Raw genomic sequence first — 56632 nt, forward strand, 5'->3', positions numbered from 1 at the left:
CCTCGCCTTCGATACGGCTGGAATTCTTCGGCAGAAGCCGCATGATCGACAGCGAGGTGACGCTCTTGCCGGAGCCGCTCTCCCCGACGATCGCCACCGTCTCGCGCGGCGCCACGTCAAAGGAAATGTTGCGCACCACCGTGCGCCATTCATCGTTCACACGAAACGACGTGGAAAGGTTCTTCACCGACAGCACCGGCGTCACCGAACCGCCGCTCGCTTCCATCGAATTACCCGAAAGCAGCATGGAAATCTCCTTTGACCGGGATCAGGCGGCAAGCGCGGTTTCGGCGAGTGTCACCCAGTAGCTGACGCCATAGGGGATCGCCTCGTCGTTGAAGTCATAAGCTGCGTTGTGAAGGCTGGCGGTCTCGCCATTGCCGATGAAGATGAAGGCTCCGGGCCGCTTCTCCAGCATGTAGGAAAAGTCTTCCGCGCCCATATGGGGCGGCACGCCGACATGCACGGACTTCGAACCGGCAACCTTTCCGGCGACCTGGACCGCGAAATCGGTCTCGTCGTCATGGTTGAAGGTGACGGGGTAACCGCGGTTATAGACGATCTCGGCGGTCGCGCCATGGGCGATTGCGGTGGACTGTGCCACTTCGACGAGACGCTTTTCCGCAAAATCGCGGGTTTCCGGCAGCAGCGTCCGCACCGTTCCGGTCATCTTGACGAAAGCCGGAATGACGTTGCTCGCCTCCCCGCCATGGATCGATGCAACGGTGACGACGAGCGATTTCAGCGGGTCTGTCTCGCGTGAGACGAGCGATTGCAGCGCCAGTACGATATGCGAGGAGACAAGCACCGGATCGATGGACAGATGCGGCTGCGCGGCGTGGCTGCCGCGGCCGTGGACGGTAATCTCGAATGTGTCGGCGGCCGCCATGACGCCGCCCTTGCCGATCGCGAAATGCCCGACCGGCAGGCGCGGTTCGTTGTGCATGCCGTAGACTTCCTCGATGCCGAACTTTTCCATCAGGCCGTCATTGATCATCGCCAGCGCGCCTGCGCCCCCCTCTTCCGCCGGCTGGAAGATCACCGCGATCGAGCCTTTGAAATTCCGGGTTTCGGCAAGATATTGCGCGGCACCCAGCAGCATCGCGGTATGGCCATCATGGCCGCAGGAATGCGCCTTGCCCGGCGTCTTCGAAGCCCAGGGTTTGCCGCTCGTCTCGAAGATCGGCAATGCATCCATGTCGGCGCGGAAGCCGATCACCGGACCTTCGCCCTGGCTGCCTTTGATGATGCCGACGACCCCGGTCTTGCCGATGCCGGCTTCGACCATGTCGCAGCCGAAGGATCTGAGCTTTTCGGTGACGAATTTGGACGTCTCGTGAACGTCGTAGAGCAGCTCCGGATTCTGGTGCAGATGACGCCGCCATTCGGCAACCTGATCCTGCATTTCGGCGACGCGATTGATAACCGGCATATAATTCCCCATCGTGTTTTTAACTGTTTATGGTCTGGCCGGGGCGGATATTGCGACGTGAAGATGGGTTTTTGCAAGCTTCAATTTTCCCGCTTGAACGGAAAATAGGCCTATGCTTAGATGGCCCAAAATTTGGTCACGTTCGCCTGAGGCGACACGATGCAACTTGTTCCTAAGCCAGCATTTGAGGAGGATGAAGAGAGAAACATCGTGCGAAGTCAATGCGTTATGAAATGACTTCGCAATCCCGTGGCATTACAAGCCGGCGTGACCGGCGAGCCGCAAAACACAACTCATAAAAGAATGATCAAGGGGAATAGCAGCATGAAAAACCTCAAACTCCTTCTGGCCGGCACAGTTGCCGCGCTTGCTTTCGCCGGCTCTGCCGCTCATGCGGAGCGCGGTACCGACGGGGATCTCAAGATTCTGTTCTGGCAGGCGGTCTCGACCCTCAACCCGTATCTTTCCGGCGGCACCAAAGAGGTCTATTCGTCCTCGATGGTCATCGAGCCGCTGGCCCGCTACGACGAGAAGGGCGAACTTGCTCCATGGCTCGTGACCGAGATTCCGACAGTCGAAAACGGCGGCGTCTCCAAGGACATGATGAGCATGACCTGGAAGCTGAAGCCGGACGTGAAATGGTCCGACGGAACTCCGTTCACAGCCGACGATGTCGTCTTCACCTGGAAATATTGCGTCGCTCCGGATGGCGGCTGCGCCCAGAAAGCCCAGTATGAAGGCGTGACAAGCGTGGAGGCAGTCGATCCGCATACGGTCAAGATCACCTTCAGCGAGCCCAAATACTACCCCTATAGCGCGTTCGTCGGCGCTCAGTCGCCGGTGATCCAAAAGAAGCAGTTCGAAAACTGCGTCGGCGCCAAGGCTCCGGGCTGCACCTCGGCCAACTTCGGCCCGATTGGCACCGGCCCGTTCGTCGTGAAGGATTTCAAGCCGAACGACGTCATCACCTATGCAGCGAACCCCAACTATCGCGACCCGGCCAAGCCGGCCTTCGCGACCGTCACCCTCAAAGGCGGCGGAGATGCCGCATCGGCCGCCCGCGCTGTGCTGGAGACCGGCGAGTTTGACTACGGCTGGAACATGCAGGTCGAACCGGAGGTTCTCGCCACCATGCTGAAGGCCGGCAAGGGCGAACTGGTAACGGCGTTCGGCACGCAGGTCGAGCGTATCAACCTGAACTGGTACAACCCCGATCCGAAGCTCGGCGACAAGCGCTCCACCAAGGAGGCCGGCCCGCATCCGGCCCTGAAGGATCCGGCCGTGCGCCGCGCTCTTTCCATGGCGATCGACCGTAACATCATCGATGAGGCGGGCTATGGGGAGGCCGGCCGCCCCACCTGCAATATCGTTCCCGGACCGGAAGCCTACGCCTCCACGGCCAATGACTGGTGCCTGACGCAGGACGTCGAAGGCGCCAACAAGCTGCTCGACGAGGCAGGCTGGAAGAAAGGCGGCGACGGCATCCGCGCCAAGGACGGTGTGCGCCTGTCGTTCCTCTACTCGACCTCCACCAACTCGGTCCGCCAGGCGACCCAGGAACTGGTGAAGGACATGTGGTCGCAGATCGGCGTGGACGCCGAACTGCGCAACGTCAGCGCCTCGGTCTTCTTCGGCGGCGATCCGGCAAGCCCGGACACGTTCCAGAAGTTCTATGCGGACGTCGAAATGTACACCAACAACTTCGACGGCACCGACCCGGAAAAATATCTGGCGGAATGGCTCTGCGACAAGGTTCCGAGCCCGGAGAATGGCTGGCAGGGGCAGAACATCCCCCGCTACTGCAACCCGGAATACGACAAGCTGGTTGCCGAGCTCTCCAAGACGGCCGACATCGAAAAGCGGATCGAGCTTTCCAAGAAGGCCAACGACATGCTGACCGAGGAAGGTGCCCACATTCCTCTCATCTACCGCGGTCAGGTCTCCTCGCATTCGGTCTCGCTTGACGGCGTGAAGATGAATGCCTGGGACTCCGAACTGTGGAACGCCGCCGACTGGTCGCGCAAGAAGTAATGACGATCGCCGGGCCTGCCTGGAGCAGGCCCGGCGGCCGCATTTTTCTCCCGCGCTAGTCCGGAGAGGTTTCCATGTTCACATACACTTTGCGGCGATTGCTTTTCGCAATCCCGACCCTGCTGATTATCAGCTTCGTCATCTTCGCACTGCTGGACCTCGCGCCCAGCGATCCGACCGGCGACCTGCCGCTGACGATCCCGCCGGAGGTCCGCGAGCAGATCCGCGCCTCGCTCGGACTGGATCAGCCTTTCGCCATCCGCTACCTGAAATGGCTGCAGCAATTCTTCATCAACGAACCGCTCAATATTTTTGAAAGCCTGACCGGCTGGCAGGTCGGCGACGGTGATCGCATGCGGGTTCTGTCCTGGGCGACCCGAAGCCCGGTGGTCGACCTGATCGTCCAGCGCCTGCCGCAGACGCTCTGGGTCGTCGGCCTCGCCTATCTGTTCGGCGTGCTGATCGCCATTCCGATCGGCGTCATCTCCGCCTACAAGCAATATTCGATCATCGACCAGATCGGCACCTTCCTGGCGATGGTGGGTTATTCCGTACCGACCTTCTTCACAGGCGTGCTGCTCATTGTCATCTTCTCCTCCTACCTGCAATGGTTTCCGTCCGTCTATGACACGAACCTGAGGGTCACGGACTTCTCGACCTTCATCGCGCAGGTGAAGCAGATGGCGCTGCCGGTGGCGGTCCTGGCGCTCTATAACGCAGCCCAGATCACGCGTTTCGTGCGAGCATCGATGCTGGACAACCTGCATCAGGACTATGTGCGCACGGCGCGAGCCAAGGGCGTCAAGGAAAAGACGGTGCTGCTCGTTCATGTGCTGCGCAACAGCCTGATCCCGGTCGTCACGGTCATTGCCCTTGGGGTACCGACGATCTTTTCGGGCGCCATCATCACCGAGCAGATCTTTCGCGTGAATGGGCTGGGCCAGCTTCTGATCACTGCCGTACAGGGTGCTGACATTCCGCTCGTACAAACGTTGACCTTCATCTTCGCCGTGCTGATCGTACTCTTCAATCTCATCGCCGACGTGCTTTACGGCATTCTTGACCCGAGGATCCGTTATGACTGATGCGACCATAACAGCCACACCGCCGGTCAAGGCGGCGACGCCCGTCCGATCCGCCTTCGGCGACATCTGGCACCAGTTCCGCGCCCATCGGGGCGGCGTCGCCGGGCTGGTGATTTTCGTCTTCATCCTGCTCGCAGTCGTCATCGGCCCGTATATCCATCGGGTGGCGCCGAATGCGATCAACATCCGCGACAAGAACCAGTGGCCGTCGCTCGCTCATCCTTTCGGCACCGACAATCTCGGCAAGGACATGCTTGCCCAGGTGCTTGCCGGCGGTCGCATCTCGCTCGCCGTCGGCGTGACGGCCATGCTGCTTGCCCTCTTCCTCGGAACGCTGGTCGGCGTGCTCTCCGGTTATTTCCGGAGGCTCGACGGGCCGCTGATGCGCATCACCGACCTCTTCCTGGCGCTGCCGCTGTTACCGTTGCTGCTCGTCATACTGATGCTCTTCCGCGATACGCTCCGCGCGACCTTCGGCCCGGAGACCGGCATCTTCATCCTGATCGTCTTCGTGATCGGGATCACGAGCTGGATGCACACCGCCCGTATCGTCCGCGGCGATGTGCTCGCCGTCAAAAGCCAGGAGTTCATCCTGGCGGCGAAATCGAGCGGCATGCGGGAATTCCGGATCATCATCAAGCATATCCTGCCGAACGTCCTGAGCTCCATTATGGTCTCGGCGACGCTTGGCATCGCTTCCGCGATCATCACGGAATCGGCGCTGAGCTTCCTGGGCCTCGGCTTTCCCTCGGATTTCCCGACCTGGGGCCGCCTGCTCTTCGACGGCGCCAATTTCCTGCAACTGACGCCGTCGCGCGTTCTCTGGCCGGGTCTGGCGATTTCTCTCACCGTACTCAGCGTCAACTATATGGGCGATGCGATCCGCGACGCGCTCGATCCGAGGGCCCTGAAGCACTGAGCTTTGAAGCGCCTGATCCTATCCAGGTTTTGAAAATGGCGGCTCCGGCCGCCATTTTGCTTTCCGCTGTCCCTGGAACCCATAAGCCTCTGCGTCGTTTGATTCCGAGAGCGGATGTCGCTCGAAGAACGAAGAAGGAGATGAGGCAGATGAACTGGAATCAGGTTGAAGGCAATTGGGAGCAGTTCAAGGGCAAGGTCCAGAGCCAGTGGGGCAAGCTGACCGGCGACGACCTCGACGTGATCGCAGGCAACAGGAAGCAGCTTGCCGGAAAGATCCAGGAACGCTACGGCAAGGCACAGGAAGAGGCCGATCGCGAGGTGGAAGACTGGCTCCACAGGCACTAAAAAATTTTTTCCCGAACCTTCGGAACCTATTTCAAGAAGGCTCGTTATAGCATTGTTCGAAGGCGACCCCCCCGTCCCCCGCCCTACAAAAGCCTTCGGACAGACTCTTCAATCCCCCTCGAAGAGACGAACTGGCTCGGCTCCGTCAATCGGAACCGGGCCAGCTCAGTTTTGGCGAATAGCGAATAGCGAATAGCGAATAGCGAATAGCGAATAGCGAATAGCGAATAGCGAATAGCGAATAGCGAATAGCGAATAGCGAATAGCGAATAGCGAATAGCGAATAGCGAATGAATATTCTCCGATTCGCAGACCAACGGGTCGTGAAAAGGAAGCGTTTTGTCGCGAATACGGACCAGTTGCCGCAAAGACTATCCGCTATTCGCTACTCCCTATTCGCTTCACTCTCCACCGCTTTCCAGCGGGAAGACCAGCTGATAGCTGATCCTGTCACGTGAAATGACGTATTGAGCCTTGCCGTTGACGGAGGCAGGCACGACGCGCTCCAGCACCGTGCTGCCGAAATGCGATTTGAGCGCCTCTTCTTCGTCCTCATCGGATTTCCGGCTGATTTCCAGCGCCTCGTCCCAGGTGATTTCCAGCGCGTCATGACCGTTGAGCTGGGTGCGGGCGCAGGTGACATTGATGACGCGGCCGTTGCGGAGCAACGAACCGTGGCTCACCGCATTGACGATCAGCTCGTGCAGGGCAAGGCCGAGATGAAGCGAGGCATTCGGCGTAAGCAGCACGTTGTCACCATTCACGCGCACGAGGTGCGTGTTTTCGGGCAGGTATTTTTCCGTCTGCTGCTGTACCAGTTCGAAGAAATAGGCACCCCGCCAGCTGGAATCGGTGATCAGGTCCTGGGATTGCGAGAGCGAATAAAGCCTGCCGCGGAACTTGTGCAGGAAAAGCTCGAGCGAGCCGGAATAGCGGGCCGTCTGCAGCGCGATGCTTTGGATGATCGCAAGCAGGTTCTTGGAGCGGTGGCTGACTTCCCTGAGCAATGCCCTGAGCAGTCGCTCCCGATGCCGTTCCTCGGACCGGTCGATGATGGTCGTGACCAGATGCACGCCGCCCTTGGCCAATTCCACCGCCTGCACGCGGAACTCGTAGATCTGCTCGGTGCCGACGGCGATCTCGATATGCCCCTTGTTGCCTGGCTTGATGATCCCTTCCTTGAGGGTGCCCAGCTTGGCTGCAACCTCCTCGCCGAACAGGCTGAGATCGCTCGGCGTCGAGAAGTGCTCGTTGGCCCAGATGTCCGGAAGATTGGTAACGAAGAGATAGTTGCGGTGAGAATCCTGGATGATCACGCTCGCCCCCAGATCGACGAGCGCGGGCATGAAAAATTCACGCAACTTGTCATCACTCTGACCAGCTTGCTGCCATGTCAGGGGATGCACCAATTTCTCACTCCCTCTGCGGGCTCTCGGGAAAAAACGGGCGTCCGCCGAAGGGACGCCCGGTTTATGATCTCTTGTCATTTATAGATTGTCACAGATGCCGGAACAACCCGACAGGGCATCAGCATAGGTGGGAACAGAAAGAACGGAACCTGGGCGATATTGCCCACGCACCTGCAGCTCGATCGAAGCTGGCCGCGGCAGCCAGGAGCAGGAACACGACAGAGCATGATATCGCATATTTTCCTCCTTCTCGGATGCATGCCAAACGCCATCCTGCTGCGTTCGTTCCCGACCGCTTCTGCAGAGATGAATCAGGCAGCCGCCTTGACTGCCTCGTTGAAGAACAGGGCCTGGCTGATCAGCGCCTTCACCATGTCTGGATTGAACGGCTTGGTGACGAGGAAGGCGGGCTCCGGACGTTCGCCGGTCAAAAGACGTTCCGGGAAGGCGGTGATGAAGATCACCGGCACGCTGGAGGATTTCAGGATCTCATTGACGGCGTCGATGCCGGAACTGCCGTCGGCAAGCTGGATATCGGCCAGCACCATCTTCGGATGCGACGACTGGAAGAGCGAGACGGCCTCCCTGTGCGTGCGTGCGATGCCGACGACACGATGGCCGAGATCCTGCACCATCTGCTCGATATCGAGCGCGATCAGCGGTTCGTCCTCTATGATCATGATATCGGTCGCGACCTGACGCGAGATTTCGCGGGTCGCTTCCTCGAGCAGGCGGTTTACCTCCGCGACACTAACGTCCAGGACTTCCGAGGCCTCTTCTACCGTAAAGCCCTCCACCGAGATCAGCAGGAAGGCATGCCGCGCCTGCGAAGGCAAGGTAGCCAGATTGGCGGCTGCGCGCTGCTCCCATGCGAAGGGCGATTCCATCGGTCGGATATCTATATTCGTGGAACCAAAAATCGTGACGAAGAGTTTATAAAGCGAAACACGGTCCTTGGACGTTTCCGGGAATATCGAAACGTCTGCGATCAACGCTTCCAGGACCGCAGCAACATAGGCGTCTCCCGAGGTCTGCGACCCGGTGACGGCGCGTGCATATCGGCGCAAATATGGAAGGTGGGTCGCAACGCGTGTAGTTAGTGACATACAAAATCTCCCCTGATGCCCAGCGGCAATTGACCTGTTATGAACGTGATCATGCAAAAAAAGTTCCGCAAGATGGGAACTTTTTTTACTATCGTGAATTTTCCGCCCAGCAATATCGTAACAGGCCTGCGTGATGAGTGACGAAGACGACAACAGAAAAAAAGACGAGATGACAACAATTCAATCCCAAGAAGTCAGACCTGGAGCGGTACCTCCGAACGCATCCATTTCTCGAAAGCTGCGCGAATTCTACGACGCAGTACAGGAAGAAGGGATTCCGGATCGTTTTCTCGAACTGTTGGAACGTCTTGAACAGGCCGAGAAGAGCGCAAAGCCGGTGAATGTAAAATGAGCAGGGAGAAAGAGAGCGACGATCGCGGCTTTAAGCGCGACCTTCTTGCATCGCTGCCCAATCTGCGCGCTTTTGCAGTATCTCTGACAGGCCGGCACGACAAGGCGGACGATCTCGTGCAGGATACGATCATGAAGGCCTGGGCCAACCAGTCGAGCTTCACGGCCGGCACGAACATGCGGGCCTGGCTGTTCACCATTCTACGCAACGAATTCTACAGTCAGATGCGCAAGCGCGGTCGCGAAGTGCAGGATAGCGACGGCCTGTTCAGTGAACGCTTCTCGGTGCATCCCGAACAATACGGCCGGCTCGATCTGCAGGACTTCCGCAAGGCGCTCGACAAGCTGCCGGACGACCAGCGCGAGGCGATCATCCTCGTAGGCGCCGCAGGCTTCGCCTATGAGGAAGCCGCCGCAATCTGCGGCTGCGCCGTCGGCACGATCAAGAGCCGCGTTTCCCGCGCTCGCGGCCGTCTCCAGGAACTCTTGGGGGTTTCCGGCGAAGGCGATTATGGCCCCGATCCAGGCGATGCTGCGATTACGGCCCGCGCTTTCGGCAGCTAGGCCCTGTCATCCGGAATGCCGTTCACCCGAGCGGCATTCCTCACAGCCTCGACCAATTGCTGTTCGTCGAAGGGCTTTGCCACGACGGCAGTGCCGGGCCAGGTTGGAAGCCCGGCCAGTTCCTCGTCCACCAAAGTGGAAAACACGATGCCAGCGCCGCTTGCGCGCAGCCGGTGCGCCTCGTCGGGATTTTGCCCAAGGCTGGAATCGGCCAGAACGACATCGAAATTGCGGCCTTCCAGAACCGGCGGGTAATCGCGTGGCATGGCAATTTGAATTTCACAGGTCATCGCGCTGCCGAGAATGCGTTCAGCGCCCATAGCAACGAGATATTCCAAATCAATGATAAGAATTCGCAAAAGCGTCGCTCTCATTCGAGTGCAAAAACGCCCTAGATCATTGAACGAAGAGCGCGTCATTTAAAAAAGACACAGACGGGAAGAAAACGCCAAGCTATGGTTCATCCGCCCTGTCTTCATGGAGTCCCATGGCCACGTCCACACCCGCCATTCTTCCGCGCGTTAGCTGCGATCAGTGCCCTCTGCGCCAATGTCGGAGCTTTCGTGATTTCTCCTCGGAGGAACTTGGCTTCGTGCATGACTTCAAGACGGGTGAAGTGTCCGCCGCGCAGGGTATGTCGATCATGGTGGAAGGAGAACGCAACCCGCAACTCTATACCGTGCTGTCCGGCTGGGGTTTCCGATATAAGATCCTGGAGGATGGGCGCCGTCAGATCCTCAATTACGTGCTGCCAGGCGATCTGATCGGACTGCAGGGCCACCTCATGGAGGAGATGCAGCACTCGATCGAGGCGCTGACGCGGATGACGCTCTGCATCTTCGAACGGGACAAGCTTCCGAAGCTCTTCCGCCATCACCCCTCGCTTGCCTACGACATTACCTGGCTGGCTGCCCGGGAAGAATCCATGCTTGATGAACATCTTCTCAGCATAGGCCGCCGCAGCGCCCGCGAGCGTGCGGCCTATCTCTTCGCATTTCTGGATGCGCGGGTAAAATCGGTCGCCGCTCCGCCGGCTGATAGACCCTTCATCTTGCCGTTGACGCAGCAGCACGTAGCCGACACGCTGGGCTTCTCGCTTGTCCACACGAACAAGACGCTGCGCAGACTGGTCCAACAAGGGCTCATCCGCTGGCTCGACCGCGGCTGCGAGGTGCTTGACACGGAAAGGCTCTACCACGTCGCCGAATGGCGGCCGCCCAAGGAGGGCAAGCGACCGTTCATCTAATGCGTGTCGCGCCAAAGTATGCAGCGGTTTTGCGAAAACGACATGCGTGAAAACAAGAACTTAGAGCGTGCCGGATGAATCTGAGAGATCGCGACACGCTTTAAGATCATTCGGCAGGTTCGTCCGTATCGCGGCTCGCCATCCCCATGTTGCGGGTAAGCAGGAATCCGAGGCCGGCCGCAACCCCGACAAGCAGGAGCGGCCGCGATTTCATGACGAGCGGCAGGGCCGAGATCGCCGCGGTCACCATCAGCGCCTTGTTGCTGCTTGCCGCCGCGGCCTCGCGCTTGCGCCTCTCTTCCGCCCGGTTTTCCATCATCACCCAGAGGAGAATGATGAGCGCCAGGACAAGCGCCCCACCCGCCACGGCAAGCAATGCCATCGGCAATCCCCACATCTGGCCGAGATAGACCGCGAGTGCGGCGACTGCCAGCACATAGGCCGTCAGCAGAAAAACCAGCATGAAAGCGTAGAGGATCGCGTTTCGCTTGAGCCGACGCGCGAACGCCGCGACATCCATCGCGACGAGCGAGGCCAAAAGGGGGCCTAATCCTGCCATCATGAGCGCCGCATCATCAGCGCGAACAGGAAACCCACGCCTGCGGCGATGGCGACGGACTGGATAGGGTTCGTGCGGATCTGGCGTTCCAGGTCGCGCTCCAGCGAGACGGCCTGCTCGCGCGCAGCTTCCACCATGTGCATCGACGCATCAGCCGCCTCATGCGCGGCGCGGCGGGCCTTGCCTTTGTATTCACTGGCCTTTTCATTTCCCACAGCAGCCACGGTCTTGGCAAGAGAGGCAATATCCTCGCGCAACTGCTGGAGCTGAGCTTCGATCTCCTTCGATGAGGCCGAGTTCTGGCCGTTACCGCCGCGGGCGAATTCACTGGTCGGATTGGCAGTGGGCATATCGATCTCCTGGGTTTATCTGTTCTTTTGAAGCATGCAGGCAGACGGCCGGCTTTGCGGAAAATCAAATGACGTGGACGGCGAGACGTCGATCAAGGGCTCGGGATACCCAAGGCCACAGGGATATGCCTCTCATCTTCAACCTCCTCGACAAGCGCATGGCGAGCGCGCAGACCTGCAAACCCGTTTCAGGTTGCGCGAATTGAACGCGGCAAAGGCGTGATTGTTCCGCGATACCGTTCGGAGACGGAAGGCCGAAAGAGGACAAAGAGGCTATACGACTGCCTCCGGCGGCTCCGGCCACTGGCTGATCCCGCCGGTCCATTGCTCGAAGGCACGCGACAGCTTGAGCACGAGGAGGTCGTCATAGCGTGGGCCGACGATCTGCAGCCCGATCGGCATGCCGGATTTCGAGAAGCCGCAATTGATGGACGAGGCCGGCTGTTCCGACATGTTCCACGGCACCGTGAAGCCGATATGCTCGAAAGGCAAAGCCGGGTCGTTAGTGGGGGAGGCCCATTCCGCCGGATAGGAGACGATCGGATTGGTGGGAGAGATCACCGCATCGACCGTAGTAAAGAGCTTGCCACAGGTCTTGCGCATCTCGATCGTCTGGTTGAAACCGCGCACCGCCTCGACGCCGGAGACATGCGCGCCGCCTTTCGCCCATTCGTAGATATAGGGCAGGATCAGCGCCCGCCGCTCTTCCGGCATCTTCTCGATATCGCCCCAGAAACGGGCGCGCCAGAAATTGTCGAGCCCGTCCAGCATCTGGCGGGTGATGACCGGCCCGACCGGAATGACGATCGCACCCGCCTCCTCGAAGCGCTTCGCCGCGGCAGTGACAGCCTCTCGGACGTCCTCGTCGACGGCTAAGCCAACCCCGGCGTCGAGCATCAGGCCGATCTTCATGCCCTTCACGTCGATGGCGGAATCGAGCCAGTCGAAATCGTTGGGCGGCAGCGACGTGCCATCGCGCCAGTCCGGACGCGACAGTGTCGCCATGGAGATTGCCGCGTCCTCCACCGTGCGGGTCATGGGGCCTGCGCAGCGGCCGACATAATAGGGATCGACCGGAATGCGGCCCTGGCTGGGTTTGAAGCCGAAAAGCCCGGTCCAGCCGGCCGGCAGGCGCACCGAGCCGCCGATATCCGTGCCGATATGAAGCGGCCCGAAACCCGCCGCGCCGGCTGCGGCCGCGCCGGCACTCGATCCGCCCGGGTTCTGCGTCAGGTTCCAGGGATTGCGGCTCAGGTGATGGAAGCTCGAAAGGCCGGAGGAAAGCATGCCGTAATCGGGGCATGTCGTCTTGGCGAAGATCACCGCGCCGTCTTCCCTCATACGGCCGGCGATCGGAGCATCCTCCGTCGCCGGCAGGAGTTCCACCGCCGCGGTTCCGAGCGGCACCGGCTGGCCCTTGGTGGCGATCAGTTCCTTCAGCGTCACCGGAATGCCGTCGAGAGGCCCGAGCGTCTTGCTCTTCATCCAGCGCGCGGTGGAGGCCGCAGCCTGCTCGCGCGCGTTTTCCGGATCGTAGAGATAAAGCGCCTGCACATGCGGCTCGAAGACCGCAACGCGCGCCTCGACCGCCAGCCAGTATTCGGACGGTGAGAGTTTCCTGGCGGCGTAGAGGCCTGCAAGTTGGCGGATGGTCAGTTTCAGAAGGTCGTTCATCGGAATATCTTTGCGTTCGAAATCAGGAATTGTCGCGGGGATCGAGCAGGTCACGCAGGCCGTCGCCCAGCATGTTGAGACCGAGAACGGCAAGCGCGATCGCAAGCCCCGGCATCAGCGCCAGCCAGGGCGCCTGACCGAGAAAGGTCTGGCTGTCGGCGAGCATCCGTCCCCAGGTCGGCGCCGGCGGCGGCATGCCGAGACCGAGGAAGGAAAGGCCCGCCTCGGTGAGGATCGCAAGACCGAGCTGGATCGTCACCTGAACGATGATCTGGTTCGATATGTTCGGAAGCACATGCGCGAGCGTGATCCTGGCTTTTGGCCGACCCATGCCGATCGCCGCAGTCACATAGTCGCGGGTCCATATCTGCAGCGCGGCGCTGAGGGTGAGCCGTGCGAAGACCGGCACCATGAAGACGGCGATCGCAATGATCGCCGTGAACCGGCCGGAGCCGATGAAGGCGCCGAGCATCATTGCCGACAGGATCGGCGGCACGGCGAAGACGATATCGCAGCCGCGCATGACGACGAGTTCCAGGAGGCCGCGCCGCATGGCGACGATCACGCCGACCGCCGTGCCGACGCTCGCGCCGATGAGCACCGCAAGGACGGAGGTCGACAGCGAATTCCAGGCGCCGACCATCAGCATGGAGGCGACGTCGCGGCCGAACTGGTCGGTGCCGAAGAGGCCGGATTCGAGCGGCGCTTTGAGCCTCTGGACGATCTGCATGCGGGTCGGCGGAAACGGCGTCCAGACGAGCGACAGCAATGCGACCGTAAACAGCGCCAGCGTGATGACGAGCCCGATGAGGAAAACGGGGCGGCGAAGAGCACGTGTCATTGCGCACCCGCCCTCAGGCGCGGGTCGATCAGGAGATAGGCGAGGTCGACGAGGAAATTCATGAGGATGACGAGACCGGAGAAGAACAGCACCACATCCTGCATGACGACGATGTCGCGCTGCGAAAGCGCCTGATAGGCGAGCCGTCCGAGGCCCGGCAGGTTGAAGACGTTTTCGACCAGCACGGCGCCGGCGATCAGGAAGGTGAATTGCAGGCCGAGCATGGTGACCACCGGCACCATCGCGTTCGGCACCGCATGCCGCCAGACGGCAATGCCTTCGCTCAGGCCCTTGGCACGGGCGGTGCGGACGAAATCCTCGTTCATCACCTCCAGCACGGCGGCACGCGCGACACGAGTCAGCACGCCCGCCTGCGGCAGGGCGAGCGCCACCGCCGGCATCAGCAGCGCGTTCAATCCGGCGAAAAACCCGGCATCCCAGCCGGGGAAACCGCCGGCCGGCATCAGACCCAGCGTGGTGGAGAAGAGGATGATCAGCAGCAGCCCGACCCAGAAGGCGGGAACGGCAATGCTGATGTAGGAAAGCAGGCCGGCGACGAAATCGAAGACGCCGTTGTGCTTTCTGGCCGCCTGCACGCCGAGCGGGACGGCGACGAGAACGGAGAGGACGATCGCCATCAGCGCCAGCGGAACGGTGACCGCCAGCCGTTCGGCGATCAGGCCGGCAACCGGCACGCCATAGGTATAGGACTGACCGAGATCGCCCCGGAACACGCCGGCAAGCCAGGCGAGATAGCGCACCGGCAGCGGCTGGTCGAGCCCGAGCTGTGTCCTGAGCGCCGCAAGCGTATCCGGGCTTGCCGAAGTGCCGAGCATGATCGCCGCCGGATCACCGGGAAGCAGGTCCATCACCGTGAAGATGAGGAGCGAGACGACCAGCAGCGTGATGATCAGGCTGAGGATGCGGCGGATGAGGATGGAGATCATGGGGTGACCTCATGGCAAAACTTCGAAGGCCATGGCTTCAACGCAAGTCCTCGCAGCATTCGGAGGCGACGCGGCGGGCACTCACCTCCCCCTTGAGGGGGGAGGTCGCCGCGAAGCGGCGGGTGGGGGTGATCGGATTCAAAGGAATAGCTTGAAAGCCGACGCTTAATAGAAGGGATGCGAAGCTCACCCCACCCCGGAGCTTCGCTCCGACCCTCCCCCTCAAGGGGAGGGTGATTTGCCGCATTCACCCCATTCCAGTTCATGACCCAGGCTTCACTCCTCCCAATGAACATCCGTCAGGACGTTCGACGGGATCGGCTCGTTTTCCCAAAGCCCCTTCACCTTGGCGTCCCAGACGCCAAGCTTCGGCATGACGAAGAGGTAGAGCCCCGGCACGTCGTTGGCGAGAATGGTCTGCGCCTCGCCGTAAAGCTTCTCCTGTTCCGCAGGATCGGCAGTGGCTTCCACCTTCTTCAGCACGTCGTTGAAGGCCGGGTTCTTGTAGTTGAAATAGTAGGGATCGCGGGCATAGATATCGATGTCCATCGGCTCCGCATGGGCGACGATCGTCATGTCGTAATCACCCGCCTTGAAGACGTCGGCCACCCATTTCGCCGGAAACTCCGTGGTCTCGATATTCATCGTCACGCCGATCTCGGCAAACATCGCCTGCAGCACCTGCGACGTGCGCTGCGCATAGGCCATCTGCGGCGCCTTCATCGTGAAGGTGAAACCGCTCGGGTAACCCGCTTCGGCAAGCAATGCCTTGGCCTTTTCAGGATCATAGGGATAGACGCCGGTCAGATCCCTGTAACCGCGATCGTTCGGCGTGTAGTGGCTGCCGATCGGCGTGCCGAAGCCGGACCAGGCTCCCTCCACGACGGTTGCCCTGTCGATGGCCATCATCAACGCCTGGCGCACCCGCTTGTCATCGAAAGGCTTGCGCGTGTTGTTCATGCCGGCCACGACCTTCAGTTCGGTATTGCCGATGACGGTCGCGAGCCGCTTGTCGTCTTCGAAGGACTTGATCAGCTCCGGCGCGCCGAATTCGGGGAAGGCGTCGACGTCACCGGCCTTCAGTGCTGCGGCCTGGGCTTGCGCGTCGCTGATGAAGCGGAAGGCTGCGGTATCGAGCTTTACAGCAACAGTCTTGTTCCAATAGTCCGGGTTCTTGGCGAGATCGACCTTCGAGCCCTTGGCCCAGCCCGAGAACTTGAACGGACCGGTGCCGATCGGCGTCGTCTTGTTGTCAGCGGCCGATTTCGGCTCGACCATGACGGAGGACGGCCAGCCGAGCCAGTAGAGCAGGCTGCCGGCCGGCTGCTTGAGTTCCAGCACCAGCGTCGCGGCATCCGGCGTCTCGATCGTGTCGATCGAGGCAAAATAACGCTTCTGCGGATTGACGGAATCGGCGCCGCGGGCGCGGTCGATCGAGAATTTCGCAACCGAGGAATCGAAAATCTCGCCGTTGTGGAATTTCACGCCCTGGCGAAGCTTGAACGTATAGGTGAGACCGTCTTCGGAAATCTCCCAGCTCTCGGCAAGTTGCGGCTGGACCTTGCCGGCCTTGTCGATCGCCGTTAGGCCCTCGAAAATGTTCTGCCAGGTCACCTGGCCGATCGCCACGGGTGCCGCGATCGTCGGATCAAGCCCGGCGGGCTCGATCGCCATGCCAACGGTGATCGCGGTCTTCGGCGCGGCTTCCGCACCGTCCTGTGCGAGAAAAAGGCCCACCGCCGTCGCAAGACCGAAAGCGGCACTTCTCAAAATCGTGGCGGAGCCCCAAAACGTCATCCTGCCCATCCATCGTCCCCTTTTTGGTAGGCGATCCAGCCTGATCGGCACCTGCGGGATCGCGATTGCCAAAAGTGTGTCATTTCGCAGGTGCACACACAATGTAGAATTTTGTGTTCTCTGTGTAGCCGAAAACGCTACACGGAATGCATTTGAACAGTGGCTTTTACGGGTTCCGATTTGCGCATGTCGGCGCCGCGCATGAAGCGCTCTATGAAATCGACGAGCTTGCCGGCGGCGAAAGAAAGCTGCCGGTCCGGCGCGACGCAGAGGTCGATCGGCGTGCGCACCGCCTTGCCGGCGGCGATCGGAACGGCGACGAGCTGGCCCGCCTCGATCTCCCGGCGCACGGTAAGCGCCGGCAGAAGCGTGACGGCCGCTTTCCGCAACACCAGTTCCTTCAGCATCTCCAGAGAGCCGGTCACGAAAACCGGATCGAGCTCCAGCCCTTCCCTGGAAAAGATCTCTTCGAAAGCCTGCCGCGCGCCAAAGCTCTTGTCGGGCAGCGCCAGCGGCATCTGCACGAGATCGCGGAGCGTGAGTTCCTTCGCACTCGCCGACGGGTGATCGGCCGCCATGACCACGTCATAGGTGATCTCGGAGCGCAGCCGCACCTTCACGCCGGAAATCTTGGGCGCAAAGAGCGTCACGACCAGATCGGCTTCCGCCGCGGCAAGCGCTTCGACCGCCTCGCGGGCGCTGGTGATCGCCACCTCGAACCGAAGTTTCGGATAACGCAGGCTGAATTCCGCAAGCACCGGCGCGATGAGGTTCGCGACCGTCGCGCCATTGGCGTAAATCACCACCCTGCCCCGCTGCAGGCCCTGCAGGTCGTCGATCAGCTGGTGGACATGTTCAAGCTCGCGCAACGTCCGTCCCGCCCGCGCGGCGAGAAGCTCGCCGGCTGCCGTCAGCTTGATGCCGCGGTTGCTGCGCTCGACGAGCGGGGTCCCGAAATAATGTTCCAGGTTCTCGATCTGCCGGGACACGGCGGTCGCCGCGACATTGAGGTTTTCGGCCGCCGCCCGCATGGAGTTCGTGCGCACCAGTTCATCGAAATACATAAGCGCGCGAAGCTGCATGCGATCCTGCCGGCTGCAGCAATTCCGGAAAAGTGTGTCGCGGTTTTCCGTCCGGAATTGCTTGGAAACAAAAAGAGACGCCCCTCAACCGCGGCGAAAGCCTTCGCTGGCGACGAGCAACTGGCGCGTATATTCCGCCGAAAATTCGCGTTTTTCCAGAGCCGCTGCTGGCAAAGTCTCGACAACCTTGCCCATCTTCATCACCGCCAGCCGCTCGCACATGTGACTGATGACGCCCAGATCGTGACTGACCATGATGAAGGTGAGGTCGCGGTCGCGGCGCGCCTGTTCGAGAAGGTTTAAGATTTCCGCCTGGATCGAGGCATCGAGCGCCGAGGTCGGTTCGTCCAAAAGCAGGATCTTCGGTTCCAGGATGAGCGCCCGGGCGATCGCTATGCGCTGCCGTTGCCCGCCGGAGAGCTGGTGCGAATAACGGAAGCGGAAGCCGGAGCCCAAGCCCACCTCGTCCAGCGCCCGGGAGATGCGGGTCTCGATATCGTCGAAGCCGTGGATCAGGAGGGGTTCGAGCAGCAGGCGGTCGACCGTCTGGCGCGGATGCAGCGAGCCGTAGGGGTCCTGAAAGACCATCTGGACGGTGCGGTAGAACTCCTTGTCCCGGCTCCGGCCGGAATAGGGCCTTCCATTGACGGAAAGCGTACCCTGATCGAAGGAGGCGAGCCCGGAAATGGCACGCAGCAGCGTCGACTTGCCGGAACCGGACTCACCGACGATGCCGAAGGATTCGCCGGCGCCGATATCGAAGCTGACATGGTCAAGTGCCGCAAAATCTTCGTAGGTGACGACCATGTCGCGGATGGAAACGGCTGAGCTCATAGCGCCCACTCCGGCTTGCGGTCGAGAACCGGCAGCGGATGCCGGTGCGAACCGATGGTCGGCAGGCAGTTCAAAAGCCCGCGCGTGTAGGGATGCTGCGCTTGGGCAAGATCGGCCGATGGCAATTCCTCGACGATCTTCCCCGCATACATGACGATGACGCGATTGCAGAAGGAAGAGACGAGCCGGAGATCATGCGAGATCAGGATCAGTCCCATGCCGCGCTCCGCCACCAGCTTGTCGAGGATGGAGAGCACTTCGAGCTGCACGGTAACGTCGAGCGCCGAGGTCGGCTCGTCGGCAATCAGAAGCTCCGGACCGCAGACGAGCATCATGGCGATCATGGCGCGCTGGCCCATGCCGCCGGAAACCTCGTGCGGATAAAGGTCGAAGACGCGTTCCGGATCTCGGATCTGCACGGCTTCCAGCATGGAAAGCGCACGCGTCCTCGCCTCGGACGTCGAAACATCCTCGTGTGTCTTCAACGTCTCGACGATCTGCCGGCCTATGGTCATCACCGGATTCAGCGAATATTTCGGATCCTGCAGGATCATCGCGATCCGCTTTCCGCGCAGCGCCCGCAGCTCGGCCTTGCGCATGGAAAGAAGATCGCGGCCGGAGAAAGCGAGCTTTCTGGCCGTGATCGACGCATGGGCCGGCGTGAGCCCCATGATGGCGCGGCCGGTCTGCGACTTGCCGGACCCGGATTCGCCGACGATGCCGAGCCGCTCTTTCCCGAGCGTGAAGGAGACGCCGCGCACGGCGCGTACTTCACCGGTGCGGGTCGGGAACGTCACGCGCAGGTCTTCGACTGTCAGAAGCGGGGTCTGTCCATTCGTCATTGGCCCGCCTCCTTCGGATCGAGCGCGTCGCGCAACCCGTCGCCGAGCAGGTTGAAGCCGAGGCTGACGACGAGGATCGCGACACCCGGCATGGCGGCGACCCACCACTGGTCGAGGATGAAGCGGCGGCCGGAGGCGATCATCGCGCCCCATTCGGGCAGCGGCGGCTGTGCGCCGAGGCCGAGAAAGCCAAGGCCGGCGGCAGTCAGGATGATGCCGGCCATATCGAGCGTGACGCGTACGATCAGCGACGAGAGGCAGAGCGGCATCACATGCCGGATGATGATGCGAAGCGGCGAAGCCCCCATCAGCTTCACCGCGGCAATGAATTCCGAGTTGCGGAAGGTCAGCGTCTCGGCGCGGGCGATGCGTGCATAGGGCGGCCAGGAGGTGACGGCGATCGCCAGGATCGCGTTCTCGATCCCCGGCCCGAGCGCCGCGACCAGCGCCAGAGCGAGCACGAGCTTCGGAAAGGCGAGGAAGATGTCGGTAATGCGCATCAGCACCGCGTCCAGCCATCCGCCGGCATAACCGGAAGCCGTGCCGACGATGAGGCCGATGGGTGCGGCGATGACCGCTACCAGCACGACGACGAGCAGCGTCAGCCGCGATCCGTAGATCAGCCGCGAGAGGATGTCGCGGCCCTGGTCGTCCGTTCCGAGCAGATAGCCGGCCGTGCCCGGAGGCAGGAGGCGCGCGTTGCGCAGGTCGCCGACGACCGGATCATAGGGCGCAAGCACGTCGGCAAGGGCTGCGACCACCAGCAGCAGGATCAGAATGCCCAGGCCCACCAGCGCCAGGCGATTTTCGGCAAAGCGGCGCCAGATGATATAGGCGCGACCGAGACGCGCCTGCTGGCGCGAGGCCGGCCGGTCGGATAGCAACCACGCGCGGCTATAGGGTTTGAGTGCGATTTCCGGAATACTCATCGGCTGCGGGTCCTCGGGTCCAGTGTCCGATAGAGAAGATCGGAGAAGATGTTGATGCCGACGAAAACGGACCCGATCACCAGCGTGCCGCCGAGCACGGCATTCATATCGGCGTTCTGGAGAGAATTGGTGATGTAGAGGCCGAGCCCCGGCCAGGAGAAAATGGTTTCGGTGAGAACCGACCCCTCCAGGAGATTGGCATAGGAAAGCGCGATCACCGTCACCAGCGGCACGGCGGCGTTGCGCAACGCATGGAACCAGATGATGCGGGCCTCGGAAAGGCCCTTTGCCCGCGCCGCCACGATATATTCCTGGGAAAGCTCGTTCAGCATGAAGGAGCGGGTCATGCGGCTGATATAGGCGAGCGAGAAATAGCCAAGCAGCGCTCCGGGCAGCGCGATGTGGCGGAAGAGATCACCCACCACGTCCCACTGGCCCTGCATGGCCGCATCCAGCAGGTAAAAGCCGGTCTGCGGCGAAAAACTGTATTCGTAGACGATATCCACGCGGCCGGGAAAAGCCACCCACCGCAGTTGCGCGTAAAAAAGCACCAGCGCCAGGAGGCCGAGCCAGAAGATCGGCACGGAATAGCCGATCAGGCCGATGACGCGGACGATCTGGTCGGCGACGCTGCCGCGCTTGACGGCAGCAAGAACGCCGAGCGGTATGCCGAGAATTGCACCCATCAGCGTTCCGATCGTTGCAAGCTCCATGGTGGCGGGAAAGACGCGCTTGATATCCTCCAGCACCGGATTGCTGGTCAGCACTGAAGTGCCCAGATCGCCCGAAAGCGCCTGTTTCGAATAGATCCAGAACTGCTGATAGAGCGGCAGGTTCAAGCCCAGCTCGATCCGGGTCCGTTCATAGAGGTGGGCCGGAGCGCGGTCGCCGACGATCGCCAGCACCGGGTCGATGGGCACGACCCGGCCGATGAAGAAGGTGACGAGCAGCAGCCCGAATATGGTCGTGACCACGGTCACCGCAAAACGCAGGACGGAAGCCGCGAAGGACGAAGCACGGCGCCGATTGCGCCGTGTCGCCACGGTTGTATCTGTAAGGGTCAAGAAATCAGCCTTCCGGGCTAAGGCCTATATAGGCCCTACTCCTTGGAAACGTTGAACACGTAGTTCGTATCGAAGGTCGGGCCGAGCTTGAAATCCTTCACGCCCTTGCCGACGCCGGCCACTTCCGTCTGCTGGAAGATCAGCGCGAACGGACCGGTTGCGAGCAGCTTCTTCTGCAGGCTTTCGTAGATTGCGGCGCGCTTGGCCGAATCCCGCTCCAGGAAGCCGGTCTTGGTTTCCTTCGTCAGCTCCGGAATATCCCAGGCATTGCGCCATGCGAGCGTCTTTGACGTGCCCTCATCGGCATTGTTCGGGTTTGACGTGAAGGTTTCCGCGTTTGAGTTCGGATCCCAGTAATCGACGCCCCAGTAACCGATATACATGTCATGGGTGCGTGCACGGTATTTGGTCAGCGTCTGCTTGCCATCGCCGGGAATGATCTCCATCTTGATGCCTGCCTGGGCGAAGGTCTGCTGGATCGATTCCGCAATGCCGGTGGTCGGCTGGTTGTTGCGCACGTCCATGGTGACGGAGAAACCGTCCTTCAGGCCGGCCTTGGCGAGCAGTTCCTTGGCTTTGGCGACGTCGAGCTTGTAGGGCTTGTCGTCGATCGCGCCGAGCAGGCCTTTCGGCAGGAAGGTCTGGTGGATTTCACCGACGCCTTTGATGAGGGTCGCCTGGATCGCATCATAGTCGACCAGGTATTTCATCGCCTCGACGACTTCCGGCTTTGCAAGATTCGGGTTCTTCTGGTTCATGCTGAAGTAGAAGACCGAACCCTTCGGGGTGCTGGTGATCGTCGTGCCCTTCTTGGAAACCGCGTCGATATCGTTCGGCTCGAGATTGCGCGCGACGTCGATATCGCCGTTATCGAGCGCAAGCCGCTGCGCGGCACTTTCCTTCATGTGGCGATAGATGACGCGGTTGAGCTTCGGCTTCTCACCCCAGTAATTGTCGTTGCGCTCCATCACGACCACTTCGTTGGCGCGCCATTCGCGAATCTTGTAGGGGCCGGATCCCGCGAAATTGCTCTTCAGCCATGCGTTGCCGTAGTCGTCATTGGTGACATGCTGCGAAACCAGTTGCTTGTCGACCACGGCGGCAACGGTCGCGGTCAGGCAGTTCAGCACGAAGGACGGCGCATAGGACTGGTCGACGGTGAGCACGAAAGTGCTCGGGTCCTTGGCAACGGCCTTTTCGGTGATGTTGTCCTTCTTCAGGCCGAACTGATTGAGGATGAAGGCTGGCGGTCCGTCGATCTTGACGGAACGTTCGAAGGAATAGGCAACGTCTTCCGCGGTGATCGGGTTGCCGGAGGCGAATTTCAGACCCTGCTTGATCTTAAACGTATAGGTGAGGCCGTCGTCGGATACTGTCCAGCTTTCAGCGAGATCCGGCGCGACCTTCGATGTGTCGTTGATGTCGAGCCGGACGAGACGGTCATAGCTGTTGCCGTTGATCTCGCCGGCCGAGAATTCGAAGGCCTGGCCCGGGTCGAGCGTGATGATGTCGTCGAAGGCAAGCCCGATGACGAGCGTATCCTTCGGCGTGACGGCGAATGCCTGCGGCGCGGCCGCGAGCATCACTGCGAGCGCAGCGCCCGTGGTCAGCAGACGGATTCGTCCCTTGAATGAATGGAGCATGGTCTGGTTTCCCCTTTTGGTTCTTTGGACCTTTGGGGAAAACCGCCCTATTCGTGCCAGGCCTTCCCCAAAACTCTGAGCCAGTTTTCCCGGCAAAGCTTTTTTAATTCTTCGCCAGCGTAGCCCGCTCCTCTGAGCGCCGCAACCAGATTCTGATTTCCTCCAGCATCATGAATCTCTTCGGGAATCGAGGCGCCGTCGAAATCCGAACCGAGCGCCACGTGATCGATCCCCATGCGGCCGACCATGTGGTCGACATGACGGATCATGTCTGAAAGCGGCGTCGAAACGTTGTCGCGGCCGTCGTCGCGCAGCATGGTCACGGCATAGTTGAGGCCGACGAGGCCGCCGCTCTCCTTGACCGCGTCTAGCTGCCTGTCGGTCAGGTTGCGGGCGACCGGAGTAAGCGCATGGGCATTCGAATGGCTGGCGATCAGCGGCTGGTCCGAGGTCTTGGCGACATCCCAGAAGCCCTTCTCGGTGATGTGCGAAAGATCGATCAGGATACCGAGCCGGTTGCAGGCCCTGACGAGTTCGAAGCCGAGATCGGTAAGACCGGGACCGGTATCCGGCGACATGGGAAAGGCAAACGGCACGCCGTGGCCGAAGATGTTGTGGCGGCTCCAGACAGGGCCGAGCGAGCGCAGGCCGGCGGCGTAAAAAACATCGAGATTGCCGAGGTCCGGATCGATCGCTTCGCAGCCTTCCATATGCATGACGGCGGCGAAAATGCCGTCTTCCATCGCCTTGCGAATATCGGCCGTGGAGCGGCAAAGCCGCCAGGCGCCGGCCCGGTCGAGGCGAAGGGCGATGGCCGCCTTTTCAAGCGCGATGGTCACGGACGGCAGATGGTCGAGGGGTGCAGCAAGCGGCGTTTCGTAACGGCCATCTGCATCGGGCTCCTTCAGGATGAGGTCGCCCGACGGGATATAGATAGCACAGAGTCCGCCGGCGAGCCCGCCGGCCTTGGCGCGTGGTCCGTCGATATGGCCGTTCGGCGTGCCGTGCATGAATTCGGCGATCGGGTCGCCGCCCGCCTTCATGTTCCGCCAGAGCCGCAGAAGCACGTCGTTATGGCCGTCGAACACCAGTTCCATGAAGCTGTTCCCGATTTCCTGTGAAAATCCCCGAGGTGAGTGATCCGCGATCCTATTCGCCCGACGCTGTTTCGCAAGGCACAAATCGCCTCAGGCGGTCCAGTTCCCCTCGCCCGCCTTTTTCAGCATCGGCGTCCTGAAAACGCCGACGGTGCGCTCCTGCCATTGCCGCCCGAAGGAAGCGAGCCTCTCGTGCCAGCGTTCCGATTGCAGCATGGCTGCGCCGATCACCACCGGTTCGATACCGAGCGAGGCCATCAACTCAAGCCCCGACACGATCGACGCGCCGCTGGAGATGACGTCGTCAACCAGCGCCACACGCTTGCCCTGGATGAGCGGCAGCATGCGTGGATCGACATAGAGCCGCTTCTTCTGTTCCGGCGTGGTGATGGAGGAAAGCGGCACCGACAGGGTCTCGTCGTACCAGAATTTCCGCGAGGTCCCGAGCGGCACGTAGCGCGTGAAGCCCAGTGAGCGGGCGACGGCCGCGGCAAGCGTGAGGCCGAGCGTCGGCAGGCCGACGATCACTTCCGGCCGATAGATGGCAAGCTTCGGCGCGAGATCGGCGGCAAGAGCGTCCTGCACGTCGAAGCTCGCCTGGTTGATGATGAGAGAGGCGAGCGCATGCTCGCCGCCCGCGAGTGGCCGGATCGGCAGCTTGATCTGGCTGCCGTCGTCGAGCGTCGCCGGGAAGAAGCCGGAAAACGGCCCTGCCCTGTCGAATGAGCCCGGCGGATGCACGTCCTGCCAGAAATCATGCGGCTGCATCGTCTTTCCTATTCGAGAATTTCGAGGATCGGTGATTCCAATAACCTGCCGCTGGTCACATCGGCAATGCCGCGATCGGTCTGATGCGGGCCGGGATTGCACGCGAGCGTCGCGCCGAAACAGGCCTTGAACACGAGATAGGGCGGCTGCCAGTCGACGACGCGGTCCATGGCGGATCGGATATTCCGGAAACCTTCCGCCACCTCCTCCATCGGCGCTTCGGACACCAGGCCGGAAAGCGGCAATGGAAGGAGAGCCACGACCTTGCCGTCGATCGCCACCGCCATGCCGCCGCCGGCCCCGATGACGGCATTCGCCGCCGCGGCCATATCGGCCGGATCGGAGCCGAAGACGGTGAGGTTGTGGCTGTCATGGGCAAGCGTGGTGGCGAATGCCCCTTTCCACCGGCCCCAGCCGGTGAGAAACCCGAGACGGGTGCGGCTGTCGGCGCGGCCGTGGCGGTGGGTGACCGCGATCAGGGTCGTTCCCTCCGGGGGTACCACGTAACCGTCGGTGACATCCGCAACCGTCTCCCCCCAGTTCGTGAAGCGCGGGCGATCGATCGTTGCGAGCCTGACCTTCTTCGCCGTTGCGGAAAGCTTGAAGTCCTCCGCCGTCAGCGGCTTGAGCTTGACGGAATCCCGAAGCGGCGAGGAATCGATGGCGGCCGCCTCGATCGCCATCGCGCCGTCGTGGGCAACCGGCGTGCCGCTGGCCAGCACATGCCGCGCGCGGAAATCATCGAGGTCTTCGAAAACCACGATGTCCGCGCGGCGGCCGGCGGCGATCAGGCCAAGATCGGCGCGACCGATCCGGACGGAAGCGTTGAGCGTCGCAGCCTGCAGCGCCCATTCCGGCTTCATCCCATAGTGCACCAGCCGGCGGACCACATCGTCCAGTCCGCCGCCGCTGACGAGATCGTCCGGGAAGACGTCGTCGGTGCAGAGTGTCACGGTCTGCGGCAGGTGGCCGAGCGTCTTCAACGCTTCCACAAACTCAGGCAACAGGTGATCATGCGATCCCCGCAACTCGATCGTCAGCCCCGCGCGCAGCTTGGAAAGAAGGTCGGCTCCGGAGACGAGTTCGTGATCGGAGGTCACTCCGGCCGCCATGAAGGCGGCGAGATCGGGACCTGCGAGGCCCCGCGCATGACCGCAGACGAGTTTTTCGGAGACCAGTGCCGCCTGCACGATCGCGCTCATGCGCGGCTCGCGGTCGATGACGCCGCGCATGTTCATGACCTCGGCAAGCCCGCCGATCTTCGGCCAGAACAGCATTTCCTCGACGGCCGAAACGTCGAAATCGGCGCCCGCCACCTCCAGGCCCGGTGCCGACGGCACGCAAGAAGGGGCCAGGACGACCGCACGCAGCGGCAATGGCTTGACCGCCTCGACGGCCCAGCGCACCCCGTCGACACCATGGACGTTGCCGAATTCGTGGGGATCCCAGACGACGGTCGTGACCCCGTGCGGGAGCACGGTTGCCGCATAGATGGCCGGAGTCACCATCGAGCTTTCGATATGCATGTGCGTGTCGATGAGGCCGGGCGAGATGAACGCGCCTTTCGCATCGATGATCCGGGCGGCGTCAGAGCGGCTGCCGGCCTCGTGGACGCTGGCGATCATCGGACCGACGATGCCGATATCCGCCGGCCGCAATTCCCCGGTCCCCATGTCCACCAATGTGCCGCCCGCAATCAGGATGTCGAACGGAGCGTCGCCCCGCGCAGCCGTAACGGCGCGGTCGCGAAAGGCCGGTTCAGTGAACTCCTGCACCGTTGCGATAATGTTCTTCACCAGCTCGCCTCTGCCTGCAATGTTTCGAGAATGAGAGTTCTTGCCCTTTCGGCGTCGATCTCGACACCGTAGGCCGCATTGAATGCCGCCCGCCCGGCACGCGTCTCGACAACCGTGCGCCCGCGTGTCAGCCCGCCCGCGAGCTCCACGTCGATACGTGCCTCGCGCCAGGTCACATGGTCCGGATAGGCGAAGGCGACCGCCGCGACGGCATCGTAGAGCGCCATCGCCGGCCGCCCGCGGCTGGTGGCAATCTTAACGAAGCCTGCCAGGAGATCGGCAACCAGCCCGGCATTGCGGCCGCCTGCCGCCCGGATGGGCGCAATGTCCTCCGGCCCGCACAGCACCTTGCGGCAGAGATCGAGATCGACCATCCGGAACGGGATGTCGTGGGCAAGCACGATCGCCAGCGCTTCCGGATCGGCAAAGGCATTGAATTCGGCGGATGCCGTGTGATTGCCGGTCGTCACTCCGCCGCCCATCCAGGTGAGATCGGTGATCTTCGCCGCAAGATCGGGCCGCGCCAGCGCGATGGCCGCAATGTTGGTGAGCGGCCCGAGCGCCAGGATGCGCCGCTCGCCTTCACCCTTTTCGAGCCAGCAACAGAGCGCTCCGAAAGCGTCATTCTGAAACGTATCGGCAGCCTCCGGCAGACTGAGGCCGGCCGTCGGAATGCCGGTCTCGCCGAGAATGCCCGTTGCCGTCTCCAACTGGCCAAGCACTGGCGTATCACGCCCTACATGGATCGGAAACGGCCAGACGAAGGCAGACGCAGCACCCGCCGCATTGCGGCGGACGGCTTCGAGCGGCGCATTGCCGAAGGCGAGCGAGACGCCGTCGATCGCAAGCCCCGCATGCGCCGCGATCATGATCGCGGCGATGTCGTCGAAGCCCATATCGGTATCGATCCAGATGCCCATGGTCCGGACGCCTCAGGTAAACCGGGAAAGCGGGGCGGCCTTTTCGGCCGGCAGGTCGAAGGAGAGATCGCTGCCCAGCGCATGCGCCGGCTGGCTCGCCTCCACCTCTGCCTTGATCGGGCCGAAAGGCGTATCGAGCAGGTATTCGCGGCTGTCACCGGCAAAGGATGCGCCGCGCACGGTGCCCCGGAAAGGACCTGAGCCCAGGGTCACCATACGCGGCCGCCAGGCCAGACCCGCCGCTGAAGGGGCCGGACCCGATAGGTCTATCAGACCACTGCTGGTCTTCATCTTCCCCTGTTCGATCGGGAAGATGTTTTCGAAACCGACGAAATCCGCCACGAAAGAGGAGGTCGGGCGGTTGTAGATATCCTCGGGCGAGCCGATCTGTTCGATCTTACCGTTCTTCATGACCACAATGCGGTCGGCAAGCGCAAGCGCTTCCGCCTGATCGTGGGTCACGAAGATCATCGTCACGCCGGTTTCCTTCTGGACGCGCTGCAGCTCGGTGCGCATTTCAAGCCGCAGGCGGGCGTCGAGGTTGGAAAGCGGTTCGTCGAGCAGAAGCACCTTCGGCTCCATGACCATCGAGCGGGCAAGCGCCACGCGCTGCTGCTGGCCGCCGGAAAGCTCGGCCGGCTTGCGGTTGGCGAAGCTCGACAGGCCGACCGAGGTGAGGCCCGACCGGACTTTGGCGTCGAGTTCGGTTCCGCGCATGCCCTTGAGCTTCAGGCCGAAGGCGACGTTCTCGTAGACCGAGAGGTGCGGGAAAAGCGCATAGGACTGGAAGACAAGGCCGACGGCGCGCTTGTTGGCCGGCACGCGGGTGATATCCGCGCCGTCGAGCCGCACATGGCCGGACTTGACCGGCAGCAGGCCGGCGATGGCACGCATGGTCGTCGTCTTGCCACAGCCGGAAGGGCCGAGCAGCGCGACGAGCTCGCCCTTGCGGATGGGAAGGTCGAGGTTCGCAACGGCGACGGTGTCGCCATAGGCGAGCGTCAGCTTTTCGAGCGAGAGGTAAGGCGCGTCAGACATAGCGGGAAAATCCGAGGAAGCGTTCGGCAGCAAAGACGATGCCGATGGAAAGGAAGGCGAGCAGCGAGGAGAGTGCGGCAACCGACGGATCGAAGACGATCTCCATATAGGCGATCATGTCGATCGGCAGCGTGCGCACGCCCGGCCCGGAGAGGAACAGCGACACCGGCACCTGGTTGAAGCTGGTGACGAAGCCGAGGATGAAGGCGGAAAGAATGCCGCCGCGGATGTTCGGCATCACCACCCGGAAGAAGGCGCCGAGCCGGGAGGAGCCGAGCAGCACCGCCGCCTCCTCGATATCCGAGCGCAGGTTGTCCAGGCTTGCCGAGACCACCCGCACCGCATAGGGCAGCACCAGCGCCGTATGGGCAAGGAACAATGCCGGCGTGATGCCGACCTGGAACGGCACGACGATGTAGCGGAGCAGCGCCAGGCCGACGATGATGCCGGGCACGATGATCGGCGCCGAGACGACCGTGCGGACGATTTCCGCCCCCGGCAGCTTGTAGCGGGAGAGCGCGTAGGACGCAGGAATGCCAAGCAGGAGTGCTGCCGCCGTTCCGCCGATCGCCAGAAACATCGACATCGCGAAGCTCGCCCGGAAGCTCTCCACCGTGAAGACCTTCAGGATCCAGCGCAGCGAAAAGCCCTGCGGCGGGAAGGCCAGCGTCTCTCCGCCGGAAAAGGAGGCGGCGACGATGATCAGGAACGGCCCGATCAGGAAGCCCAGCACCAGGAAAAGCGTAATGGGAATGAAGAGGCTGCGAGCGCTCACTGCGGGCTCCTCTGCTTGTTCCTGGCCGTGGCGACGCGTTTGAGAAGGATGTTCGCGGCAAAGCTCATGACGATCAGAATGAAGGCGATGACGCTCGCCGAGACGAAATTGTTGGAGACCGAGACCTGCTGGTAGAGCAGCGTCTCCAGCATCAGCACCTTGGAGCCGCCGAGGATGGCCGGCGTGATATAGGCCGTCAGCGAGCCGGTGAAGACCAGCGTGCCGCCGATGACGAGGCCTTCCTTGGTGAGCGGCAGGATGACCTTCCAGAAGACCTGGAACCAGTTGGCGCCAAGCACGCGGGCAGCCGGAACGGCATCCTTCGGCATGTTCTCAAGCGCGGAAATGAGCGAGATGATCATCAGCGGCAGGAAGAGCTGCAAGAGGCCTATGAAAACCGCCGTCTCGGAAAACAGGATGCGCAGCGGCGCATCCGTCAGGCCGACCAGTTGCAGCGCCTGGTTGACGATGCCGGTGCGGCCGAGAATGACGATCCAGGCATAGGTGCGGGCAACCGGCGAGATCATCAGCGGCAGCACGACGAGACCGGTCATCTTGCCCTTGGTGCCGGGCTCCAGGTTGACGATCGCAAACGCGGCCGCATAGCCGAGCACGGCCGAGACGACGGTCACGATCGCCCCGAGCCTCAGCGTGCGCAGGAAGACGGTCCGGTTCAGCGGGTCGGCGAAGAAATCCGTATAGGCGGATATGGTCCAGCCGCCGACCGGATTGCGAAAGCCGTCGGAGAGCAGGATCGCCACCGGCATGAGGAAGACCGCCGCGGCGAAGAATGCCGCGGGCAGTGCAAGCGCCAGCGCTTCAGCCCTGTTGTGGAACATTGGTGGTGGTCTCCTGAACGATCCGCCCTCGAAGGGAACCTGTTTATTTACGTCGTCGCCCGCTTTGCTTCGGACACGTCCTCGCCAGATTTTGCGGCGTCATCCTCGGGCTTGTCCCGAGGATCCAAGCCGAAAAATACGTGACGAAGAGTGTGCCGAAAGCGCTGCAGATCCTCGGGACAATCCCGAGGATGACGACGGAGCGCGATGCGCCAACCCTTACTGCCCGACCTTCTCGTTCCAGCTTTTCACCCAGCCGGCGCGGTTGTCGAGCGCCACGGCGGACGGGATGAGCTTCAGGCTTTTCGCCGTCTCCTCGCCATAGGTGAGGTTGTTTGCGATCGCGTCGGACAGCTTGACCTCCTTGTTGGCCGGACTGTCGATCAGCTTTTCGGCAAGCTTCGTCTGGGTATCGGTCGAGAGCCAGAAATCCATGAACTGCAGCGCGAGATCGCGGTTCTTCGAACCCTTGGTGACGACCATGACGTTCATGCCGCCCGTCTGGCCTTCCTTGGGATTGGCCCAAGCAATCGGCATGTCGAGCTTGGTGAAGGGAGCCCAGGAGAAGCGACCGATGGGTGCTGCCCAGATTTCCTCCTGCTGCATGAGCTGCACGAGTTGCGAGGATTTTTCATAGAAGGTGACGATCTCGCCCTTCTTCTCCCCGACGGCTTCGATCGGAGCCGCAAGGTCCGGCGTGTCTTTGCCGAGCGCAAGACCCAGCATGTAGAGCGCCGGCGGCCCCTGGTTGGTGGTGACGTTCGGCCAGGCGATATGGCTTGCATATTCCGGCTTCAGGAGATCGGCCCAGGACTCGATCTTCATCTTGTCGGAACGATAGGCGATCGAGGTCGCGTAGAAGGTATAGCCGACGCTCATGCCGTCGCCGTTCGGGTCTTTCGCAACGTCGTAGAGCTTGTTGAAGTTGGAGAGCTTCGCCGTATCGACCTTGTCGGTCAGGCCGGCGCGGGAAGCGGCCAGCGCATCGGCCATCGAGACGACGGCCATGTCGACCATCGGATTGGCCTTGTTGGCCTCCAGCTTGGCGAGACGTTCGACGCTGTTGCCGGTCTCGACGACGAGCTTGCAGCCGCAGATCTTCTCGAAGGGATCGTAGACGAGCTGCTTGAATTCATCCTGCGCGAAGGCATAGACGGAAATCGTCAATGTCTTTTCCTGGGCCAGGGCCTGAGTTGGTGCGGCGCCCATCGTGAGCATCAGGGCGGTGCCCGATGCGAGAATGACCTTTTTCATGATTTGAGTTCTCCTGCTGTCGGCTTGTTGGATGGTTGAAGGGCATGCGAATTCGGTGCGCCAGTAGACTGGCGCACGATGAGCTGCATCGGCACCCGGTCCGTTTCCGACGCAACGTTACCGGACGCTGCGGGTTCGGCCTCGCCGTCCTGCGAGATGACCCGGATCAAGGCGGCAACGGCAAGATCGGCGATCGTGGCCATGTCCATGCGTATGGTGGTGAGCGCGGGCGTGACGACGGGGGACCAGATAAGGTCGTCGAAACCGGTGACGCTCACCATTTCCGGCACTCCGATCCCGGCGCGCTGTAGCTCGGTCAGCGCCCGGAGCGCCGAAAGGTCCGAGACGGCCGCAAAGGCAGTGAAGCCGGTTGCGGCCTTTTCCGCAAGCCCGAGCGGACAGCCTTCTCCCGCGACCGCTTCGACCTTCTCGATCCACAGCGTCTCGCATTCGATGCCGGCACCGAACCCGGCCTTCAACCCGCCGATCCGGTCGTTCTGCACATTGGAGGACGTGTTCGTGCCGATCAGCAGGACCTTGCGATGGCCGAGCGCGGCAAGATGCCGCCCCATCTGCACGCCGCCGCCCCAATGGTCGGCGGCAACGGTATTGCCGGGCGTGGACGGCGTATCGATGACGGCGACCGGACAGCCGACATCGGCGATACGCGTGCCGCGCCGGGGCACGATCACCATGCCGTCGACGCCGCGCTCCAGAAGCCGGGCGATCGCCTCCGTCTGCATCGCGATGTCGCCGCGGGAGTCGGCGATCAGCACGCCGTAGCCGGCATTCGAGGCGGCATTCTCGATCGCCTGGGCGATCTGCGGGAAAAGCGGATTGGCGATATCCGGCAGCACAAGGCCGAGAACCCCGGTGCGGCCGGTGCGTAATGCCCGGGCCGCAAGACTTGGCACATAGCCGAGCTCGGCCGCCTTGGCCCGCACCTTTTCCACCAGTTCCGGTGATACCCTGCCCTTGCCCGAAAGCGCATTGGACACGGTCGCCGCCGACACCCCGAGGGCGGCTGCGATCGCATTCATATTCGGTCCGGTCCGGTTGATTGCCATAAAACGCCTTGCTTAAACGTTTAAGCAAGATACTTTGATCAAGTTGCTTTGTCGAGTCGCTTCTGGCCGCCAGGCGATCGATATCCCCATATCTTGCCTTGACTTCGCCCTCCCCACCAGTGGAAATCCGGGTTCGACGATCGGGAGAGGGCAAATGCAGGTCGAAGACATCACCGGACTTTCCGCCACTGACCTGTCCAAAGCGATCCACGACGGGCAAGTATCCTGTGTAGAGGTCATGAAGGCCTATCTGGCGCGCATCGCAAGGCTCAATCCGAAGGTCAATGCCATCGTCAGCCTGCGCGATGCCGATGCCTTGCTTGCCGAGGCCGAGGTCTGTGACACCGAGCTTGCTGCCGGCAAATCGCGCGGCTGGATGCACGGGCTTCCGATCGCCATCAAGGACCTTTGCGAGGTGAAGGGCATCCGCTGCACCTACGGTTCCCCGCTCTTCGCCGATTTCGTGCCGGACAAGGACGAGGTGATGGTCGAGCGCATCCGGGCCGCCGGCGCAATCATCATCGGCAAGACCAATACGCCGGAACAGGGGCTCGGCTCACAGAGCTACAACCCGGTCCACGGCACGACGAAGAACCCCTACGACCTGACGAAAACCGCCGGCGGATCGAGCGGCGGCGCGGCGGCGGCTCTCGCCGCCCATCTTCTGCCGGTGGCTGACGGCAGCGACATGATGGGATCGCTGCGCAACCCCGCCGCCTTCAACAACGTCGTCGGCTTCCGCCCGAGCTATGGCCGCATCCCCTCATCGCTCAAGCTCGAACTCTTCATGGGCCAGCTTTCGGTGCTCGGGCCGATGGGCCGCACGGTGCGCGATGCCGCAGCCCTTCTCGCCACGCAGGCGGGCTACGATCCGCGCGACCCGCATTCGCTCGCCGTCGAGGATCTGGTTCCCCGGGAAGACCGCGATTTCTCCGGCGCCCGCATCGCCTGGCTCGGCGACCTCGGCAGCTACCTGCCCTTCGAGCCCGGCGTGCTGGAACTCTGCCGCGCGACGCTGCCGGTCTTCGAGCGCATCGGCTGCAAGGTCGAAGACGTGGTGCCGGATTTCGACATGGCCGACGTCTGGCGCTCATGGACGACGCTCAGAAGCTGGCTCGCAGCCAATGGCATGCGCGACAACTACGACGACCCCGCCAAGTGGGCCTTGATGAAACCGGAGATCGTCTGGGAAATTGAGCGCGGCCTCGACATGACGGGGCGCGAGGTGCATTTCGCCTCGAAACGCCGCAGCGCCTGGTATCAGTATCTGCTGACGCTCTTCGAGCGATACGACTACCTGATCCTGCCCTCCGCCCAGGTCTTCCCCTTCGATGCGGACATTCATTGGCCCAAGGAAATCGCCGGCCGGAAAATGGACACCTATCACCGCTGGATGGAGGTGGTGATCCCGGCCTCGATGGCCGGCCTGCCCGTCGCCGCCATGCCGGCCGGCTTCAGCTCAAACGGCCTGCCAAACGGCATCCAGATCATCGGCCGCCCCCGCGCCGACAGGGCCGTGCTGGAGGTGGCGCTGGCCTATGAGAAGGTGACGGAATGGTTGGATAGAAGGCCGGAGCTTTAGCTGAAACGGTGCGGCAGGTTTACCTCTCCCCTTGCGGGAGAGGTTACAAAATCACGATCTTAGCTTCAGCTAAGTCGTAGATTTTGTTGGTGAGGGGATTGGCTGCGAAATACCCCCTCACTTGCGATTTCTAACACTTAGCTGAAGCTAAGATGTTGAAATCGCTTTCTCTCCCACAAGGGGAGAGATTAAGATGCCAAAACCTCCTACCACCCCACCACCTCTTCGTTCTCCCGATACCGCCCGACCTCTTCCAGCAACCAGGCCCGAAAGGCCACCACCGGGCGAAACCCCGTCTTGCTGAGCGGCGCGACGGCATAATAGGCGCTGGGGCTCCTGACCTGATGCGGAAAGGCCTCGACCAATTGGCCGCTCGCGAGTTCCGAATCGATCAGGAAGAGCGGCATCAGCGCCACGCCGAGCCCCGCGATACAGGCCTGCGCGACGTTGCCGAACTGCTCGAACCGCATGCCCTGCGACGGCGTGCCGGTAACCCCGAGGCTCTCGAACCAGTGGCTCCAAGCGCCCGGCCGCGACGCCATGTGCAAGAGCGGCAGGCGCAAAAGGTCCTCCCCCCTGATGATGGGGTGCGCCTTGAGGAAGGCGGGAGAGCAGACAGGCGCCACCATCTCCTCCATAAGGAATGTGCATTCCGCCCCCGGCCAGTCCGGCCCTTTTTCACCCATGGGCCCGATATGGATCGCCATGTCGATGCCGTCGCGGTCGAAATCGAAGACGCCGATGCGGGTCGCGAAATTGATGGTGATCTCCGGGTGCCGGGCGACGAATTGCGGGATGCGCGGCATCAGCCAGCGGGTCCCGAAAGTCGGCAGGATGGCGAGGTTCAACTGGTCACTATGCCGTTTTGTCATGACCTGCAGCGAAGCCGAGCGGATCTGTGTCAGCGCGCCGGCGACCGCCTTGGCGTATTCCTCGCCGGCGGGCGTCAACATGACGCCTCTGCTCGTGCGGTCGAACAGCAGCACGCCAAGCTGCTCCTCCAGCCCGGAAACCTGCCGGCTGATCGCCCCTTGCGTCAGCGACAGCTCTTCTGCCGCGGCCGAGAAGCTGCCGAGCCTCGCGACGGAATCGAAAGCCGCAAGCGCGGAGGTGGAGGGAAGCAGTTTTCGCGAGAGGCTGACCATGGCGTTATTACTATAGATCATGGCCGGATGAGTAAACGGTGCTTGCTCTTCGCGGCCGCGCGGCGATAATTCTTTCAAACTTGAAATTGGAGTGAGACCCTTGGCTTTTTCCTGGAATGATCCCTTTCTGCTTGAAGACCAGTTGACCGACGAGGAACGGATGATCCGCGACGCGGCCGCCGCCTTCGCCAAGTCCGAACTCCTGCCGCGCGTCCAGGAAGCCTATCTCGAAGAGACGACCGAACCCGAACTCTTCCGCCTGATGGGTCAGACGGGCCTGCTCGGCGTCACACTGCCGGAGGAATACGGCGCCGCCAATGCTTCCTATGTCGCCTATGGCCTCGTTGCCCGCGAGATCGAACGGATCGATTCCGGCTATCGCTCGATGATGAGCGTTCAGTCCTCGCTGGTCATCTACCCGATCTATGCCTACGGCTCCGACGATCAGAAGAAGAAGTACCTGCCCGGCCTCGTCTCCGGCGAGTTGATCGGCTGTTTCGGCCTGACCGAGCCGGACGCCGGCTCCGATCCGGGCGGCATGAAGACCCGCGCCGAGAAGATCGAGGGCGGTTACCGCCTGCGCGGCTCGAAGATGTGGATTTCCAACGCGCCGATCGCCGACGTCTTCGTCGTCTGGGCGAAGTCCGAAGCCCATAACAACGAAATCCGCGGCTTCGTGCTGGAAAAGGGCATGAAGGGTCTTTCCGCGCCGAAGATCGGTGGCAAGCTGTCGCTGCGCGCCTCGATCACCGGCGAGATCGTGCTGGACGGCGTCGAGGTTTCGGAAGACGCCATGCTGCCCGGCGTCTCGGGCCTCAAGGGACCCTTCGGCTGCCTCAACCGCGCCCGCTACGGCATTTCCTGGGGTGTGATGGGGGCGGCGGAAGACTGCTGGTTCCGCGCCCGCCAGTACGGCCTTGACCGCAAGCAGTTCGGCAAGCCGCTTGCCGGCATGCAGCTCTACCAGAAGAAACTTGCCGACATGCAGACGGAGATTGCGCTCGGCCTCCAGGCGTCGCTGCGCGTCGGCCGGCTGATGGACGAGCACAGGATGGCGCCGGAGATGATCTCCATCGTCAAGCGCAACAATTGCGGCAAGGCGCTGGACATCGCCCGCCAGGCCCGCGACATGCACGGCGGCAACGGCATCCAGATCGAATTCCATGTCATGCGCCATGCGCAGAACCTGGAAACGGTCAACACCTACGAAGGCACGCATGACGTCCATGCGCTGATCCTCGGCCGCGCCCAGACCGGCATCCAAGCGTTTTTCTGAGTAGACGCGTTCGCCGCTTCGGCAGACCGGCAGCTCCCAGCGCGCCGGACTCAGACTGCGGACAAAGGCGGCAATTCCTCTTTCGTCATGCTCGGGCTTGTCCCGAGCATCTGACCACGTCTATATTCCCGAAATTACATAAATATAAACAATAGCTTGGCAAGCGACGGCAGATCCTCGGGACAAGCCCGAGGATGACGTCCTGCACGCCGAGATGTTTGTCAGCAGTCTGAAGGACCGGCAGCTCCCAGCGTGCCGGGCCTTCCATGTTTCTGCGCCTCGGCGAAGCGACAGTCGCTGGTTCACACGTCCGCGCCCAGGGTGACGAGAAGTTCATCCAGCTGACCGAACTGTTCAGGCATCGCGCCTTCCATGCCGGCGCAGGATTCGTCGCGCGCCTCCTTGGAAGGATAGAGTTCGTGAAGGACCAGCAGCGTCTTGCCATCCTCTTCCTCGAAGGTGACCGTGGTGACGGAGCCCTCTTCGCTTTCGTCATTGGTCCAGACGAGGCGTGAAGGCGGCGACACTTCGAGATATTTGCCGAAGAACGTCATGGAGTTTTCGGCATCCTGTCCGAACGTGACGCTATAGCCGCCGCCGGTGCGGACATCCATCTCGCAGGAAAGAAGCGGTACGCCGCTGGATTTCGGTGCCCACCACAGCTTGAACAATTCGGGCGTGGTCCACGCATCGAACACGAGGCGAACCGGACCGTTGAAGGTGCGCGTCACGACGAGTTCGCGTTCGGACCTCCGTTCGACCGCCGTGCGGCGGTCACTCACTCTCTTTTCCATCGAATTTCTCCTTGAGTTTCAAAGCCTCGACACTTTTTTGTCCCACGCCTTCGTGTCCGCACAGACATCCATCGCCTGCCTGTAGGCCTCGCGGCCGGTGGTTCGTGCAACATAAGCGCGTTCAGCCTCGCCAAAGGCAAAGCCGACAGTCCTGCGGGCAAATTCCAGTGCATAGGTCACCGAAATGTCCGCCGCCGTGAATGTTTCGCCGGCAAGATAGGGCGAATGCGCAAGCTGTCGCGTCACCAGTCCCAGCCGGCTCTCGAACACGGATAGCGCCTGGCCGGCACTCCAGTTCTGCCGCTCGGCCTCCGGCGCGAGATTGCGGGCACCGGAGACGAAGTACATGGAAGCCGCCAGCCCCGCTTCGCCCAGGTGAAGGAACTGCTGGTACGACGGGAAGGCGGGATCGGATGGTTGCGGCGCAAGCGGCGTCGGCCCGTAGCGGGCCATCAGATATTCCATGATCGCAATCGACTCGACCATGATGACGTCGCCGTCCTGAAGTGCCGGGATGAACCCGGCGGGATTGATCGCCAGAAATTCCGCGTCATGCTCGACGCCGGCGATCAGGTCCACCGGCCTCAGCCGGTACGGCAGGCCCATTTCCTCCAGCAGCCAGACGACCCGGAACCCTCTCCCTTCGCCATATACGGTAATCATGCCCGATACCCTCCTTCCCGCACCTGTCTCGAAAACGGCAAGCGCCGGCTGACCTCGCCAGCCGGCAACGATCCGAAGCTTGTGGGGGCGTTTACCTACCCCCGCCGCGCGGCCTCGATTGCCGCGACATCGATCTTCTTCATGGTCATCATCGCATCGAAGGCACGTTTCGCCTCGCCGCCGCCGGCCACAAGCGCCTCCATGAGAACGCGGGGCGTGATCTGCCAGGAGATGCCCCATTTATCCTTGCACCAGCCGCATTCGCTCTCCTGACCGCCATTGCCGACAATGGCGTTCCAGTATCGGTCGGTCTCCTCCTGGTCTTCGGTCGAAATCTGGAAGGAAAAGGCTTCGTTGTGCTTGAAGACCGGACCGCCGTTCAGCCCGATGCAAGCAACGCCCGCGACGGTGAATTCCACGACGAGCACGTCTCCCTGCTTGCCGTCCGGGTAATCGCCGGGCGCGAGGATTATCGCGCCGACGGCGCTATGCGGAAAAATCCCGGCATAGAAGCGGGCAGCCTCCTCGGCATCCTTGTCGTACCATACGCAGATCGTGTTCTTTGCCATTGCATTTCTCCCTTTTAGTCCTCGTGACGAGGTCGTCAGTCACGACCATACCCTAAAGACGCCGGGGCCTTCGGCGATCCGACATCCAGCCGAAAAAACTTAAATCCCCTCACACCCCACGCCGTTTTTCGTCATTGGAGAAATTTCCGCCTTCGGTGTATCAGTGAGGTCAGGTCCCATCAGGGACAGTGCACGAATGAGATAAAGGTCGCTCGAAAGAATGCACGCCATGGAGAAGACGGCGGAAGACGCCGATGGCGGTTTCAACGTCGGTGAACGGTTGCGCCTGGTGCGCCATCAGCATGGGCTTTCCCAGCGGGCATTGGCGATGAAGGCGGGCGTCACCCATTCGCTCGTCTCGCTGATCGAGAAGAACAAGGTGAGCCCTTCGGTCGCCTCGCTGAAGAAGATTCTTGAATCGATCTCCTATCCGCTGACCGATTTCTTCGCGCTGACCCTGCCGCCGGTCGACCAGATCTTTTATCGCGCCGATGAATTGGTTCCGCTTTCCACCGGCACGTTGACGCTTCTGCAGGTGGGCGACGCGAAATCCCACAGCGTGCAGATTTTCCATGAGTTCTACGAACCCGGCGCCGACAGCGGCGAGACCATGCTCCAGCATGATGCAGAGGAAGGCGGCGTGGTGGTGGCCGGCGAGCTTGAACTGACCGTCGGCAGCCAGACACGCATCCTCAAGAAGGGAGACGCCTATCTCTTCGACAGCCGCCTGCCGCACCGCTACCGCAACGTCGGCACCGAACGCTGCGAGGTGGTGAGCGCCTGCACACCACCCTATCTTTAGTATGACTTTATTGAAGGTCGCCGTTGATTGTGGCCGTCAATTATCTTAGGTCAGGCTGGCGAATTCTCCGTATCTCTGCCGGCGATTTTCCCTGATCGCCCCGCCCTTTTTAGAACGCCCGCCCTTTTTTTGGAACGAAAGTGGACCCCATGCAGACCTATCCCGACGTCAAGCTCTTCATCAACGGCGAATGGCGCGATGCCATCGGCGGCGAGACCATTCCGGTCATCGATCCCGCGACCGAAGAGGTGATCGGCAAGATCGCCCATGCACGCAAGGCGGACCTCGATCTTGCGCTGGAAGCGGCCGATAAGGGCTTCAAGATCTGGCGTGACACCGCCGCCTTCGAGCGTTCCAAGCTGATGCGCAAGGCCGCCGACATCATGCGCTCGCGCGTTGATGAGATCGCCTTCATGATGACCCGCGAACAGGGCAAGCCGCTCGCCCAGGCGAAGATGGAAGTGATGGGCGGCGCCGACACGATCGACTGGTTCGCCGAGGAAGCCCGCCGCACCTATGGCCAGATCATCCCGGCCCGCTTCAGCGGCGTGGCTCAGATGGCGATCAAGATGCCGGTCGGCCCGGTCGCCGCCTTCACGCCCTGGAATTTTCCGATCAACCAGATCGTCCGCAAGCTCTCCGCAGCGCTCGCCACAGGCTGCTCGATCATCGTCAAGGCGCCGGAAGAAACCCCGGCCTCGCCTGCCGAACTCATTCGCGCCTTCGTCGATGCCGGCGTTCCGGCGGGCGTCGTCAACCTCGTCTACGGCATTCCGGCCGAGATTTCCGAATACCTGATCCCGCATCCGGTGATCCGCAAGATCTCGTTCACGGGCTCGACGCCGGTCGGCAAGCATCTCGCTGCACTCGCCGGCAAGCACATGAAGCGCGCCACGATGGAACTCGGCGGCCATGCGCCGGCGATCATCTTCGACGACGCCGATCTCGAAAAGGCGATCGAGGTGACGGCGGCGGCAAAGTTCCGCAATGCCGGCCAGGTCTGCGTCGCGCCGACCCGCTTCCTGGTGCAGGACGGCATCGCCGACAGGTTCACCGAGGGCCTCATCAAGTATGCCCGGTCGATCAAGGTCGGCAACGGCCTTGAAGAAGGCGTCACCATGGGCCCGCTTGCCAACGACCGCCGCATCCCGGCCATGGAAGACATGATCCATGACGCCGTATCGAAGGGTGCAGAACTCAAGACCGGCGGCAAGCGCATCGGCAACAAGGGTTATTTCTTCGAGCCGACCGTGCTCGCCGACGTGCCGACCTCCGCCAAGGTGATGAACGACGAGCCGTTCGGCCCGCTTGCCATCGTCAACCGTTTCTCGCATTTCGACGACGCGATCGAAGAGGCGAACCGCCTGCCCTTCGGCCTTGCATCCTATGCCTTCACCAGCTCGGTGAAGACGGCCCACGCGCTCGGCCGCCAGATGGAGGCCGGCATGCTGACCATCAACCACAACGGCCTTGCCCTGCCGGAAGTACCCTTCGGCGGCATCAAGGACTCCGGCTACGGCACCGAGGGTGGTTCGGAAGCCGTCGAAGCCTATCTGGAAACCCGCCTCGTTTCCCAGATGAGCTGAGACTTAAGTTGGTTGTTTGAAATCCAAGGGACAGCGGTTCGTATCGCTGTCCCTTTTTGCTTCATTGCCCGCGACACCCCCCTCAGCCCAAAGCTCAACCGATCGCGAACACCTTCGCCCGCCTGAGGGTCACGAAGCCCCCATCGCCCGCCTTCACGAGGCGCTCCGGCTCGACGTCGAATTCCAGATGCTCGCCGGCCTCGGTGGTCGCCAGCACCCGCCGGCCACCAGGGCGGTCCAGCACGCGGCTGATGCTGGCCGGAATGCCCGGCCCCTGCAGTGACCAGTCGAGATCGGCCGGACGGGCGTAGAGTTCCGCCTTGCCGTCCGCCAGGCCGGAAACCTCGATCGCCGCGCCGCTGGCATAGGCCTTGCCGTCGCGCACCTCGGCAGAGATCACGTTCGCATCACCCAGGAACTTCATGACGAATGCCGATTTCGGATCGCGGCAGACTTCCTCCGGCGTGCCCTGCTGGACGATATGCCCATCCTTCAGGATGACGACCCGGTCGGCAAGGTCGAGCGCCTCTTCCTGGTCATGGGTGACGAAAAGCGTGGTGATCCCAAGCTCGGAATGGATTTCGCGCAACCAGCGGCGCAGGTCGCGGCGGACATTGGCATCGAGCGCGCCGAACGGTTCGTCGAGCAGCAGCACCTTCGGATCGACCGCAAGCGCGCGGGCGAGCGCCACGCGCTGTCGCTGGCCGCCGGAAATCTGCGCCGGAAACCGGTCGCCGAGGCCTTCGAGGCGCACGAGACGCAAAAGCTCGCCGACACGGGCATCGATCGCCGCCTGTCCGCGCTTCACCTTCGAGACCTTCATGCCGAATGCGATGTTTTGCGCAACCGTCATATGCGGGAAGAGCGCATAGTGCTGGAAGACGAAGCCGACGCCGCGGTCACGCACGGGAATGTCCGTCGCGTCCTGCTCGCCGAAATAGATGTGGCCGCCATCGGCATATTCGAGGCCCGCGACCATGCGCAGGATGGTCGTCTTGCCGGAACCGGACGGCCCGAGCAGCGCGACGAGCTCGCCGCTTTCGATCTCCAGAGAGACATCCCTGACGGCGCGAAAAGTCTCGAAGGTTTTGACCACGTGGTCGAGGCGGATTTTCATGAGGCTTTCTCCGCGGCATTGGCGGCTTCCGGCGCCCTTGGGCGGACGCGGCCGGCCCCCTGGCGTTCCAGCGCCACCTTGGCGATGATGGTGAAGACGGCGATGAGCGCCAGAATGGAGGCGGAAGCGAAGGCGCCCGCCGCCTGGTAATCGTGATAGAGCAGTTCGATATGGAGCGGCAGCGTGTTGGTCTGGCCGCGGATATTGCCCGAAACGACCGAGACCGCGCCGAACTCGCCCATGACGCGGGCATTGCAGAGCACGACGCCGTAAAGCAGCGCCCATTTGACGTTCGGCAGCGTCACCGCGAAGAAGGTGCGCCAGCCCGACGCCCCGAGCGAGGTGGCGGCCTCCTCCAGGTCGCGGCCCTGCGCCTGCATGAGCGGGATGAGTTCGCGGGCGACGAAGGGCGCCGTGACGAACATCGACGCCAGGATGATGCCGGGGATCGCGAACAGGATCTTGATCCCGTAGGCATCCAGCACCGGGCCGAAAATGCCCTGCAGCCCGTAGACGAACAGATAGGCGACACCGGCGACGATCGGCGAGATCGAGAACGGGATTTCGATCACCACGAGCAGGAAGCGCCTGCCCCAAAAATCGAACTTGGTGATCGCCCAGGCCGCCGCGATGCCGAAGGCGGTGTTGACCGGCACGGCGACGAGCGCGGTCAGCACCGTGAGCATGATCGCATGCCGCGTGTCGGGATGGGCGATCGTGTCGCGATAGACCTGCCAGCCTTTCGAAAAGGCCTCGACGCCGATGATGACGAGCGGCGCGAGGATGAGAATGGCGACGAGGACGAGCACGACGCCGATCAGGCTGCGGCGGAAAACCGGTCCGTCTCCGATGCGCGGCGGTTTGCGACGGGTAGCGATGACACTCATGGTCAGTTCCTCACCGTATAGCGCAGCGCCCGCGCCTGCATCCAGTTGGTGACGGCGAGCATGAAGAAGGCGGTCAGAAGCAGGACGGAGGCGATCGCGGCTGCCGCCTGGTAGTCGTATTCCTCCAGCCGGATGAAGATCAGGAGCGCGGTGATCTCCGTCGACATCGGCTGGTTGCCGGCGATGAAGATGATCGCCCCGAACTCGCCGAGCGAACGGGCAAACGAGAGGGACACGCCCGCCAGAAGCGCAGGCGTCAAAAGCGGCAGGATGACCTTGCGGAAGATTTCCCAGTCGGAGCCGCCGAGCGATTGAGCCGCTTCCTCCAGCGCCGGGTCGAGGTCCTCCAGCACCGGCTGCACGGTGCGGACGATGAAGGGCAGCGACGTGAAGCACATGGCGATCATGATGCCGAGCGGCGTATAGGCGACCTTGATGCCGAACCCGGCAAGCACGGAACCGAACCAGCCATTGGTGGAAAACAGCGCGGTCAGCGCAATGCCGGCAACCGCCGTCGGCAGCGCGAAAGGGAGATCCACCATGGCGTCGACGATCCGCCACCCCGGAAAGCGGTAGCGCGTCAGCACCCAGGCGAGCGCCAGGCCGAACACCAGATTGAACGCGGTGGCGGCGAGCGCCGAAAGCACCGTGACCCGATAGCTGGCGAGCGCCCGCGACGACGAAGCGATCCGCCAGTAGTCCTCCGGCCCAAGACTTGCCGCCTTGAACGCAAGCGCGACAAGCGGCAGGACCACGATCAGGCCGACATAGGTGAGGGTCACGCCCAGCGAGAGCGGCAATCCGGGCAGGACATTGCGTCTCAAACTGCTATTCCTTTTTCACGGCAAAACCCGGCGGATCAAAGCCCGCCGGGCAGGAGGAAACCGGTCCGATGTGGGATTAGCGACTGCCGTAAAGCTTGTCGAGAGTGCCGCCGGAAGAGAAATGCTCCGTCTGGATCTTGCTCCAGCCGCCGAACACGTCGTCGACATTGACGAGGCGGATTTCCGGGAACTCGTCCTTGAACTCGGAGACGACCTTGTCGTTGTGGACGCGATGGCCGAACTCCGCCGCGATCCGCTGGCCGTCCTCGGAATAGAGGAAATCCAGATAGGATTTCGCAAGCACTTCGGAGCCGTGCTTCTTGGCGACCTTGTCGACCACCGCGACCGGGAATTCCGCAAGCAGGCTGACCGAGGGAATGACGCTCTCGACCTTGTCGGCGCCGTATTGCTTGACGATGCTGCGGGTTTCCGCCTCGAAGGTGATCAGCACGTCGCCGGTCTCGCGCTCCACGAAGGTCGTGGTCGCGGCGCGGCCGCCGGTATCGAAGACGGGCACGTTGTCGAAGATCTTGGTGATGAACGCCTCGATCTTCTCCTCGTCGCCGCCATAGGCCTCCTTGGCCCAGGCATAGGCCGCGAGATAGGTGTAGCGCGCATTGCCGGAGGTCTTCGGGTTGGGGAAGACGGCGTGCACGTCGTCGCGGGCAAGGTCGCTCCAGTCCTTGATGTTCTTCGGATTGCCGGCGCGCACCAGGAAGGAGGGGAAGGAATAGAAGGGCGAGGCGTTGTTCGGGAATTCCTTCTGCCAGTCCGCGGAAACGAAGCCCTGCTTCACCAGAAACTCGACATCCGTGACCTGGTTGAAGGTCACCACATCGGCTTCGAGACCTTCGACGATCGAACGGGCCTGCTTCGAGGTACCGGCATGCGACTGGTCGATGATGACGCCCGGATGGCTCTTGATGAAGGCCTCGTTTTCGGCTGCGAAGATCTCGCGGGCGATATCGTAGGAGGCGTTGAGAAGCTTGTTCGGCTCCTGCGCCAGTGCAGGCGTGACGAAAAGCGCGGCAAACGCGGTGCCGAGGATCAGGAGGCGGTTCATGCAAGTCTCCGGTGTTTGATTGTTCCGCTGAAACTACCGGCTGGCGTGCCGGATCGCGAGGAACCGGGGACCCCGCTTGCGCATCCCTTTAGAAATTTCGTCCATTTTCGCCCCTGTTTGGCAAAGCTTTTCGCTCACCATCGGGATTACGCCGCCTCCCCTCCCGAGAAGGCAGTGCCATGAACGCTGGGGACCCTCCATCAAGCACCCGTCACGCGACGCTGCGCGGGGCTTCCAGGTCGTGGATGGCTTTCCTGATCTCCGTGCGGAACTCCGGCGTGTCCTGACGACCATGCACGGAAACGGCGTGCTGGACCGCGACGTCGACAAGCTCGTCGGTGCTGTCAGCCGACATGGCTACGGTGCATTTCATTTCGCTCGGAAATTCGCGGCAATCGATGAATTTGCGACCCATGTTCTCCTCCATCACAGGTCCATGGCCGGTCGGCCAGGGGGTATGAATCTTACTCCCATCGCTCGGGACAAACAAACGCAAACAAAGCCCCGCCGGGCGGATCGCCTGCGGGGATGATTCGGCGTCTTCGAAAAATAAACCGTCTGTCCATCAACGACTTGGATCGAACGGCCCGTGCCGTTTGTCCCCGCCAGCAAAACCGGCGCGATAATCCTCACGTCATCGGATGGGAACCGGGTTCGCGAGCCGGCTCCAGCTTCACGGGTCAAGGCTCGGTTTCCGGTGATGGTCGTGGAAGACGATTGGACGGGAACTGACAACTCTCGAAAGATAACCGAAACGGCCGGGGCAGGCAGAAAATCCTACCTCCCAAACCCAATGCCACTGCCTGCCCCGTTCCCAACCATGCCGGCTCTGCCTGCGTGGGCGAAGGTGTTTCCGGAAAAACTCAAGCGCTCGCCTTCTCCCGCAGCATCCGGATGATCGCGGAAAAATCGTCTCCGCCGTGGCCGGCCTTCTCGAACTCCGCATAAAGCTCGGCCGCATGGCTCCCGAGCGGCGTTGCGGCACCCGATTGCCTTGCCGCCTGCTGCGACAGCGTCAGGTCCTTCAGCATCAGCGCCGCGGCGAAACCCGGTTTGTAATCGTTGTTGGCGGGCGAGGCCGGCACCGGACCGGGTACCGGGCAATAGGTGGTGAGCGACCAGCATTGTCCCGATGACGTGGAGGCAACATCGAACAGCGCCTGGTGCGAGAGGCCGAGCTTTTCGGCAAGCCCGAAGGCCTCGCAGACGCCGATCATCGAAATGCCGAGGATCATGTTGTTGCAGATCTTGGCAGCCTGCCCGGCTCCCGCCTCGCCGCAATGGACGATCTTCTTGCCCATGGCCTCGAGGATAGGCTTGCCCGACGCGAACGCCTTTTGAGAACCGCCGACCATGAAGGTCAGCGTGCCGGCCGCAGCGCCCCCGGTGCCGCCGGAAACCGGCGCATCCAGCGAGATGCAGTTCATCACCTCCGCGAGCTTGTGTGCCTTGCGGGCGCTTTCCACGTCGATCGTCGAGCAATCGATGACAAGCGTTCCTTCGGGGACGAGCGTCGTAAGGTCCGTCCAGACCGCGATGACATGCTCTCCCTTCGGCAGCATGGTGATGACGCATTCGGCATCGTGAACGGCTTCCGCAAGCGTCGCAGCGCCCTTGACGCCTGCGCCGGCAGCCGCCTTCAGCGAGGCATCCGAGAGGTCGAAGCCATGCACCTCATGACCCGCCTTCACCAGATTGGCGGCCATCGGCCCGCCCATGTTTCCGAGGCCAATAAATGCGATCTTGGTCATGTCTTCCTCCCGTTCCTGTATTTCTCAGAGCCTGTGGTCCGCAAACAACACCGGATGCCGCACGGCGAAATAACGGTCGAGGTCCGCCTCGCTCACCTCTTCGAGCGTCGCCGGCCGCCATTTCGGATTGCGGTCCTTGTCGATGATCGCGGCCCGCACGCCCTCGTAGAAGTCGTGGTTGTGCAGGATTTCCACGCCGGCAGTGAACTCCCGTTCCAGGCATTCGACAAGGCTCGAACTTGCGCGTCCGAGCCGCAGCAGCCGCAGGGCCAGCTTGAGGCTTGTCGGGGAGCGTTTCGAGATGATCTCGCGCGTCCTGACGGCAAACTCGCCCTCTTCCTTTTCCAGGGCCGCGACGATTTCCTCCACTCTATCGAAGCGGAAGGTGCGGTCGATCAGGTCGCGATGGGCGGCGAACTGCCCCTCGCCCGGCGCGACCGCAAAACGATCGATCACCGCCCGCGCCTGTTCATCGGAGGCACTTCCCTTGAGCTCGCCCAGGGCCTCGACCAGCCCCTCCAGGCGCTCGGACGGAACGCAGGCGTCTGCGAGATTGGCATGGATGGCGTCCGCCGCGCCGACCGTCTCGCCCGTCAGCGCCATCCATGTGCCGGTCTCGCCCGGCGCGTGCGGCAAAAGCCAGGTGGCGCCGACATCCGGCACATAACCGATGCCGGTCTCCGGCATGGCAAGCCGCGTCCGTTCCGTCACGATGCGGTGTTTTCCATGCGAAGAAATGCCGACGCCGCCGCCCATGACGATACCGTCCATCAGCGCCACATAGGGTTTGGAATAATGGGAGATCATGTAGTTGAGCGGGAATTCCTCCCGCCAGAAGCGCGTCACTTCGGGATCATCCGTCCTGCCCATCTCGTGGATGACGCGGATATCGCCGCCGGCGCAAAGCCCCCGTTCCCCCTCGCCTTTCACGATGACGCAGGAGATCGCCGGATCGCCGGCGAAACGCTCCATCGCCGCCTTCATGTCCCGCACCATGGCAAGGTTCAGGCTGTTCAGGGCCTTTGGACGGTTGAGCCGGATGACGGCCGCCGAACCAACGTGGTCGAGAAGGACTTCATCACTCTGAATGGCGGTATCGGACATGCGCATCTCCGGTTTAACGGTTGTCCGCCAGGATCATCTCCGCCGCCTTTTCGGCGATCATGATCGTCGGCGAATTGGTGTTTCCGGATGTTATATTGGGCATGATCGAGGCATCGGCGATACGAAGTTTTCCGAGCGCGCGCATTTTCAGACGCGGATCGACCACGCTTTCCGGATCGGCGCCCATGCGCGCCGTGCCGACCGGGTGGAAGATCGTCGTACCGATATCGCCCGCCGCCTTTTCGAGATCGGCATCGGTCTCGAAGGACGGGCCGGGCTTGTATTCTTCCGGATGATAACGCGCGAAGGCGGGCTTCTTGACGATCTCGCGGGTGAGCCGGACCGCCCTCACCGCGATGTCCCGGTCGCCGGCAGTCGAGAGATAATTCGGATGGATGCCGGGGGCGGCTGCGAAATCCGGGCTCTTGAGATGCACCGAGCCGCGGCTTTCAGGACGCAGGTTGCACACACTCGCGGTCATGGCCGGGAAGGCATGGACGGGATCGCCGAACTTGTCGAGCGAGACGGGCTGGACATGGTATTCGAGATCCGGCGTCTCCCTGTCCGGACCTGATTTCGTAAAGATGCCGAGCTGGCTCGGCGCCATGGACATCGGCCCGGAGCGCTTGAATGCATATTCCAGCCCGATCGCCGCCTTGCCGATCAGGCTCGACGCCTTTTCGTTGAGCGTCGGAACGCCGGTGACCTTGTAGACCATGCGCAATTGCAGATGGTCCTGCAGGTTCTCACCGACGCCCTTCACTTCCTTGACGACCTCGACGCCCGCCTTTTGCAGCACCTCGCCGCGGCCGACGCCGGAGAGCTCGAGGATATGCGGGCTACCGATCGCCCCGGCGCTGAGCACGGTTTCCTTCCTCGCATGGGCTTTCTTCGTCACGCCGTCGTGCTGGAATTCGACACCCTTCACCTCGCCGTTCTCGATGATCAGGCGGCGCACATGCGCCTTGGTCAGCACGGTGAGGTTCGGCCGCTTCATCGCGGGCTTGAGGAAGGCCTTCGACGCATTCCAGCGGATGCCGGAACGCTGGTTGACGTCGAAATAACTGGAGCCCTCGTTATTGCCGCAGTTGAAGTCGTCGATGATCGGGATTCCGGCCTCCTCCGCCGCCTTCTGGAAGGCGTCGAGTACCGCCCAGCGGACGCGGGCCTTTTCGATCCGCCATTCGCCGCCGGCGCCGTGCATCTCGTCGGCGCCCTTGTAGAAATCCTCCGATTTCCTGAAGATCGGCAGGACATCGTCCCAGCCCCAGCCGGTGCAACCCATCTGCCGCCAGAGGTCGTAGTCGCGCGCCTGGCCGCGCATGTAGATCATGCCGTTGATCGAGGAGCAGCCACCGAGGATTTTCCCGCGCGGGTAGGAAAGCGAACGGCCATTGAGGCCTTCTTCCTTCTCGGTGGTAAAGCACCAGTCGGTGCGCGGATTGTTGATGCAGTAGAGATAACCGACGGGAATATGCACCCAGTGGTAATTGTCGTTACCGCCGGCTTCGATGATCAGGACGCGGTTATCCGGGTCCTTCGAGAGGCGGTTGGCCAGGACGCAGCCGGCGCTGCCCGCACCGATGACAATGTAATCGTAATTTTCCATGGCTTTGACCGTTCACCGCCGATGCTCGAAACCGAGCTTCCGGCCGAGCCGGGAGGCGTAGAATTCTCCTATGATGCCCCGCCGGAAGACGAGGACGCAGACCATGAAGACGACGCCGGTGATGATCGTCACCGGGAATTCCGACGTCGCCAGATAGTTCTGCAGCGTGACGACCAGGCCAGCGCCGAAGATCGGGCCGATCAGCGTGCCGATGCCGCCGAGCAGCGTCATGAGGATCACCTCGCCGGACATCTGCCAGGCGACGTCCGTCAGCGTCGCGAACTGGAAGACCAGCGCCTTCAATCCGCCGGCAAGTCCGGCCAGCGCCGCCGACATGACGAAGGCGCCTAGCTTGTAGCGCGCGACGGAATAGCCGAGCGAGGTGGCGCGCGCCTCGTTCTCGCGGATCGACTTCAGGATCATGCCGAAGGGCGAGTTGATGAAACGCCAAATGACCACCATGCCGATCAGGAACACCGCCAGCACGAAGTAATACATGTTGCTTGACTGGCTGAGGTCGATGAAGCCGAAGAGATGGCCGCGCGGCACGGACTGGATGCCGTCCTCGCCCTGTGTGAACCCCGCCTGGAGGCAGAAGAAGAAGAACATCTGCGACAGCGCCAGCGTGATCATCGCGAAATAGATGCCCTGCCGGCGGATCGCCACATAGCCCATGACGAGGCCGAGCAGTGCTGCGCCGACGACGCCGGTCAAGACGCCGAGTTCCGGCGGAAAGCCCCATTCCTTCACCGCATGGGCGGTGAAATAGGCGGCGCCCCCGAAGAAGGTCGCATGGCCGAAGGACAAGAGCCCCGTATAGCCGAGCAGCAGGTTGAAGGCGCAGGCGAACAGCGCGAAGCATAAAAGCTTCATCAGGAAGATCGGATAGAAGAAGGCCGGCGCCACGATGAGAAAGGCGAGCCCCGCGATCAGGAAGGCCGCATAGGTCATCGAGGCCGTGGCCGACCGTTCGGGCTGCCGTTTGACGCTGCTTTGAGTAAGGTCGGTCATGTTACGCATCCCGTCCGAAGAGGCCGGCTGGCCTCAGGAGAAGCACGATCGCCATGATGACGAAGATGACGATGTTCGAGGCCTCCGGATAGAACACCTTGGTCAAACCCTCCGCGATGCCGAGCATGTAGCCGGTCAGGATGGCGCCCATGATCGAGCCCATGCCGCCGACCACGACCACCGCGAAGACGACGATGATGATGTTCGAGCCCATCAACGGCGAGACCTGGTAGATCGGTGCGGCAAGCACCCCGGCAAATGCGGCGAGCGCAGCGCCGAACCCGTAGGTGAGGGTCAGCAGCATCGGCACGTTGACGCCGAAGGCCTGCACCAGCACCGTGTTCTCGGTGGCCGCGCGCAGATACGAACCGAGCTTGGTCTTCTCGATCAGCAGCCAGGTGCCGATGCAGGCGACGAGCGACACGACCACCACCCAGCCGCGATAGATCGGCAGGAACATGAAGCCGAGATTCGTGCCGCCGGCAAGTTGCGACGGCACCGAATAGGGCTGGCCGGCCGCACCATAGAGATAGCGGAACGTGCCCTCGATCGTCAGCGCCAGCCCGAAGGTGAAGAGCAGTCCGTAAAGCGGATCGAGCTTGTAGAGCCTGGACAGCATCGTCCGTTCGATCAACGCCCCGAACAGGCCGACGATCAGCGGACCGAGGACCAGCGCGAACCAGTAGTTGATCCCGAAATATTGGAGCAGGAGCATCGCGACGAAGGCGCCGAGCATGTATTGCGCGCCGTGAGCGAAGTTGATGACGCGCAGGAGGCCGAAAATGACCGCAAGCCCGAGGCTGAGCAGCGCATAGAACGAACCGTTGATCAGGCCGATCAGGAGCTGCCCGAGAAAGGCCTGCAGCGGTATGCCGAAGATCATCGTCATGGCGCGTGGCTCCTGGGCAATGTCGCCGCGATTTGAGGAAGACAGCGCAGCGTGCCGATCTCCCCCCTTGTGGGGGAGATGCCCGGCAGGGCAGAGGGGGGTGACGCCTCAATCTCTACCGTCGCGTTCGCTGCACCACCCCCCTCTGTCATCTTCGATGACATCTCCCCCACAAGGGGGGAGATTGGGAGTATGCTGCACCGGCCGGACCCCATAGATGGCTGCGAGGGAGTCCTGGGAGTAGAATATCTAACGATCTTCGCCATCCCTACACCCCCAGAACCTTGTGCAGCATGTCCATGCGGCCGGGGAGTTCCTTGACCGGGAAATCCGCGACCATCTTACCATGCTCCATGAGATAGAAGCGATCGGCGACACGGCTCGCGAAGCGGAAATTCTGCTCCACCAGGAGCACCGTCATGCCGCGCTCCTTCAGTTGCTTCAGCACCTCGCCGATACGCTGGACGATGACGGGCGCCAGCCCCTCGGTCGGTTCGTCGAGGATCAGCAGCTTGACGCCGGTGCGCAGGATACGGGCGATTGCCAGCATCTGCTGCTCGCCGCCGGAGAGTTTTGTCCCGGGGCTGGAGCGGCGCTCCTGAAGATTCGGGAAAAGCGCGTAGATCTCGTCGAGCGTCATCCCGCCACCGGCGACGACCGGCGGCAGCATCAGGTTTTCCTCGACGGTCAGCGTCGAGAAGATGCCGCGCTCCTCCGGCACGAAGCCGAGGCCGGCATGCGCGATGCGGTGCAGCGGCACGGAAAGCATGTCCTTGCCGGCAAAGCGGATTTCGCCCTTCCGCTCACGGATGATGCCCATGATGGTCCTGAGCGTCGTCGTCTTGCCGACGCCGTTGCGGCCGAGGATAGTGATGGTCTCGCCCTCGCCCACCGTCATGTCGACGCCATGCAGCACATGGCTTTCGCCATACCAGGCATTGAGGTTGGAGACTTGCAGCAACGGCGTCATCTCAAGCCTCCTCCGAGCCCATGTAAGCCAACCGCACCCGCTCGTCCTGGCTGACGGTCGCGTAATCGCCTTCCGCGAGGATTTCGCCGCGCTGGAGCACGGTCACATGGTGGCAGATGTCGGCGACGACCGAGAGATTGTGCTCGACCATCAGCACCGCACGGGTCTTCGCCACCTCGCGGATGATGTTGGCGACCGTGCCGATATCCTCCTGCCCCATCCCGGCCATCGGCTCGTCGAGCAGCAGGACCTTCGGATCGAGCGCGAGCGTCGTGGCGATCTCCAGCACGCGCTTGCGGCCATAAGAAAGGTCGGCAGCGAGCGCATTGCGTTCGCGTTTGAGACCGACGGTCTCGATCAGTTCATCGGCCCGCGCGTTCAGCCGGTTCAGTGAGGAGAGCGGCAGCCAGAACTGCGTGGAAAGGCCATTCGGCCGCTGCAATGCTACGCGCACGTTGTCGAGCACCGAAAGATGCGGAAAGACGGCGGAAATCTGGAAGGAACGCACAAGGCCCATGCGCGCCACCTTGTCCGGCGGCGTGCTGGTGATGTCTGTGCCGAGCAGCGTGATCGAACCCGCCGTCGGCTGCAGGAACTTGGTGAGCAGGTTGAAGACGGTCGTCTTGCCGGCCCCGTTCGGGCCGATCAGCGCGTGGACGCGGGCATGCTGGACGTCGAGATCAACCTGTTTCACCGCCGTGAAGGCGCCGAAGTGTTTCGTGAGGCCGCGGGCGGAAAGCACCACCCGCGGCTCTTCATGCGTTACTGTCGCGGCGAAAGCCATTACTTCACCAGCTCGCAGCCGCTCTTGGCAGGGTCCATATAGGCTTCCTTGCCGGGGATCGTGGCGAGCACGTTGAAATAGTCCCACGGCTCCTTGCTGTCGGCGGGCTTCTTCGCCTGCAGCAGATACATGTCGTGGATCATCCGGCCGTTCGCGGCAACCGTGCCGCCGCGCGCGAAGAAATCGTCGACCGGCATTTCATGCAGCGCCTTGGCGACGGCGTCCGTATCATCCGTGCCGGCTTTCTCGATGGCCTTCAGATACTGCGTCACCGCCGAATAGGTGCCGGCATGAACCATGTTCGGCATTTTCTTGGTGCGCTCGAAGAACTTCTTGCCGAACGCGCGGCTCTGATCGTCGAGGTTCCAGTAATAGCCTTCCGTCATCGTCAGCCCCTGCGCCGCTTCAAGGCCGAGACCATGCACTTCGGCAAGCGTGAAGAGGAGCGCGGCAAGGTTCTGGCCGCCGGCGGTGATGCCGAATTCGGCCGCCTGCTTGATGGCGTTCGAAGTGTCGAGGCCGGCATTGGCAAGACCGATGACCTTGGCGCCCGAGGACTGCGCCTGCAAGAGGAAGGACGAGAAGTCGGTCGTCGCCAGCGGATGGCGGACCGCGCCGACGACCTTGCCGCCGTTCGCCTTGACGAAGTCGCTGGTTTGCTGTTCCAGCGAGTAACCGAAGGCATAGTCGGCGGTCAGGAAGAACCACGTGTCGCCGCCCTGCTTGACGAGCGCGCCGCCGGTGCCGACCGCAAGCGCATGGGTGTCATAGGCCCAGTGGAAGCCGTAGGGGCTGCATTGCTTGCCGGTGAGGTCGGTGGTCGCCGCGCCGGTGACGATGTCGATCTTCTTCTTTTCCTTGCCGATCGCCTGCACCGCCAGCGCAACGGAAGAGGTCGTCAGTTCCATGATCGCATCGACCTGCTCGGTATCATACCACTGGCGGGCGATATTGGAGGCGATATCGGGCTTGTTCTGGTGGTCGGCATCGACGATCTCGATCGGAGCGCCGAGCACCTTGCCGCCGAAATCCTCCACCGCCATCTTCGCGGCCTCCACCGAGGACTTGCCGCCGAAATCCGCATAGACGCCCGACTGGTCGTTCAGGATGCCGATCTTGACCTTGCCGTCGGATGCGCTTTGCGCAAACGCGATACTGCTTGCAAGACCCGTGCTTGCAAAAAGGACAGCCAGAGATGTCAGAAGTGTCTTGCGCATGATTTCTCCTCCCAGAGAGTGTGCCCAGAGAAAGTACCCGGAGATTTTCCCAAAGTGTCTGTTCAAAATTGGTGAGCTGCTCTCCTCCAAGCAGCCGTTCCAACCCCATGGTTCTCGAAAACTGCTGTTGACGCAAGCAGGGACCTGCAATTAATTGCAAACAGTATCTGTGCATTTTTGAACAGATTAAGGATTCGACTTGTCTGCCAATGCGAACTTTACTTGGGATGACCTGCAATATTTTCTCGCCGTGGCGCGCACGGGGCAACTTTCGACCGCCGCCCGACAGCTGCGCACCAGCCATGCGACGGTTTCACGCAGGATCGACCGGCTGGAATTTTCCCTCAAGGTGAAGCTCTTCGAGCGCAATCCGCGCGGCTACGTGCTGACCGGCATGGGCCAGCGCTTCATCGAGGCGGCGGAGCGGATCGAGGCGGAAGCGGACCGGCTGCAGGCCGACATCACCTCCGGCACGACCGCGCAGCGCGGCGTCGTCAGGCTCAGCACGCCGGAAGGGTTCGCGAATTTCTTCTTCGCCGACAAGATCCGCAATTTCTGCGACGGCCACCCGAACATCACCCTGGAACTGGTGACGATCCAGCAGATCATGTCGCTGTCGCGCAAGGAGGCGGATATCGCCGTCTCCCTCGATCCGCCGAAGGACGGACCGTATCTGACGGAAAAGCTCACCGATTACAGCCTCAACGTCTACGGATCGAAGGCCTATCTTTCCGGGGCGGCTGCGATCCGCAGCCGGCAGGATCTCCTGAGCCATCCCTTCATCGGCTATATCGAGGACATGATCTTCGTGCCGGGGCTCGACTATCTGGGTGAGGTCCACCCCGGCATCAAGGCGCGCTTCCAGAGCTCCAGCATCTTCGCGCAGCTCACCGCGACGCTCAATGCGCTCGGCCTCTGCGTATTGCCGCATTTCATCGCCCGCTCCTATCCGGACCTGCAGATCGTATTGCCGGACGAGGTGGAGATCAGGCGGAACTACTGGCTGGTCTGCCATCGCGACCTGAGTCATGTGCCGCGGGTGAGAATGGTGACGGACTATATCTTTCAGTCGGTTCGCGCGAATCAGGACGCCTTCCTCAGGAGCTACCAGGCTCCCGAGGAAGGCGCGCGACGTTATTCGGCCGCCATGGGCAGGGGCGTTTCACGGCTTTCGAACAAGTCGCCCTGATTGGCCGGCTGGCGATCGCCCTTGTCGTCTTCGTCCTTCTTCTCGCGGCCGAAGAAGAGCGCATAGCCAGCCGGCAGTACGAGGATGGTCAGCACCGTGGCAACCAGGATGCCGCCCATCATCGCATAGGCGAGCGGCCCCCAGAAGACGCCGCGGGAGATGGGGATCAGCGCCAGCACCGCCGTCATCGCGGTCAGCATGATCGGCCGGAAGCGCCGGACTGCCGCACCGACGATCGCTTCCGAGCGTGCCATGCCGGCAGCGATATCCTGGTCGATCTGGTCGATGAGGATGATCGAGTTGCGGATGATGATGCCGAGCAGTGCGATGACCCCGAGGATCGCCACGAAGCCAAAGGGTGCGCCGGTGACGAGCAGCGCCATGGCTGCACCGATGATACCCAGCGGACCGGTGGCCAGCACCAGCATGGCCTTGCCGAAATGCTGGAGCTGCACCATCAGGAGCACCAGGATCACCAGCAGCATGATCGGCGCCTTGGCAGCGATCGACGCCTGGCTTTCGGCCGAATCCTCGGCGCCGCCCTGTATCTCGATCTTGTAGCCGGCGGGCAGGCTGGCGCGCAGATCGGCGATCGAGTTGTAGAAGTTGAGCGCCATCTGGGTCGGCTCGACGCCGTCCGGCAATGTCGCCTTGACGGTGATTGTCGGCAGGCGGTCGCGGCGCCACTCGATGCCCTGTTCGAGCACCGGCTCGACCTTGGCGATCTGCGAGACGGGCACGAAACTGCCGAAGTCCGTCGGGACATAGACCGACTGCACGGCAGACAGCAGGCTGCGCGTCGCATCCGGCTCGCGGACGACGATCGAAACCGTCTCCTCGCCGTCGCGGAAATCATCGATCGGCGCACCCGAGACCGCCGTCTGCAGCATCTGGCGGACACGTTGCGAGGAAACACCGAGCGCCCGGGCGCGATCCTGGTCGATGACCAGCTTCATGGCCGGCACCGGTTCCATCCAGTCGTCATGGATCGAGCCGAACAGCGGCTGCTGGTGATAGCGTTCCTTGACCTGGTCGGCGATGCGGCGGACCTCGGCCTTGTCCGGCCCTATGACGCGCATCTGCACCGGCCAGCCGGTCGGCGGGCCGAGGAAGAGACGGTCAACCTTGCCGCGCACGGTCGGGAAATCCTCCGCCAGGATCTGGCGCAGCTTGACGATCAGCCGCTCTCTTGCG

At 62.2% G+C, this 56632-nt stretch carries 56 protein-coding genes (1 of these 56 cut by a window edge); 12 read left to right on the forward strand and 44 right to left on the reverse strand.

Translation table 11 applies throughout. The features are described from left to right. Both ABK249_RS19380 and ABK249_RS19385 read right to left on the reverse strand, forming a co-directional pair. Positions 1-247, reverse strand: a 247-nt coding sequence (locus ABK249_RS19380) for an ATP-binding cassette domain-containing protein (RefSeq protein WP_348863713.1), incomplete at its 3' end; no start/stop codon positions are given. 21 nt (positions 248-268) lie between these two features. Continuing rightward, positions 269-1432 (reverse strand): M20 aminoacylase family protein, encoded by a 1164-nt coding sequence (locus ABK249_RS19385; RefSeq protein ID WP_227703846.1) that lies wholly within the window; start codon positions 1430-1432, stop codon positions 269-271. 324 nt (positions 1433-1756) lie between these two features. Between ABK249_RS19385 and ABK249_RS19390 the strand changes: the two genes are divergently transcribed. The 4 genes from ABK249_RS19390 to ABK249_RS19405 all read left to right on the forward strand — a co-directional run bounded on the left by ABK249_RS19390 (position 1757) and on the right by ABK249_RS19405 (position 5814). Next, entirely contained in the window at positions 1757-3463 is a 1707-nt protein-coding gene (locus ABK249_RS19390) for a peptide ABC transporter substrate-binding protein (RefSeq protein ID WP_227703847.1), read from the forward strand. A 74-nt stretch (positions 3464-3537) separates the two neighbouring features. Beyond that, on the forward strand, positions 3538-4548 hold the full coding sequence (locus tag ABK249_RS19395) for an ABC transporter permease (RefSeq protein ID WP_037154596.1): 1011 nt from the start codon (positions 3538-3540) through the stop codon (positions 4546-4548). Continuing rightward, positions 4541-5467 carry an ABC transporter permease gene (locus ABK249_RS19400; protein ID WP_037154599.1) on the forward strand — a complete coding sequence of 309 codons (927 nt, stop codon included), beginning with the start codon at positions 4541-4543 and terminating at the stop codon, positions 5465-5467. Before ABK249_RS19395 ends, ABK249_RS19400 begins: the two co-directional genes overlap by 8 nt. 149 nt (positions 5468-5616) lie before the next feature. Continuing rightward, a complete protein-coding gene (locus ABK249_RS19405; protein WP_037154602.1) occupies positions 5617-5814 on the forward strand; it encodes a CsbD family protein in 198 nt (65 codons plus the stop codon). Positions 5815-6215: 401 nt separating this feature from the next. Here the strand turns inward: ABK249_RS19405 and ABK249_RS19410 are convergent, their stop codons facing one another. Continuing rightward, positions 6216-7160: a sensor histidine kinase gene (locus ABK249_RS19410; protein WP_227703848.1), complete on the reverse strand. Its 945-nt coding sequence runs from the start codon at positions 7158-7160 to the stop codon at positions 6216-6218. Between the two features lie 374 nt (positions 7161-7534). Then, positions 7535-8329: a response regulator gene (locus ABK249_RS19415; RefSeq protein WP_037154607.1), complete on the reverse strand. Its 795-nt coding sequence runs from the start codon at positions 8327-8329 to the stop codon at positions 7535-7537. 169 nt (positions 8330-8498) lie between these two features. Between ABK249_RS19415 and ABK249_RS19420 the strand changes: the two genes are divergently transcribed. Both ABK249_RS19420 and ABK249_RS19425 read left to right on the forward strand, forming a co-directional pair. Continuing rightward, positions 8499-8681, forward strand: coding sequence for a NepR family anti-sigma factor (locus ABK249_RS19420; protein WP_037154745.1), 183 nt, complete (start codon positions 8499-8501; stop codon positions 8679-8681). Further along, positions 8678-9244 carry an RNA polymerase sigma factor gene (locus ABK249_RS19425; RefSeq protein WP_037154611.1) on the forward strand — a complete coding sequence of 189 codons (567 nt, stop codon included), beginning with the start codon at positions 8678-8680 and terminating at the stop codon, positions 9242-9244. The genes ABK249_RS19420 and ABK249_RS19425 overlap by 4 nt, the downstream gene beginning before the upstream one ends. On the opposite strand, the gene ABK249_RS19430 is transcribed toward ABK249_RS19425, so the two are convergent. After that, complete coding sequence (locus ABK249_RS19430; protein ID WP_227703849.1) at positions 9241-9564, reverse strand: hypothetical protein; 324 nt, start codon at positions 9562-9564, stop codon at positions 9241-9243. The two genes, ABK249_RS19425 and ABK249_RS19430, sit on opposite strands and share 4 nt — an antisense overlap. Positions 9565-9731: 167 nt before the next feature. On the opposite strand from ABK249_RS19430, the gene ABK249_RS19435 reads away from it, so the two are divergent. Further along, complete coding sequence (locus ABK249_RS19435) at positions 9732-10490, forward strand: Crp/Fnr family transcriptional regulator (protein WP_348863714.1); 759 nt, start codon at positions 9732-9734, stop codon at positions 10488-10490. Positions 10491-10596: 106 nt separating this feature from the next. On the opposite strand, the gene ABK249_RS19440 is transcribed toward ABK249_RS19435, so the two are convergent. The 21 genes from ABK249_RS19440 to ABK249_RS19540 all read right to left on the reverse strand — a co-directional run bounded on the left by ABK249_RS19440 (position 10597) and on the right by ABK249_RS19540 (position 32606). Continuing rightward, complete coding sequence (locus tag ABK249_RS19440; RefSeq protein WP_280107456.1) at positions 10597-11052, reverse strand: hypothetical protein; 456 nt, start codon at positions 11050-11052, stop codon at positions 10597-10599. After that, positions 11049-11399: an ElaB/YgaM/YqjD family protein gene (locus tag ABK249_RS19445; RefSeq protein WP_037154624.1), complete on the reverse strand. Its 351-nt coding sequence runs from the start codon at positions 11397-11399 to the stop codon at positions 11049-11051. The genes ABK249_RS19440 and ABK249_RS19445 overlap by 4 nt, the downstream gene beginning before the upstream one ends. 273 nt (positions 11400-11672) lie before the next feature. Further along, entirely contained in the window at positions 11673-13073 is a 1401-nt protein-coding gene (locus ABK249_RS19450) for an amidase (protein ID WP_227703852.1), read from the reverse strand. A gap of 22 nt (positions 13074-13095) precedes the next feature. Then, positions 13096-13914 (reverse strand): ABC transporter permease, encoded by an 819-nt coding sequence (locus ABK249_RS19455; protein WP_227703853.1) that lies wholly within the window; start codon positions 13912-13914, stop codon positions 13096-13098. Continuing rightward, positions 13911-14861: an ABC transporter permease gene (locus ABK249_RS19460; protein ID WP_227703854.1), complete on the reverse strand. Its 951-nt coding sequence runs from the start codon at positions 14859-14861 to the stop codon at positions 13911-13913. Before ABK249_RS19460 ends, ABK249_RS19455 begins: the two co-directional genes overlap by 4 nt. A 276-nt stretch (positions 14862-15137) precedes the next feature. Then, the gene (locus ABK249_RS19465; protein ID WP_407721478.1) at positions 15138-16658 is read right to left on the reverse strand and encodes an ABC transporter substrate-binding protein; all 1521 of its coding nucleotides are present in this window, start codon (positions 16656-16658) and stop codon (positions 15138-15140) included. A gap of 137 nt (positions 16659-16795) precedes the next feature. Further along, on the reverse strand, positions 16796-17740 hold the full coding sequence (locus ABK249_RS19470; protein WP_227703856.1) for a LysR family transcriptional regulator: 945 nt from the start codon (positions 17738-17740) through the stop codon (positions 16796-16798). 84 nt (positions 17741-17824) lie between these two features. After that, positions 17825-18574 carry an ABC transporter ATP-binding protein gene (locus ABK249_RS19475; protein WP_037154639.1) on the reverse strand — a complete coding sequence of 250 codons (750 nt, stop codon included), beginning with the start codon at positions 18572-18574 and terminating at the stop codon, positions 17825-17827. Further along, entirely contained in the window at positions 18571-19416 is an 846-nt protein-coding gene (locus tag ABK249_RS19480; protein ID WP_227703857.1) for an ABC transporter ATP-binding protein, read from the reverse strand. Before ABK249_RS19480 ends, ABK249_RS19475 begins: the two co-directional genes overlap by 4 nt. Further along, entirely contained in the window at positions 19413-20345 is a 933-nt protein-coding gene (locus tag ABK249_RS19485) for an ABC transporter permease (protein ID WP_227703858.1), read from the reverse strand. The genes ABK249_RS19480 and ABK249_RS19485 overlap by 4 nt, the downstream gene beginning before the upstream one ends. After that, positions 20342-21388 (reverse strand): ABC transporter permease, encoded by a 1047-nt coding sequence (locus ABK249_RS19490; protein WP_407722114.1) that lies wholly within the window; start codon positions 21386-21388, stop codon positions 20342-20344. Before ABK249_RS19490 ends, ABK249_RS19485 begins: the two co-directional genes overlap by 4 nt. Before the next feature lie 56 nt (positions 21389-21444). Beyond that, positions 21445-23052, reverse strand: a complete 1608-nt coding sequence (locus tag ABK249_RS19495; protein WP_227703860.1) for an ABC transporter substrate-binding protein — start codon at positions 23050-23052, stop codon at positions 21445-21447. A gap of 47 nt (positions 23053-23099) precedes the next feature. Further along, entirely contained in the window at positions 23100-24149 is a 1050-nt protein-coding gene (locus tag ABK249_RS19500) for a dipeptidase (RefSeq protein ID WP_037154647.1), read from the reverse strand. Positions 24150-24239: 90 nt separating this feature from the next. Then, the gene (locus ABK249_RS19505; protein ID WP_227703861.1) at positions 24240-24917 is read right to left on the reverse strand and encodes a phosphoribosyltransferase; all 678 of its coding nucleotides are present in this window, start codon (positions 24915-24917) and stop codon (positions 24240-24242) included. A gap of 8 nt (positions 24918-24925) precedes the next feature. After that, on the reverse strand, positions 24926-26713 hold the full coding sequence (locus ABK249_RS19510) for an adenine deaminase (protein ID WP_348863715.1): 1788 nt from the start codon (positions 26711-26713) through the stop codon (positions 24926-24928). Then, positions 26710-27633 carry a nucleoside hydrolase gene (locus tag ABK249_RS19515; RefSeq protein ID WP_227703863.1) on the reverse strand — a complete coding sequence of 308 codons (924 nt, stop codon included), beginning with the start codon at positions 27631-27633 and terminating at the stop codon, positions 26710-26712. Before ABK249_RS19515 ends, ABK249_RS19510 begins: the two co-directional genes overlap by 4 nt. Before the next feature lie 12 nt (positions 27634-27645). Then, entirely contained in the window at positions 27646-28671 is a 1026-nt protein-coding gene (locus ABK249_RS19520; protein WP_227703864.1) for an ABC transporter ATP-binding protein, read from the reverse strand. Further along, entirely contained in the window at positions 28664-29446 is a 783-nt protein-coding gene (locus ABK249_RS19525) for an ABC transporter permease (RefSeq protein ID WP_227703865.1), read from the reverse strand. Before ABK249_RS19525 ends, ABK249_RS19520 begins: the two co-directional genes overlap by 8 nt. Continuing rightward, entirely contained in the window at positions 29443-30285 is an 843-nt protein-coding gene (locus ABK249_RS19530) for an ABC transporter permease (RefSeq protein ID WP_037154652.1), read from the reverse strand. The genes ABK249_RS19525 and ABK249_RS19530 overlap by 4 nt, the downstream gene beginning before the upstream one ends. A gap of 219 nt (positions 30286-30504) precedes the next feature. Further along, the gene (locus tag ABK249_RS19535) at positions 30505-31503 is read right to left on the reverse strand and encodes an ABC transporter substrate-binding protein (protein WP_407722116.1); all 999 of its coding nucleotides are present in this window, start codon (positions 31501-31503) and stop codon (positions 30505-30507) included. A 32-nt stretch (positions 31504-31535) separates the two neighbouring features. Next, positions 31536-32606 (reverse strand): LacI family DNA-binding transcriptional regulator, encoded by a 1071-nt coding sequence (locus tag ABK249_RS19540; RefSeq protein ID WP_227703867.1) that lies wholly within the window; start codon positions 32604-32606, stop codon positions 31536-31538. A 154-nt stretch (positions 32607-32760) separates the two neighbouring features. Here ABK249_RS19540 and ABK249_RS19545 point away from each other — a divergent pair, with 154 nt between their 5' ends. Further along, the gene (locus ABK249_RS19545; RefSeq protein ID WP_227703868.1) at positions 32761-34188 is read left to right on the forward strand and encodes an amidase; all 1428 of its coding nucleotides are present in this window, start codon (positions 32761-32763) and stop codon (positions 34186-34188) included. 206 nt (positions 34189-34394) lie between these two features. On the opposite strand, the gene ABK249_RS19550 is transcribed toward ABK249_RS19545, so the two are convergent. Further along, entirely contained in the window at positions 34395-35333 is a 939-nt protein-coding gene (locus ABK249_RS19550) for a LysR family transcriptional regulator (protein WP_227705202.1), read from the reverse strand. 100 nt (positions 35334-35433) lie between these two features. Here ABK249_RS19550 and ABK249_RS19555 point away from each other — a divergent pair, with 100 nt between their 5' ends. After that, the gene (locus tag ABK249_RS19555) at positions 35434-36609 is read left to right on the forward strand and encodes an acyl-CoA dehydrogenase (RefSeq protein ID WP_265105704.1); all 1176 of its coding nucleotides are present in this window, start codon (positions 35434-35436) and stop codon (positions 36607-36609) included. 302 nt (positions 36610-36911) lie between these two features. Here ABK249_RS19555 and ABK249_RS19560 read toward each other — a convergent pair whose 3' ends face one another. From ABK249_RS19560 to ABK249_RS19570, 3 genes are all read right to left on the reverse strand, one after another. Continuing rightward, entirely contained in the window at positions 36912-37403 is a 492-nt protein-coding gene (locus ABK249_RS19560; protein WP_227703870.1) for an SRPBCC family protein, read from the reverse strand. 18 nt (positions 37404-37421) lie between these two features. Further along, positions 37422-38066 (reverse strand): glutathione S-transferase family protein, encoded by a 645-nt coding sequence (locus tag ABK249_RS19565; protein ID WP_227703871.1) that lies wholly within the window; start codon positions 38064-38066, stop codon positions 37422-37424. Between the two features lie 95 nt (positions 38067-38161). Next, positions 38162-38635: a VOC family protein gene (locus ABK249_RS19570; RefSeq protein ID WP_227703872.1), complete on the reverse strand. Its 474-nt coding sequence runs from the start codon at positions 38633-38635 to the stop codon at positions 38162-38164. A gap of 220 nt (positions 38636-38855) precedes the next feature. Here ABK249_RS19570 and ABK249_RS19575 point away from each other — a divergent pair, with 220 nt between their 5' ends. Then, the gene (locus tag ABK249_RS19575) at positions 38856-39437 is read left to right on the forward strand and encodes a cupin domain-containing protein (protein WP_052183011.1); all 582 of its coding nucleotides are present in this window, start codon (positions 38856-38858) and stop codon (positions 39435-39437) included. 149 nt (positions 39438-39586) lie between these two features. After that, complete coding sequence (locus ABK249_RS19580; RefSeq protein WP_227703873.1) at positions 39587-41023, forward strand: NAD-dependent succinate-semialdehyde dehydrogenase; 1437 nt, start codon at positions 39587-39589, stop codon at positions 41021-41023. 94 nt (positions 41024-41117) lie between these two features. Here the strand turns inward: ABK249_RS19580 and ABK249_RS19585 are convergent, their stop codons facing one another. From ABK249_RS19585 to ABK249_RS19645, 13 genes are all read right to left on the reverse strand, one after another. Next, on the reverse strand, positions 41118-42140 hold the full coding sequence (locus ABK249_RS19585; RefSeq protein ID WP_037154672.1) for a sulfate/molybdate ABC transporter ATP-binding protein: 1023 nt from the start codon (positions 42138-42140) through the stop codon (positions 41118-41120). Continuing rightward, on the reverse strand, positions 42137-43027 hold the full coding sequence (gene cysW / locus ABK249_RS19590; protein WP_037154674.1) for a sulfate ABC transporter permease subunit CysW: 891 nt from the start codon (positions 43025-43027) through the stop codon (positions 42137-42139). The genes ABK249_RS19585 and cysW overlap by 4 nt, the downstream gene beginning before the upstream one ends. A 2-nt stretch (positions 43028-43029) precedes the next feature. Continuing rightward, positions 43030-43851, reverse strand: a complete 822-nt coding sequence (gene cysT, locus ABK249_RS19595; protein ID WP_348863718.1) for a sulfate ABC transporter permease subunit CysT — start codon at positions 43849-43851, stop codon at positions 43030-43032. Positions 43852-43927: 76 nt separating this feature from the next. Continuing rightward, the gene (gene cysP, locus ABK249_RS19600) at positions 43928-44914 is read right to left on the reverse strand and encodes a thiosulfate ABC transporter substrate-binding protein CysP (protein ID WP_227703875.1); all 987 of its coding nucleotides are present in this window, start codon (positions 44912-44914) and stop codon (positions 43928-43930) included. Positions 44915-45125: 211 nt separating this feature from the next. Next, entirely contained in the window at positions 45126-45329 is a 204-nt protein-coding gene (locus tag ABK249_RS19605) for a DUF1059 domain-containing protein (RefSeq protein WP_227703876.1), read from the reverse strand. A gap of 448 nt (positions 45330-45777) precedes the next feature. Then, positions 45778-46665, reverse strand: coding sequence for a 3-hydroxyisobutyrate dehydrogenase (gene mmsB, locus ABK249_RS19610; protein ID WP_227703877.1), 888 nt, complete (start codon positions 46663-46665; stop codon positions 45778-45780). Positions 46666-46689: 24 nt separating this feature from the next. Next, the gene (locus tag ABK249_RS19615) at positions 46690-47769 is read right to left on the reverse strand and encodes an enoyl-CoA hydratase/isomerase family protein (protein ID WP_227703878.1); all 1080 of its coding nucleotides are present in this window, start codon (positions 47767-47769) and stop codon (positions 46690-46692) included. A gap of 13 nt (positions 47770-47782) precedes the next feature. Next, complete coding sequence (locus tag ABK249_RS19620; RefSeq protein ID WP_227703879.1) at positions 47783-49378, reverse strand: GMC family oxidoreductase; 1596 nt, start codon at positions 49376-49378, stop codon at positions 47783-47785. Between the two features lie 12 nt (positions 49379-49390). After that, complete coding sequence (locus tag ABK249_RS19625) at positions 49391-50389, reverse strand: branched-chain amino acid ABC transporter permease (RefSeq protein WP_037154688.1); 999 nt, start codon at positions 50387-50389, stop codon at positions 49391-49393. 1 nt (position 50390) lies between these two features. After that, complete coding sequence (locus ABK249_RS19630) at positions 50391-51278, reverse strand: branched-chain amino acid ABC transporter permease (RefSeq protein ID WP_227703880.1); 888 nt, start codon at positions 51276-51278, stop codon at positions 50391-50393. A 268-nt stretch (positions 51279-51546) separates the two neighbouring features. Beyond that, on the reverse strand, positions 51547-52248 hold the full coding sequence (locus ABK249_RS19635) for an ABC transporter ATP-binding protein (protein ID WP_227703881.1): 702 nt from the start codon (positions 52246-52248) through the stop codon (positions 51547-51549). A gap of 1 nt (position 52249) precedes the next feature. Then, a complete protein-coding gene (locus ABK249_RS19640; RefSeq protein ID WP_227703882.1) occupies positions 52250-53032 on the reverse strand; it encodes an ABC transporter ATP-binding protein in 783 nt (260 codons plus the stop codon). Beyond that, positions 53032-54249 carry an ABC transporter substrate-binding protein gene (locus ABK249_RS19645; RefSeq protein WP_037154701.1) on the reverse strand — a complete coding sequence of 406 codons (1218 nt, stop codon included), beginning with the start codon at positions 54247-54249 and terminating at the stop codon, positions 53032-53034. The genes ABK249_RS19640 and ABK249_RS19645 overlap by 1 nt, the downstream gene beginning before the upstream one ends. A gap of 199 nt (positions 54250-54448) precedes the next feature. Between ABK249_RS19645 and ABK249_RS19650 the strand changes: the two genes are divergently transcribed. After that, on the forward strand, positions 54449-55438 hold the full coding sequence (locus tag ABK249_RS19650; protein ID WP_227703883.1) for a LysR family transcriptional regulator: 990 nt from the start codon (positions 54449-54451) through the stop codon (positions 55436-55438). Here ABK249_RS19650 and ABK249_RS19655 read toward each other — a convergent pair. Beyond that, positions 55384-56632, reverse strand: partial view of an efflux RND transporter permease subunit gene (locus ABK249_RS19655; protein WP_227703884.1) — the 3' end only. It continues 1916 nt past the right edge of the window; 1249 of the gene's 3165 nt are visible here — the last part of the coding sequence; the start codon falls outside the window, past its right edge; it ends in the stop codon at positions 55384-55386. The genes ABK249_RS19650 and ABK249_RS19655 overlap by 55 nt on opposite strands.

This window comes from Neorhizobium phenanthreniclasticum, assembly GCF_040066075.1.
Taxonomy (GTDB): Bacteria; Pseudomonadota; Alphaproteobacteria; order Rhizobiales; family Rhizobiaceae; genus Neorhizobium; species Neorhizobium petrolearium.

Bases quoted from the DNA above. Each gene is read 5' to 3' on its own strand.
- ABK249_RS19385 (WP_227703846.1), bottom strand. From the start codon at position 1,432: ATGCCGGTTATCAATCGCGTCGCCGAAATGCAGGATCAGGTTGCCGAA.
- ABK249_RS19390 (WP_227703847.1), top strand. From the start codon at position 1,757: ATGAAAAACCTCAAACTCCTTCTGGCCGGCACAGTTGCCGCGCTTGCT.
- ABK249_RS19395 (WP_037154596.1), top strand. From the start codon at position 3,538: ATGTTCACATACACTTTGCGGCGATTGCTTTTCGCAATCCCGACCCTG.
- ABK249_RS19400 (WP_037154599.1), top strand. From the start codon at position 4,541: ATGACTGATGCGACCATAACAGCCACACCGCCGGTCAAGGCGGCGACG.
- ABK249_RS19405 (WP_037154602.1), top strand. From the start codon at position 5,617: ATGAACTGGAATCAGGTTGAAGGCAATTGGGAGCAGTTCAAGGGCAAG.
- ABK249_RS19410 (WP_227703848.1), bottom strand. From the start codon at position 7,160: ATGCCCGCGCTCGTCGATCTGGGGGCGAGCGTGATCATCCAGGATTCT.
- ABK249_RS19415 (WP_037154607.1), bottom strand. From the start codon at position 8,329: ATGTCACTAACTACACGCGTTGCGACCCACCTTCCATATTTGCGCCGA.
- ABK249_RS19420 (WP_037154745.1), top strand. From the start codon at position 8,499: ATGACAACAATTCAATCCCAAGAAGTCAGACCTGGAGCGGTACCTCCG.
- ABK249_RS19425 (WP_037154611.1), top strand. From the start codon at position 8,678: ATGAGCAGGGAGAAAGAGAGCGACGATCGCGGCTTTAAGCGCGACCTT.
- ABK249_RS19430 (WP_227703849.1), bottom strand. From the start codon at position 9,564: ATGGGCGCTGAACGCATTCTCGGCAGCGCGATGACCTGTGAAATTCAA.
- ABK249_RS19435 (WP_348863714.1), top strand. From the start codon at position 9,732: ATGGCCACGTCCACACCCGCCATTCTTCCGCGCGTTAGCTGCGATCAG.
- ABK249_RS19440 (WP_280107456.1), bottom strand. From the start codon at position 11,052: ATGATGGCAGGATTAGGCCCCCTTTTGGCCTCGCTCGTCGCGATGGAT.
- ABK249_RS19445 (WP_037154624.1), bottom strand. From the start codon at position 11,399: ATGCCCACTGCCAATCCGACCAGTGAATTCGCCCGCGGCGGTAACGGC.
- ABK249_RS19450 (WP_227703852.1), bottom strand. From the start codon at position 13,073: ATGAACGACCTTCTGAAACTGACCATCCGCCAACTTGCAGGCCTCTAC.
- ABK249_RS19455 (WP_227703853.1), bottom strand. From the start codon at position 13,914: ATGACACGTGCTCTTCGCCGCCCCGTTTTCCTCATCGGGCTCGTCATC.
- ABK249_RS19460 (WP_227703854.1), bottom strand. From the start codon at position 14,861: ATGATCTCCATCCTCATCCGCCGCATCCTCAGCCTGATCATCACGCTG.
- ABK249_RS19465 (WP_407721478.1), bottom strand. From the start codon at position 16,658: ATGACGTTTTGGGGCTCCGCCACGATTTTGAGAAGTGCCGCTTTCGGT.
- ABK249_RS19470 (WP_227703856.1), bottom strand. From the start codon at position 17,740: ATGCAGCTTCGCGCGCTTATGTATTTCGATGAACTGGTGCGCACGAAC.
- ABK249_RS19475 (WP_037154639.1), bottom strand. From the start codon at position 18,574: ATGAGCTCAGCCGTTTCCATCCGCGACATGGTCGTCACCTACGAAGAT.
- ABK249_RS19480 (WP_227703857.1), bottom strand. From the start codon at position 19,416: ATGACGAATGGACAGACCCCGCTTCTGACAGTCGAAGACCTGCGCGTG.
- ABK249_RS19485 (WP_227703858.1), bottom strand. From the start codon at position 20,345: ATGAGTATTCCGGAAATCGCACTCAAACCCTATAGCCGCGCGTGGTTG.
- ABK249_RS19495 (WP_227703860.1), bottom strand. From the start codon at position 23,052: ATGCTCCATTCATTCAAGGGACGAATCCGTCTGCTGACCACGGGCGCT.
- ABK249_RS19500 (WP_037154647.1), bottom strand. From the start codon at position 24,149: ATGGAACTGGTGTTCGACGGCCATAACGACGTGCTTCTGCGGCTCTGG.
- ABK249_RS19505 (WP_227703861.1), bottom strand. From the start codon at position 24,917: ATGCAGCCGCATGATTTCTGGCAGGACGTGCATCCGCCGGGCTCATTC.
- ABK249_RS19515 (WP_227703863.1), bottom strand. From the start codon at position 27,633: ATGGGCATCTGGATCGATACCGATATGGGCTTCGACGACATCGCCGCG.
- ABK249_RS19520 (WP_227703864.1), bottom strand. From the start codon at position 28,671: ATGTCTGACGCGCCTTACCTCTCGCTCGAAAAGCTGACGCTCGCCTAT.
- ABK249_RS19530 (WP_037154652.1), bottom strand. From the start codon at position 30,285: ATGTTCCACAACAGGGCTGAAGCGCTGGCGCTTGCACTGCCCGCGGCA.
- ABK249_RS19535 (WP_407722116.1), bottom strand. From the start codon at position 31,503: ATGCTCACGATGGGCGCCGCACCAACTCAGGCCCTGGCCCAGGAAAAG.
- ABK249_RS19540 (WP_227703867.1), bottom strand. From the start codon at position 32,606: ATGGCAATCAACCGGACCGGACCGAATATGAATGCGATCGCAGCCGCC.
- ABK249_RS19545 (WP_227703868.1), top strand. From the start codon at position 32,761: ATGCAGGTCGAAGACATCACCGGACTTTCCGCCACTGACCTGTCCAAA.
- ABK249_RS19550 (WP_227705202.1), bottom strand. From the start codon at position 35,333: ATGGTCAGCCTCTCGCGAAAACTGCTTCCCTCCACCTCCGCGCTTGCG.
- ABK249_RS19560 (WP_227703870.1), bottom strand. From the start codon at position 37,403: ATGGAAAAGAGAGTGAGTGACCGCCGCACGGCGGTCGAACGGAGGTCC.
- ABK249_RS19565 (WP_227703871.1), bottom strand. From the start codon at position 38,066: ATGATTACCGTATATGGCGAAGGGAGAGGGTTCCGGGTCGTCTGGCTG.
- ABK249_RS19570 (WP_227703872.1), bottom strand. From the start codon at position 38,635: ATGGCAAAGAACACGATCTGCGTATGGTACGACAAGGATGCCGAGGAG.
- ABK249_RS19575 (WP_052183011.1), top strand. From the start codon at position 38,856: ATGCACGCCATGGAGAAGACGGCGGAAGACGCCGATGGCGGTTTCAAC.
- ABK249_RS19580 (WP_227703873.1), top strand. From the start codon at position 39,587: ATGCAGACCTATCCCGACGTCAAGCTCTTCATCAACGGCGAATGGCGC.
- ABK249_RS19585 (WP_037154672.1), bottom strand. From the start codon at position 42,140: ATGAAAATCCGCCTCGACCACGTGGTCAAAACCTTCGAGACTTTTCGC.
- cysW (WP_037154674.1), bottom strand. From the start codon at position 43,027: ATGAGTGTCATCGCTACCCGTCGCAAACCGCCGCGCATCGGAGACGGA.
- cysP (WP_227703875.1), bottom strand. From the start codon at position 44,914: ATGAACCGCCTCCTGATCCTCGGCACCGCGTTTGCCGCGCTTTTCGTC.
- ABK249_RS19605 (WP_227703876.1), bottom strand. From the start codon at position 45,329: ATGGGTCGCAAATTCATCGATTGCCGCGAATTTCCGAGCGAAATGAAA.
- mmsB (WP_227703877.1), bottom strand. From the start codon at position 46,665: ATGACCAAGATCGCATTTATTGGCCTCGGAAACATGGGCGGGCCGATG.
- ABK249_RS19615 (WP_227703878.1), bottom strand. From the start codon at position 47,769: ATGTCCGATACCGCCATTCAGAGTGATGAAGTCCTTCTCGACCACGTT.
- ABK249_RS19620 (WP_227703879.1), bottom strand. From the start codon at position 49,378: ATGGAAAATTACGATTACATTGTCATCGGTGCGGGCAGCGCCGGCTGC.
- ABK249_RS19625 (WP_037154688.1), bottom strand. From the start codon at position 50,389: ATGACCGACCTTACTCAAAGCAGCGTCAAACGGCAGCCCGAACGGTCG.
- ABK249_RS19630 (WP_227703880.1), bottom strand. From the start codon at position 51,278: ATGACGATGATCTTCGGCATACCGCTGCAGGCCTTTCTCGGGCAGCTC.
- ABK249_RS19635 (WP_227703881.1), bottom strand. From the start codon at position 52,248: ATGACGCCGTTGCTGCAAGTCTCCAACCTCAATGCCTGGTATGGCGAA.
- ABK249_RS19640 (WP_227703882.1), bottom strand. From the start codon at position 53,032: ATGGCTTTCGCCGCGACAGTAACGCATGAAGAGCCGCGGGTGGTGCTT.
- ABK249_RS19645 (WP_037154701.1), bottom strand. From the start codon at position 54,249: ATGCGCAAGACACTTCTGACATCTCTGGCTGTCCTTTTTGCAAGCACG.